Here is a 57,671-nt window from a genome sequence, read left to right as displayed (position 1 = left end):
GGTCATGATATTCAGCGTTTCGCCCAGCAGATAAAGCGTTGTTAGCGAGGCCAGGATTGACAACGGAATCGAGATCGCGACGATCAGGGTACTACGCCAGCTACCCAGGAAGATCAGAATCATAGCCGCCGTGAGCAGGGCCGCAATAATGCCCTCGACCACCACGCCTTTGATGGATGCCCGTACGAAAATAGATTGATCGAAAAGCGCTACCAGCCGTAGCCCCGACGGGGCCGATGCCCGAATGGTGGGCAGGATACGGTTCTTGATCTCGTCGACGACGCGGGTGGTCGAGGCGTTACCCGTTTTTACCACACTCAGCAAAACGCCCCGGCTACCATCCTGTTTGACCACGTTGGTTTGTACGGCCGATCCGTCGTGCACGTTGGCCACATCACGCATATGCACCGTAACGCCGTTAACGATCTTCACAGGTACGTCGTTGAGGGTCGAAATCACGTCGGGTTTGCTATTCAGACGAATAGCATATTCACGTTCATCGAGGCGTAGCGATCCGCTGGGGAGGGTCAGGTTCTGTGCCGAAACGGCGTTGGTCACGTCTTCCGGCGTAACTCCGCGGGCAATCAGTTGATCGGGTTCCAGATCGACCATGATCTGGCGGGACCGGCCACCGAACGGCTGCGACATCCGGCTTCCCGACACGGTGGCCATCTGCGGGCGAATGCGGGTAGCCGAATAGTCGGTGATTTGCGATTCAGTGAGGCTATCTGACGAGAGGCCCAATTGCAGTACGGGTACGTCGGTGGCGTTGTAGCGAACAATCAGTGGCGGTTGCGTGCCGGGCGGCATCCGGGTCAGAATTGTCTGCGAAATGGCCGATACCTGCGCCAGTGCTTCCTCTATTTTGACCGTTGGTTGAAAATATAATTTAATTACCGCTGTACCATTATACGTTTGCGACTCGACACGCTGAATATCAGATACGTTGTTGATGAGTGAAGTTTCGGAGAAGTTGGTAATCATCTTCTCCATTTCATTCGTCGATAGGCCAGTGTAGCCCCACAGCACCGACACTACGGGAATATTGATACGCGGAAAAATGTCGGTCGGCATTTGCAAACTGGCCACTGATCCCATTATCAGTATTAGCAATGCCATTACGGCAATAGTATACTTCTTCTCAAGTGCGAGCCGGACAATCCACATAAACTAGACGAAGGAGAGTAATCAATACCATTTTGCAACAGAACACTATTAAAAATGGTTGCCCTCAATTTCATCAGATTCCTTGTCTATCTGCCTACCTTTGTTTCCTTTTCCTACTATAAATCGCTGAACCGCGCGTTAAAATGGTTTTTTTATGAGCGTTACCAACCGTCTGAAGGGCATACTCAAGCAGATCCTTCAGCCTGCGCCTAAGCGGGTTACCGAGTTTGATTATCAGACAATTCCATGGATTGATAAGAAGGAAGCCAATATCCAGCAGTTCAGCCAACAGTTTGCGCCCGGCGATTCGGTGCCGTATGATATGGCTGAGAAACTGGAGTTCTGGAAACAAAATGGCTATGTCATATTTGAGCAGGCAATTCCAACCGACTGGATCGATATGCTCTGGGGTGAGGTTGAACGTGTGATCGATCAGCATGAAAAATACGACATGCAGGTACGTATCGACCTTCCTGAGTACACCCAAACACCGGTTTTAGCCGTGAAAGACGTACCGCAGTCTGTGCTCAACGGCCCGTACATTAAGTATATGGATTTTCATAACGCCTCGGTAGTTGGCAAGAAAATCATGCTCCACAAGCATATCGTGACCTTCCTGGAAGCCGTTTTCAATGACCGGGTAGTGGCCATGCAGAGTCTGCTCTTTAAATACGGCAGCCAGCAACCTACTCACCAGGACTTTGCCTATGTGGTGTCGGAAATCCCAAGCCATCTGGCCGCCGCCTGGATTGCGCTCGAAGATGTACAGCCAGATTCCGGCCCGTTGTTTTACTATCCGGGCTCACATACCATCCGCAAGTTCGATTTCGGAAATGGGATCTTCTTCAACAATGAGTCGACCAATGACCCAAACGACTTTGCCAATTACCTGGACGAAGCCTGCCAGAGTAAAGGTTTACAGCGCGAAACGTTATTGATCAAAAAGGGCGACTTACTGATCTGGCATGCTGCGCTGGCTCACGGTGGCAACCCGATAACGAATGAACATCAGACCCGGAAATCGTACGTCTGCCATTATTCGTCGCAAAATGCGTACAAACACCACCGCTCAGAAGCAAACAAAGAACCTGAACGGTATTCGTATAACAACGCAGACGTATTCAAGAACCCGCTACTTCCACAGGAGGAAGACATCTTCCAGGGCGGGGAGTCGTTGTAGTAGTCATGGCGACTATGCCGGTCGGCATAGTCGCCATGACTACCTAACAATGATGATCTTATCGGAAAACTGAATGCTCTTCCCAGCCGACGAAGAACGAGCCCAGCCTACACGATATGTGCCGGTTCTTAGATCGCTGGCCCGTAGTTCTGCCTGAAGAACGGTTGATGGACGGCGCAACCAGAATGTAGCCAGGCGGTAAGGCGTTTTGGTTGGAGCCAGGTACGTATGGTCGGGCGACTGAAGCACCGCATAGGCCAGATCAAGTGGCTCGGGCGGCCCATCTGCCTCAATGATATACGTATCTTCATTGGCCAGGCGAACAACGGCTGGTAGCGGGTCACGGCTGACCGGAAAATCGGCCACCGGGCTCTCGGGGAAGACATAGTATCCCTGCTTAACGGCACCGTCGAGGGCCGTATTGATGTACCCTTCGAGAAAGGTACCAACTTGCCCGCCAAGGCCAATTCCGTTGTGTTCCTGGTTGTAGGCGGCGGCCAGCACAAACTTGTTTCGGAAAAGCATTTCGGGCAAATGCCAGAAATATGACATCGTCCAGATCAATAGCCCTACTACCATACCAATCCGCTGCCAGACGGGCCGCTGACGCTGGCTTACTTCCTGCAAACCGTTAAGATACAATAGGCAAATCAGCAATGCCGGGTAGATCATGTAGTTGCTCACCAACATAACACCATATCCGTAGCGCATCCGTAATAGTCCTACGGCAGTAGCATTGATCAACAGTAGGCCATAGCAACCCAGGAAAAAATTATTGTTCATGGCCCGCACCGATTTGTTGTCTGGCACCGCAATACGCCGCCGGAACGGCCAGCTCATCTGACTGATCAACCAGAGAGCAGTACTAACCAGCAACAGGCCCCCAATGGTGGGCAGAATGCCACGCCACTGATACGGAAGCAGTGGCAGAATATCAAACGAACCGCCGATAAACGACAAAAAGCCGATGATAACCAGGTGCGGTTTATGAATCAGAAACTCCAGACTCTGACCGTGGCCCTGTGCGTTGGTAAAGCCCTGCACGTACAGGATCATGGTGATCACCCCCGTAACCAGCCAGATGATCAGCCGCTTGTAATGGCCCTGACGCCAGAGAATTACACCGCCGCTAAGCCACCCGAACAGGGCATTGCTCATAGAGACTGACGCGAAGATCTGTAAGGGTATAGCCCACAGAAACCGGCTTCGCCCGCTTCGAGACAGCAGGTACATTACCGAGCAGGAAAGGAACAGAACGACCGGGTGCTGAAGGCTGGTAATACTCCAGCTGATGGTCATGAAGTATTGCGGATGCAACAGAATAAACGGCACCGGAACAAACGCCCATACAGACAGCCGCATTGACCGGAAAACGGTGTATAACAGGCCAAAGCTGAAGAACAGGAACAGATTACCAATGAGCGTCATGCCCCGGAAGTTCATGTGCCCGGTTGTCAGGTAGGTGAACAGGGCCGCCAGCTTGGCAAACAGGATACGATGTTCGTTATTAGGTTCTAATAGCCAGTAGATTTTATCGTGCAGGGTATCGACCTTGTAATAATCCTGAATGAAGACGATGAACATCTCAACGTCATCATACCAGGGGATGTTCTCAACATAGCGTAGGGCAATACTGGCGAAGAGAAGTACAGGAAGAGCAATAAGCAACCAGGCCAGCCACGGAGAAGCGCTTCTCAATGGCGTTTGTAGCGACTTTTTTGGTGAAAAAAGCATAACGGGTCAACGCAAATGACTGTATGTGCGATAAATGCGGTACATCTCGGTCCACATACGAAATATATAGGTAGAGCTTAGGCGTGAGTCGGCTTGCTCGATCCATTCCTGCAGGGGCTCTTCCAGCAGTTTGCCATGAAGGTTGGGCCTGCCGAAATGCCCAACCAGCCGCGCGATCAGTTCCACGTCAAATAACCACGGACTAATGAAAGCATCGTGGAACACAATTGGCACAACGGTGTTCCGAAGAAGTTTCGCGCCGCATTGGGTATCATAAACAGGGAGCTTGAGAATCAGGCTGATGATCGTGGCGATGATTCGCCCCACATAATGCCGGAACGCATCCCGTTTAATATTCACGCCCAGGTGTTTGATTCGGGAGCCCATCACAAACACGCAGTCGGGGTGTTTGTCGAGCACCAGCCGCAGATCATCAATAGCAGCCAGAGGTGTTGCCAGGTCGGCGTCGAAATATCCGAGGTAGAGGTGCCCCTGCTGCGCAGCATGCAGCATGCCTGACCGCACGGCCCCTGCTTTCCCCTGATTTTGAGCCAGATTCAATACGTCGATCTGCGCCGGGTTTTTCTGTTGTAACTCAGCCAGTACGTCGGCGGTACGGTCGCGGCTACCATCGTTCACGAAACAAAACGACACGTCGGGGTGCGTCTGCTGATAGGCCAGAAAAGCATCGGCGGGCAGGCGGTCGGCTTCGTTATAACAGGGAATAATGATACAGACAGGTGTTGTCATAAGTGTGGGGCAGGCGCACGAAGCGTAGTGTCGACGATGATGGTCTTATGGTGGTAATAACCTGACTGACACCGGTTCCACCAGTGGGTTGGGTCGGTTCGTACATCTTCCAGAAATAAGCTGGCGGGGTATACGGTCAACGGTGCCACCCGAAGTGTATCAGCTGGTTTTGAGTCGACAAGATACTGATGGCGCGCGGTCATTTCGCGATCATAGGTTGCAGCCTTTCCGCGTAGCAGATCACCGTACAGTTGTTTCAGGGGTTGACTGTTGGCTAAGCTCATAAAAAGCCAAAGTCCCGTCAGGGTTGGCAGTATAGACGGTGGCACGCGGGCAACGCTCGAAAATAAGCGTATCTGACTGGTAATCAAATAAAACCAGCCAAACAGGAATACAGCATAGGTAACATTGATAGCCCGTAAGGTGAGCACCTGCGTGGCGTAGAAAGAGGGGAGAACCGTAGCCAGTATCAACCCGGCCACCACCAGTGCGGCATACCAAAACGGAACCTGGAATATCGCAGCCAGACGGCCGCCCCGGTAGAGGTACGTGTTTCCCGCGATTCCCCACAGGATAGAGAGTGGTATGAGCGGCGTTTTCACGAACCAGCCAGGTACGTTTCTGACCAGCCATTTTCCCGATAAAAGTAGCCCATTCATCAGGTCTCCTCCAGCGGCGCCACCGTTCATTCTGATCGCGTTACCCGGCGCACGGAACACTAACCAGGCCGACACGAAGGCTATACCCAATAGCCCGATCATCCGCCAGTCGGCCAGACGCTGAAACGCCAATCGATAGACGATGATTGAGAGTAGCAGACTGATTAGCAGAAGCATATGTGTTTCACCACAGCCAACGATCAGAAACACAAGAACACCCGCCCATCGCCCGGTGAGCATACGTAACGTACCTGGCGGTTGCTGGTACCAGCGCAACAGGACTACTCCCCAATACAGCATCAGGGCAGTTGGTACCGTATAGACCGTTATGGAAGCCATCCAGACAAAGGCTTCAACTATGCTGGGTAATTGCAGTATGTAAACACCAAATAACGTACCTGTCAGAATGAAGGACACCCGGCGAATGGATGAGGCAGGCACCAGACCACGCAGCGACTCAACGATGAATAAATAGGTGGCCCACACAAAGGCCGTTGCCATCAACCCCGGAATGAATTTGTAACCAGCGTACCAGCCCCATACAAGCGGACTTCCGTGGACAAGGAAGTTAGAGAAATAACGCCCTGTCCAGCCATCATAATAGTATTTCTGGGCCTGCCAGAAGCCGTAGCGCACTGCGGTATCGGCGAAGCAGTAATCGTCGGCGGCCGACGGGTGGTTGAAATACGAGAGTGCTAAAAGCGGTACAAACGCTATGGCAAAGAATCCGTAAGCAGATAACGACAGCAGGCGGGCCAGTAGCGGGTGGGTCATTAAGAGTTAAAAGTTAAGAGTGAAGAGTTATAAGTTTTAGAAAGCCAGGTCCGCTGATGATCGTAGCGCAACTCTTAATTCTTCACTCTTCACTCTTAACTCTGTTTAAAAAAGGGTATGCCAGCACAGCCAACAGAATCACGAGCGTACCGAGGTAAAAGCCTGTGGTCATGCGTTCGCGGTCGTTGAAAATCAGGACCGCCAGCAGAATACCGTAAACTGGCTCCAAATTTACGGTCAGAATAGCCATGTAGGGTGAAAACTTGCGTAAGAGGCTCACACCCGCCGTGTAGGCGTATACCGTGCAGACGAACGCAAGAATGAAAAGCCATAACCACTGTCCGGAACGTTGGGGAAGTAATTCAGACAGGGGCGGGTGGGCAACAGCTATATAAATGCCGCACAACACCGCTGATGTTAAAAAGGCACCGATCATTTCCTGCCGGGCAATGACCAGCGAGGCGTGCCGCTGGGCAAACCGGCTGTTGATGATCGTAAACAGCGCGGCCAGCATCGCCGAGAACACGGCCATCGACAGGCCAGCTACTTTATCAAATTCAAACCGGAAAATCAGATAAAGCCCCGACATCACCACCACGCCCATGAGTACCTCAACAGCTTTTACGCGGCGTTTCAGAATGATTGGCTCCAGCGCCGACGCCCACAGCGAGCTGGTGGCCATACCCGCCAGACAAACCGAGGCATTGGCCAGCCGGGCAGCCCAAAAAAAAGCAAACCAGTGAACGGCAATAATGCCGCCCGTTGCCAGCAAAGCCCACTGATCGTTTGCCTGTCGCTGCTCAGGTACGTTGCCTTTGAGCGCCAACCCGGGTTTCACACGCAACACAACGACAAGACCTAGTGCGGCCAACCCAGTGCGGAGAGCTACCAGTGCGGGAGCACCAAGTGGTTCGAGTAGTAAGCCAAGAATAGCTGTAAACCCCCAGATGAGCACGATAAAGTGCAGGTGAAGATAATCGCGGAAGGAGGGGTTGGGCATGTGACGGTGTCTTCAGTCTTCCGTTCTCTGTCTTCTGTTGCGCTGCTAAGGTGCGAAGCAACAGAAGACAGAGAACGGAAGACTGAGGACATTAAACCTGAAACTTATCTGGGTATGGTATTGTAGAGCAAGACGCCAATACCCGCGAAAATAAGGTTGGGAAGCCAGACGGCCAGCACCGGGCTGATAGCTCCCGATTCAGCAACGCCTTTGGCCAGCATGTAAAAGAGGATGTAGACAAAGGCCAGAATGAAACCCAGCGCTACCTGCCAACCCACGCCCCTCCGACTTTTACGGGCCGACATAATAACGCCGATGACCGTCAGGATAACAATGGCAAACGGGCGGGTAGCGCGGGTGTACTTTTCGAGCAGGTACGTCTGTACCCCATCGGCCCCCCGGCTCTGAATCAAGGCAATGTAGCTTTCCAGTTCCGGTTTGGTCAGGGTTTCGAAGAGGCTGAAATCTGAGTCGAAATCCGAGGGTTTCATGTTCAGCGTCGAGTCGGTACGGGTGACGGGCGGGGTGAGGGTTTCGTGTTGCTGGGCATCGAACTTCCTGACCTGATAATCGTAGATCGACCATTTGCCCTTTTTAGTGTCCCACTCGATCCGGTCGGCCGATAACTTTTGGCGAAGCTGGTTCCCGTCTACTTCTTCCAGCGTGAATTTATAGCCCGTGTTATTCAGGTTGTTATAACTTTCCAGATAGGCATACACGTTTGGCGCCAGCTTCATGTGCACGTTGCGGCCTGTGTAGGTATAGGCGTCTTTGGTGTATTTCAGTTCAAAGCCGATTCGGGTTTTATTCGCTTTCGGAATCAGGTAGTTTACCATGTAGTAGCTGACCCCCGCCAGAATCAGCGAGCCAAGCACGTAGGGGTACAGCAGCCGGATGAAACTGACGCCGCTACTCAGAATGGCAATGATTTCGGAACGCGAGGCCAACTGCGAGGTCAGGAAAACCGTGGCAATGAATACCATCAATGGACTGATCATGTTGGCCCAGTGCGGAATAAAATTCAGGTAGTAATCGAAGAAGATGGCCGCACCGGGGGCCGACCGTTTCCGGAAATCATCTACTTTTTCGGTGTAGTCAACTACGCAGACAATCAATACGATTAGCAGCACTACGAAGAAGTAGGTCTGCAAAAACCGCTTCAGAATGTACCAGTCAAGCTTTTTCATTCGGAGACTAACAAGTTCTTCGCCACATCGTGGCTAACAAATAACGCCTGATCGGGCACAATAGTCACCTGCATGGACCGATCGAACGAGCTGATTTCAGAAACTTTAACAACACTGCCAAGGGTCAGTCCGCAGGCGTCGAGGTGTTGCAGAAAGGACGCCGAATGATCGAGAACGCCCATCAGGCAGGCTTCTTCAGTTGGTACCAGATCGGCCAGTTTTCGGTACGTTACGTCGGGCATCAATCCGGCCGGGGTGGGAATGGGGTCACCGTGCGGATCGAACTGCGGGTGATTCAGAAACGCGTCGAGGCGGGTTACCAGTTCATCAGACCGAACGTGTTCAAGTTCCTCGGCCATTTCGTGCACCTGGTCCCAGCCAAAACCCAGTTTGTCGACCAGAAACACTTCCCACAGCCGGTGGCGGCGAATAATAGTCAACGCCAGTCGCTCGCCTTCGTCGGTTAACCGAACGCCCTGATATCGTTTGTAATGAATTAACCCCTTATCGGCCAGTCGCTTGAGCATATCGGTTACCGAGGCGGCGCGGGTGGCGGTCATTTCGGCCAGGGCATTTGTGCTCACCTCCCCCTGCTGCCGACTGGCTATGGCGTAGATCGTCTTCAGGTAGTTTTCTTCAGTGAACGACGTAGTAGCCATAGAGTTGGTGGTTATTTCTTCCCATTTGTATAGGTAGCGTGAACATTAACCACACAAATGTAGTTTTTTGATTAGTAAGAATAAATTTTTAGATGAACCTAAAAATAAGTTTCAGGTTTCAAGTGTCATGTTTCAAGTGCGTTGCTTATCTGCGGATCAGTTGACAAGCAACGCACTTGAAACATGACACTTGAAACCTGAAACTCCCTAATTTATGGCCTGGCGGCAGGAAATCTTTACTCAATCGTTACCGGAGGCGCATTCAACTATCCACGTACCTGCGTCGGCTGGTTTTTTTCGGACATTGAAAGCATACCTCGGCCCCGGTTTGATGGTGGCCGTTGGGTACATGGATCCGGGTAACTGGGCCACTGACATTGCCGGAGGGGCTCAATTTGGCTATCGTCTGTTGTCGGTAGTGCTGATCTCTAATCTGTTTGCCATTCTGTTACAACATTTATCGCTGAAACTAGGCATTGCTACCGAACGGGACCTGGCGCAGGCCTGTCGGGATCATTACAGCCGCCCGGTAGGGATGGGCCTGTGGGTACTGGCCGAAATTGCCATTGCCGCCACCGATCTGGCCGAGGTCATCGGTTCGGCTATCGCGTTGAATCTCCTGTTTGGTATGCCGTTGCCTGTTGGTATTGTGGTTACGGCAATCGATGTACTGCTGCTTCTCTGGTTGCAGAACAAGGGCTTTCGCATGATCGAGATCATTGTAGCTGGCCTGATTTTTATGATTCTGGCCTGTTTCGCCTACGAACTTATCGTATCGAGGCCGGCGATAAACGCTATTCTCGGTGGCCTGGTACCGCGTGCTGAAGTGGTAACGAACCCAAAGATGCTTTATATCGCGATTGGTATTTTGGGGGCAACGGTAATGCCACACAACCTGTATCTGCATTCCAGCATTGTACAAACCCGCGATTATCCCCGAACGGAAACGGGTAAGGCCAAAGCCATCAAATTCGCCACCATCGATTCTACCGTGTCGTTGCTACTGGCCTTTTTTATTAATGCGGCTATTCTGATTCTGGCTGCCGCTGCGTTTCACTTTTCCGGTAATCAACAGGTAGCCGATATCACCGACGCCCACCGCCTGCTCGATCCGTTGCTGGGCGTTCAGCTGGCCAGTATGCTGTTTGCCGTTGCCCTGCTGGCATCAGGCCAGAACAGTACACTCACAGGTACGTTGGCGGGCCAGATCGTGATGGAAGGGTTTCTGAACCTTCGCCTGAAGCCGTGGGTACGTCGCCTTATCACCCGGCTCATTGCCATTGTACCTGCGCTGGTCGTGGCCATTCTATATGGCGAACGGGGTACATCCGAATTGCTCGTATTCAGTCAGGTTGTGCTTTCGTTGCAATTAAGTTTTGCTGTGGTGCCGCTCGTGCAGTTCACCAGCGACCGCCTGAAAATGGGTCGCTTCGTCAACCCTGGCTGGGTACGTTACCTCGCTTGGGGCGTGGCCGGTCTGATTATCTGCCTGAATGCCTATTTGCTGGCCGAAACCGTGCTGGGTTAATACTAACCAGCGGAGTAGTGCCGTTCAGCTAAAAAGTGTACCCATGCCAACGGTTGGGTCAACATCAGGGTCTTTGCTCCAGACACACGATTCGATTCCGTATGAAAAAGGTGCTACCTCTCGCATTGCTCGTTCTGCTGGGAATCAGTTGCAAACACCAGCCAGACCCTGACCCTGCCAACACATTTGCCATGGCAGCCTGGATCGACTATGGCACCAGTCCCTTATCGGTTAAGCTTCGTGGTTCCGTGTTTCCGTCAACAGCGGGTCCGGTTGAAACGCCTTTCGACAAGGCCGAAGTCTATATATCAGACAATATATCGGGTGGGTACCAGTTAATCGGCACCACCAGTCAGACCAGTTATTCGCTGACTACGCTGCAACCCGGCACCTCTTATTACATCCAAGTAAAAGGGGCTCTGGCCGGGCACACCGCCGATAGCAAGCCGGTGTTGCTGGTAAACGATGTGGTGGTGCCCACGAGGAAGCTAATGTCATACGACCCGCAGGCGATGTATTATGTGTCGTCGACTGGTTTGCCCGTGATTGAGCAGAAAGCAGACTATACGAATATCTCAAGAATCCTTACCACGTCAGTGATAGACGCGACCGGTACAAAGCAGGTAGCCGCTTACACCGCACCAACGACTAGCCAGCCCTTATTCAGAGGGTGGAGTAGTACCAACCAACGCGCTTTTTTTGAGATAACCCGGTCGGCCAAACGAGCCCTGATAAGCTACGACCTGGCTACGAATGCCTATGCCGATGTACCGTTACCAGCCGAAGCCGAGTTATGGAACTACGCCATCGCGCCTGATGGCCAGCAGATAGTCTTTACGGATTACAAACGTCCCGGCCTATGGTATTTCGATGCACGGACCAATACCCAAAAGCAACTCGATAGCCAGCCAACCGTATATGACCTAAGCTGGACACCTGACAGTCGTTACATCTGGCTGACTGCGCCAGGTAACGGCGGCACAGGGGTGAACCAATATGACCCTGCTACAGCGACCAAAACGAGTGTCTTTAGTGAACGTAGCACACTTTCGGGCGCTCAACTATCGCCCGATGGCAAATGGGTCCTGTACAGGAACGATGCATCGGGTCGGGATATCCTGTGGCTTCGTAATACAGCCACCGGTGGCAAGCGGCCGGTGGGCGTTGTGAACCAGTATGGCTGGCTCAACAATGGCACGTTCTGGGCAGGCTACAGCACTAACGATACGAAAACTCCGACCGAGCGCGAGTCATTCTTATGGGTATTTACGCCATAAGGCGATCAACAGCGGGCGTTTTATGCTATCGAAACCACTGTTGGTTTTACTTGATGGCGTAGAGTATCGTTTGCCCTACGTGACTTTTATTGACACAACGGCGTTGCATAACATTCAGAGAGTTAGCAGGTTTTACCACTTATCTAAACACTTAGCGTGATGAAAAAGCAACTGATCATACTAGGACTCACCCTATGCGCTGCCTGCAAACCTGGTGATCCACTCGTGGGTCCAGTCCTCGCCACCGATGCAGCCAAGGTGATAGCAGGTACGTACGCAGCTACAGACTACGTAACATTCGACAAGAAGACGCCCTTTCCAATCAACGGTAAAACCGTGACGTTTCAGATTGAACGAATTGCTCCCGATACAGTACGTGTCAGGGTGAAAGCGCCCGCCAACGATCTGTATTCGCCAGCCAGAGACACCACCTATAATAAGGTTTATGTGCTGACAAAGCCACAGGGCTACTACCTGACGTTGGAAACAAACCCGACCCAGCCAAATAATCAGTTGGGTAGCGAACTGGTTATTGCTCCGCCTGTTGCGCCGGCAAGTTCACCAAATTGGGCCTCTTACGTATTTGCGCCGCCCGGCTTTTCATTAGGTCGCGTATCGGTGTGGTTCACCAAAGTTGATTAGGCCTAATCGCAGGGCTCGCATAGGTTCAAGTATTACGTGCGTAAGTATTTGCGCAGCGCTTTGATCCCTAAAATCCCCAGGGTCATGCCTACAACGTAGGCGGCAAGATGAAAAACAATTGAGATGTAGGGCAGGTAAGGGAAAAGCGTATTCATCGCTGAGTTTGTTAGGTAAGCGTCGTTTTGCTTACTATAGTCCCAACTCCCGCCGTAAGGTGCTGTCGGCGGGGGTGTTGTGGTTCCAGTAGTCGGATTGGAGGCTTTTCTGGAGAATGGCCCGTGAGGTCAGCACCTTGTCTTTCGTCTTGTAGGTGTCTTCCCAGCCAGCGATCCTGTGCGGGAATGCTGACTCGAAAATGATCGTCAGTTTCCGCCCATCTTCTTTGTAATCAACAGAATACGCTTTGCAGGAGCCAACAGCGACGCCAGGTACGTTGGTACGCACCCAGTCAACGCCCTGTGCCGAGTCGAGAGTGGCTGTGGCAGCGAGCGATTCCAGCCGTTTGTGGCGGAGGCGCGCAGCTTGTGTGCCGGGAATCAGATGAATATCGCCGGTGGGTAGCTTGTCGGGGTTAAGCCGGATGCGGTTCCAGAGTTCATCTTCCAGCAGGGCCTTGCCAACGGTATAATCTTCGGTAGCCTCCTGTTCAAAATACGACCGGCCCGATACTGCGTAGCCGTTGTTCTTATAACTTACCTGCACGTAGCTCTGACCGCACCACTCCTGCCCCGACGTACTGACCTTTAACGTGTTCGGGAATTTTGGGTTGTCGATCGGTGTAAAGACCGACGTAAACAGCGAGTAGTCGTACACGCCCGTCACAAACCGGCGTATATAGTTGGTCTTCAGCACCGGAATAGCCAGGCTGTGCGACTCCTCCGACTCTGACTTCACCTGCTTATCAGTCCGGAAATCTTCCGTGACGAAAACCAGCACGGCCTCGCCCAATCGCGAGGCTCCGTACTGCGCCTGATCGAGGCGGTAGGTGTTCAGTTCCGCTTTTCCGCCAAACCAATAATCCCGAAACGGTTTCGTCGATGCCAGCGAGGGAGCGGGTGGCGTGGTCGGCCCTTTCTGATAAACGGTAGCGCCCATGAAGATGGCAAACCCTACGGCCAATGCCATAACGATATACAGAAAGTTTCGCTGAACAAACATGGTTTTCGACAGATCTAATAGCTAAAGATGCAAGATAGGAGCGGAGCAGCGCAAAATGGGCTAGCGCTACCACGAAAGCAGCATATAGCCCCCCAACCCCAGTCCGATAAGACTGCCAACGTAGAGTAGCCAAAGCAGGCCGAAGCGGATATAGTGCGCAGGACGTACCCGGTTTACGGCGGTTTCATCGATACCCACCTTTCTCCGTAAACTGGCAACAGGCAGGGCCATTAAGTCAGCTTTGGGTAAACCAAGACCCATAATCGGTTGGCAATAGGTGCCCCGAACAAAGGCGCGGAACGTACCTACGGGATAAACCAGAATGCCAACGCTCATGGCCAGGAGCACCAGCGCCCAGATATATACCCTCCAGCCGAAACCGCCCGTGGCCAGCTCCCAGGCCGACACCTGCCCTTCACCTTTCCAGGTCGTTTCGTAGCCGTTCAGCAAGTGATGAAGATCATGGAGCCAGATAATCTCTTTACGCTGAGCCGTATTCGGAATTGGAAAACGAACCGGGCCAACTTTCGCGTAAGCAAAGGGTTTATCGATGCCTCCTTCGGCACCAAAATCGTGATCGTTGTAAAATTGAGTCAGGGCCTGTTGTACAGTCAGTGGTTCGGTGGCTGTCATGATTCGTTTGGTTTAAAGATCCAAAGGTCTACCTGCGAACGTACCTGTGCATTAGCAAATGTTAAGAAGTGTACCCGACGTCCTGTCTGGCCAGCCGATTGCGAATACGGCTCAGGGTCACGGGCGTAACACCTACATAAGATGCCAGAATAACCTGCGGCACCCGTTGTATCAGGTCGGGCTCGTTCGTGAGCAGGTGCACGTAACGTTCCTCGGCGTTTCGAATCGTGTACTGACTAAGTTGAGCCATAATTCGGTAGAGGTACTGTTCCGAAAATTGTCGACTGATTCGTTCAAGCGCGGGAAACCGGTCGTACGAAGCACGTAGCTCAGCAATGGGCGCTGCTATGATCACGCAAGGTTCAAGCGCCTGCACAAAATGGTCGGCGGGTTTATCCAGCAGTAGATTGTTGTATTCGCCCACCAAGTCGTAGGTACGTGCAAAATCGACCGTGATTTCGGTACCATCGGTACGCAGAAAATAATGGCGCATTAATCCGTTCAGCAGAAAGCCGAACAGAGGGAGCCGTTCCCCTGCTTTTACCAGAAAATCACCTTTCTGGAGGTAGATCGGTGAAAACAGCTTCATCAGGTGCGCGATTACCTCCTGGTCTACAGGTCCGGTTATGTGGAGGCGTTCGGCTATTTCATTGAAAAGGGTATCTGATATCTGCGTCATGGCTGGTGGGCGATTCATGATGGCGCAATATCTTGCATCGGATTGATATAACCCACTCATCCCCATGCGACTACTTCGCTACTTCCTCATTCTCCATTGCACGTTCTCTGTACTTCAGCCGTTACGCGCCCAGGTTGAAAAGGCACCGCAGCGGAAGGCTAGCGAAGGCGGCGGGCCATACAACAGGTTGATTATTCGGGGCGTCACGCTCATCAACAGTACGGGTGCGCCGCCAATGGGTCCCGTGGATATTGTGGTGGAGAAGAATCGCATTACGCAGATCCAGCAGGTGGGTTATCCCGGCGTACCGATTGATCCGCAACGGCGGCCGCAGGCGAAGGCGGGCGATCAGGAGCTGAACTGCGAAGGCATGTATCTCATGCCCGGCCTGATCGATATGCACGGCCACATTGGTGGTAAAGACCAGGGAACACCATCCGAGTACGTATTTAAGCTCTGGATGGGCCATGGCATCACGACCATTCGCGACCCATCGGCGGGTAATGGCCTTGACTGGGTGCTTGAGCACCGCGCCAAAAGCGAGCGAAACGAGATTGTGGCACCCCGAATCAAGGCCTATACCGTTTTCGGGCAGGGTAGCAAAGAGGCAATTACCACGCCCGAACAGGCACGCGCCTGGGTACGTCTGAATGCGCAGCGTGGGGCTGATGGTATCAAGTTTTTCGGAGCCGAACCGACCATTTTTCGGGCGGCGTTGGAAGAAAACAAAAAACTAGGCCTACGCTCTGCCTGCCATCATGCGCAACTGGAAGTGGCCCGCATGAACGTGCTGGCCACGGCCAAAGCCGGACTAACCTCGATGGAACACTGGTATGGCCTGCCCGAAGCCCTGTTCGCCGACCGTACCGTGCAGGACTATCCCGCCAATTACAACTACAACAATGAGCAGGACCGATTCACCGAGGCAGGTAACCTCTGGCAGCAGGCTGCAAAGCCCGGTACGCCCCGCTGGAACGCCGTTATGGACTCGCTCATCCGCCTGGACTTCACCCTCGATCCGACGTTTAATATCTACGAAGCCAACCGCGAATTGATGCTGGCCCGCCGCGCCGAATGGCATGACGACTACACGTTGCCCAGTCTGTGGCGGTTCTACGGTCCGAGTCGGATCTCGCACGGGTCGTACTGGCACAACTGGGGCACCGAGCAGGAGGTAGCCTGGAAAAAGAACTACCAGCTCTGGATGCAGTTTATCAACGAGTTTAAAAACCGGGGAGGTCGCGTAACGGCCGGTTCCGACTCGGGCTTCATTTACCAGTTATACGGATTTGCGTATATCCGTGAGCTTGAGTTACTGCGCGAAGCAGGTTTTCACCCGCTCGAAGTAATCCGGGCGGCAACGATCAAAGGCGCCGAAGCGTTAGGCATGGCCGATCAGATCGGTTCGGTTGAAGTGGGGAAGCTGGCCGATTTCGCTATTATGAAAGAGAATCCGCTGGCCAATCTGAAAACGCTTTACGGCACCGGCGCGATTCACCTCAACGAGAAAAACGAAGTGGAGCGCATTGGCGGCGTGACCTACACCGTAAAAGACGGCGTCGTGTACGATGCCAAACAGTTACTGGCCGACGTCCGCCAGCTTGTTGATGAGGCCAAGCGGAAGGAAAACTTCGAAATCCGTCAACCCGGCGTTCCCGCAAAGCCAGCCAAGCTAGGTTCTGGCAATAAGTGATCAACAGCGCTGGTCACTTACCGAGCAATTAACACGCGCTTGGTGAACGTACCTGTGGGCTCAATCACACGTAATAGGTACGTACCCACAGGCAAACTACGTACATCGGTCTGCATCCGGTCGGCGGTAATGGTTTGCTGATGGCGCACTTGCCCGTTCAGGTCCAGCAGTTCGGCGGTTGACCCGGCAATAAGCCCGGATACGTTCAGATCGTTACTGACGGGATTACCTAATATGGTTAGTTCACCATTAGAACGAATGATAACCACCCGGATGGGTGAGTAACTGAATTTTCCGTCGGTATCGACCTGCTTTAGCCGGTAATAAGTAGCACCGGCAATAGGTGTTTCGTCAGTAAATGCATACTGCTGGCGCGCCGTTGCTGTCCCCTGCCCTGCTACCCGGCCAACCCACGTAAATGACTGCGCATCTGTACTACGCTCTACATCGAAGTAAGCGTTACCTGTCTCGCCAACGGTAGACCAGTCAAGACTAGCCATCAGGTTACTTGCTTTGGCATTAAACGACACCAGATTGACGGGAAGAGTTGTACTGGTAACCGTAAACGTAGCCGTAAAATTAGCTCCGCCGTTCGAATCGTATCGATCGCCCAGATTGGTCGTAATCTGCCAGTATACTTCAATTGTATAGTTGCCTGCTGGTAATCCGGAGGCCAGGTTGATGTTAGCACCCGTGTTTTCCCAAAGTTGATCGCCACTTCCATTCAGATTAGAACCGAAAGGCAAGTTCACCAGCGTAAATGTGCCGGCTGGACTTCCTGCCGGGTAAACGCGGTAATAAAGCCGCGCTCCTGTTACGTCGCCACCGTTATTCTTGTATGTCTTTATTTGCCCACCTTTAAGGGTGATAAATGAATTAGCCGATCCGTAAGTCGAATTATTGAAAGTGTTAGAGCCGGCTGCATTTATTCCACCTGCCCTATAGCTCTCATTCCCATCTACATTAATAACGGCATATGTTTGAAACATCTCTGCCTGTTGCGCTTTTGCGTATATACATGTAATCAGGCATAGTAATAAGCTGTAGATGAACTTCATAGAGTGAACGGTTTTATAGTGCAAATATGATAGTATTTACTCATTTCTAACCTAATGTATATGCATATTCTAGTATTGTTTTGCGTTCATACCAGTTATATTCTGACCATATAAAAGGGGGTCTTCAGGCTAAACGTTTAGCCTGAAGACCCCCTTTTACTACGTAGACTCTACTACTTTTTGTTGCTATCCACCTTTAGGCGTTCTTCCCGGTTAGCGATTTCCCAGGCGGTGAAGAAGACGAGTCGGGCTGTTTTTTCGGCCAGCTTGAAATCGATCTTATCCACATCATCCGTTGGGCGGTGGTAGTCGGCATGGAGGCCGTTGAAGTAGAAGATGATGGGTATTTTGTGCTTGGCGAAGTTGTAGTGATCGGAGCGATAATAAATACGCTCTGGATCGTTCGGATCATTGTATTTATAATCCAGGTCCATCTTCGTGTTCGCATTGTTCTGCTCTTCGCTGATCTTGTGCAAATCGCTCGATAGTTTGTCTGATCCAATCACGTAGATATAATTATCCTTGGGCGACTTGTCTTTATGCAGGTCATCAACCCGGCCAACCATGTCGATGTTGAGATCAGCCACGGTGTTTTCGAGCGGGAAAATAGGCCCGAAATCAGCGTAGTATTCTGAACCCAACAGGCCTTTCTCTTCACCAACTACCGTCAGAAACAGGATTGACCGGCGAGGACCTTTGCCTTCAGCTTTCGCTTTGGCAAACCCCTGGGCCAGTTCCATTACCGATACCGTACCCGAGCCATCGTCGTTCGCGCCGTTATTGATCTGTCCGTCGGGACTGATGCCGATGTGGTCGTAGTGGCCCGACACCACCAGAACTTCGTCTTTCTTGTCGGTGCCTTCCAGGTAACCCGCTACGTTTTCGGTCTGCACGTTCTCGTCTTTGCGCTCCCCTTTCACCGACACTTTACCGGCTAATTTACCAATGGTGCTTGTGCCCATTTTAGCCATCTGCTCTAATCCCTTGCGGAATTTTTCGGGCGACTGCCCCAGCAACGCGGCACCCATGTCAGTTGATACAACGAACGTACCTATGGTTCCCGTGTTTTCAGCGCCAGCCTTCAGCGATAGCCGGTTGAAGCGTTGTTGCAGGGCACCCCGCTCGCGCAGCAGTTGCTTGAAACCTGCCGCGTCGGCCGTTGAAATGACAAATACTTGAGCGGCTCCTTTGTCTTTGGCCGCCGTCACTTTGGCACGTATGCTTTCAGGCTTCCCCCATTTCGATCCTTCTTTGCTGTTAGTAATGGCCGATGTTCCGTCGGCATTTTTGGGTTCGCCATCCAGCATCACCACAGCTTTACCTTTTACTTCGAGGTTTTCGTAGTCGTTGAACTTGTCATCAACGATACCGTAGTTCACAAAAACCGTTTCGTAGTTGGTTTCCGTCGGCACCGAGAACAGGCCATTGAGCAAAAAGTCGGTCAGGTACGTAAATTGCTTCCCGCCCGCTTTTACATACAGGTCGCCCCAGTTCTTTTTATACAGCGTAAACGGCTGCAGGAACCCCATCGTACCGTCGGCCTGCTTTACAACGGGTTTCAGGCCGTAGGCAGCAAATTGGCTGGCGATGAAAGCGGCCGCTTTTTTCTGGCCACGGGTACCCGTTTCGCGGCCTTCCATATCGTCGGCGGCCAGGATACGCAGGTTCTTTTCGAGGTCAGCCGCCGTAACGGTTTGCGCGTAGGTAACAGCCGCATCCGATGTAGGGCCTGAAGCTGTTGGGGCCTGAGCCAGCACAAACTGGCCGGTCAGCATAAGAAGGCCGGTCAGCCGACCAGCACGATGTAACTGCATAAGAAATACGTAAGGTGATGAACGCGTGTATTGTAATTCCAAAGATAAACGATTGACGGGCAGTGGATGGTATCTGTTGGGGACAAAGGCATTTTTTGTAAATTTTGTGACCAAAATCAAGGGTATTTGGCAGGTACGTGCCTTTGTAGGAATATGAAAGCGAACGGATTACTGATCGGTGGATTAGGAGCGGTGGTGCTGCTGTCATCGTTCTCGCTGTGGGGTCGGTGGGGTAGTCAGCCTGTCGACTTCAATACGCAGATCAAGCCCATCCTTAATAAGAATTGTATTGCCTGCCACGGCGGCGTGAAAAAAGCGTCCGACTTTTCGTTGCTGTTCAAGCAGGAAGCCTTCGCGCCTGCCAAATCAGGTCATCCGGCCATTATTCCCGGCGACGCTGAGGGAAGCGAACTCATCCGTCGCCTCAGCCTGACCGACCCCAACGAACGAATGCCGCTGGATGCGCCTCCGCTAAAAGCCGAGGAAATTGACCTGCTGAAAAAGTGGATCGATCAGGGCGCGGAATGGGGCGATCACTGGGCATTTCAGACGCCTGAGTTGCCGAACGTACCCAGCATTGGTACCCTCTGGAGCCGAATGGGCCTGACATCGAACCCCGAGACCGATTGGGCGACGAATGAGATCGATCAGTTTGTGTTGTCAACGCTTCGTGAAAAAGGCTTAACCGCCTCACCCATCGCAGACAAATCAACGCTCCTTCGCCGACTGAGCCTTGACCTGACGGGCCTGCCCCCCACCGAAGCGGAGGTCGCCGCGTTTATGGCCGACCCATCGCCCGAGGCGTACGCCAAACAAGTCGATCGGTTGCTGGCCTCGCCCGCTTTTGGCGAAAAATGGGCGGGCATGTGGCTCGATCTGGCCCGCTATGCCGACACGAAAGGTTACGAACGCGACCCCGGCCGGAAAATATGGCGCTACCGCGACTACCTGATCAAGGCCTTCAACGCCGACAAACCCTACGACCAGTTTCTGACCGAACAACTGGCCGGAGACCTCTTACCCAACGCCACTGATGACCAGTTGATTGCCACGGGTTTCCACCGAAACACGATGAACAACGACGAGGGCGGCACGCAGGACGAAGAGTTTCGGGTGGCGGCCGTCATTGACCGGGTCAATACTACCTGGGATGTGTTTCAGGGAACGACCTTTGCCTGCGTGCAGTGCCACAGCCATCCGTATGACCCCTTCCGGCACGACGATTACTACAAATACATGGCATTTTTCAACAATGCCCGCGACGAAGACGTAACGACCGAAACGCCGACGCTGCGCTTTTATACAGGCTCCGATTCGACTCAACTAATGCAGTTGAAGCAGTTTGTTCGCCAGTCGATGCGCGACCCGAAACAGGCCGATGCCGAGGTACGCCGGGTAGAAATGATGGCCCGGACGGTGGAACCGAAAATCAACTCACACGATTTCGATCAGTACGTCAACGCCTCGCTGCTCGACGCCAAATTCTTCGGCGTTCAGGATAAAGGATCGGCCCGCATCAAACCCGTAACCCTCACAGGACGTACCCGGCTCTATGTGGCCTGGGGTACGTCGGCCCCCGACGCGCAGGTTACCTTCCGGCTCGACAGCCCCACGGGTCGAGTGCTAACGACCGTGCCGGTTCCGAATACAGGCGGTGCCTGGAGCGACTCCGTGCAGGCTATTCCGCTGCCCGACGTACCCGGAAAGCATGCCGTTTATTTCTCGCTGAATAGCCCCGCCAAACCACTGGAATGGGTGATGCTGAAATGGGTGTCGTTTCAGCCTCCACTGGCTCTGGCAGCGGAAAAAATGTTGTTAGGCCTGCTCAACAAAAACCCCGACCAGACACCGATCATGCTCGATGGGACGGGCGAGCTGGCTCGTAAAACGCATGTGTTCATCCGCGGAAGCTGGCTCTCGCCCGGTGCCGAAGTGACGCCCGACGTGCCAGGTACGTTGCCGCCGATGGATACCGACGACCAGACGCTGCCCCGCAACCGTCTCGGTCTGGCCCAATGGATGACCCGTCCCGACCATCCACTCACCGCCCGGGTGGCCGTTAACCGGTTTTGGGAGCAGCTGTTCGGCACTGGTATCGTTGAAACGGTGGAAGACATGGGTACACAGGGCATTCAGCCCACCCACCGCGACCTGCTCGACTGGCTGGCCATAACATTTGCGCAGGACGATCAGTGGAGTATGAAGAAACTCCTGAAACGGATCGTGCTGTCGAGCACCTACCGTCAGCAATCGAACGCTACACCACAGCTACTAGCCGCCGATCCGTTCAACCATTATCTGGCTCGTGGGCCCCGGGTACGATTGTCGGCCGAGCAGGTACGTGATCAGGCTCTGGCGGTGAGTGGGTTGCTGAACTCAAAGATGTACGGACCCAGCGTGATGCCGCCGCAGCCCGATGGTATCTGGCAATCGCCTTACAATGGTGAGGCGTGGGTGCAGGCCAAAGATGGGGAGCAGTACCGCCGCGCGCTTTATACGTATTGGAAACGCACGTCGCCCTACCCGTCGATGATCACCTTCGATAGTCCCAGCCGCGAGTTTTGCCAGATCCGGCGACTGCGCACGAACACACCACTGCAGGCGCTTGTGACCCTGAACGACCCGGTCTACCTGGACGCGGCCCAGCGCCTGGCCGAGCATATGATGCAACGCGGCTCATCGCCAGCTCAACAGATTCAAGCCGGTTTCCGCCGATTAACGCTTCATGAGCTAAGTCCGAAGAAGCAGACTGTTTTAACGAAACTGTACCGCGATACGGAAGCTTATTACGCGCAACACCCCACTGAGGCCAGTACGTTACTGGGGAAGCAGGCAGGTAAGTTGCTGGTTTCCATCGGCTTATCTACTCGAGCAGCGTTGATGGTGGTGGCGAATACGATGATGAATCTGGATGAGGTGATTGTGAAGGAGTGACCCCTCACCCCCGGCCCCTCTCCCCCTACGGGAGAGGGGAGTACGCACTACTGTGGCTTCGCTGACTGGTGAGTGCCTTCGGTTTATTTAAATAAATGCAATATGTTATTATTCAGTAGATTAATGTTTTATCGTAGTATTACTCCCCTCTCCCGTAGGGGGAGAGGGGCTGGGACGGTCCCGCCTCCGGGTGAGGGTAAGCTACACTAACTATGAGTAACGATCTATTCAACCGAACCAGTACCAAAGAATTACGACGCGAGTTGCGGCAACGACAAACACCAGCGGAAGTGCTACTTTGGAATGAGTTGCGTAATCGGCAATTGAACGGAGCGAAGTTTCGGCGGCAGCATAGTATTGGCGGTTATGTCGTTGATTTTTACTGTGCTGAATCAGCATTGGTAGTTGAGCTGGACGGTTCGATTCATGACTTCCCCGATGCGCAGGCGTACGACCGCGAGCGGGAGGCCGTTATCTGTGACCTTGGCTTATCGATGATGCGCTTTCGAAACGATGATGTTGAACGACGGCTACCGTACGTCCTAGAGAAAATAGCTGAAAATCTCAACACTGAATAGCCACTTCTGCGTCAGCAGGCGCAAGTTGATAAGTAGCCCAATGAAAAGTAGGTCGGAAGCCCTAGGGAATATCACAAATAAAACAGCAGCGCTTCACCCCTCTCCCAATGTGGGAGAGGGGCCGGGGGTGAGGGTAATCAATGAACAAACTAGCCAACGAACTACAGCAAGCCGCCCTTCGTCGCGAAACGCGGCGGCATTTTCTGCAAACCTGCTCAACGGGTCTGGGTGCCATGGCGCTAGGCTCGTTCATGGGTGGCTGCAACCCATTCGGGAGTACAGACAAAACTGCAGGCGCAGCGCAGGCAGGTGCCGAGGCGGTGGCGGCTTCGATGGATCCGCGCCTGTCGCAGTTTGCGCCAAAAGCAAAGCGGGTCATCTATATTCATATGGCCGGCTCACCAAGTCAGCTGGAACTATTTGATTACAAGCCTGAACTACAGAAATACAACGGCAAAGACTGCCCGCAGGAATTGTTGACAGGCAAGAAGTTTGCTTTCATTCGGGGCGTTCCGAAGATGCTGGGGTCAACGGCTAATTTCAGGCAGCATGGGCAGTCGGGCGCGTGGATCAGCGATTACATGCCGCACCTGCAGACCGTGGCCGATGAGCTGACGTTCATCAAATCCATGCATACCGACCAGTTCAACCACGCCCCGGCGCAATTGCTTATGCATACGGGCTCGGCGCGGCTTGGCCGCCCCAGCATTGGCTCGTGGGTGACCTACGGACTGGGCTCCGAAAACGATAACCTGCCGGGTTTCATCGTGCTGGCGTCGGGTGGGAAACAGCCAGATGCCGGTAAGTCGGTCTGGGGGAGTGGTTTTCTGCCAACGGTGTACCAGGGCGTACAATGCCGCACGGATGGTGACCCCGTGCTGTACGTGTCTGACCCAAACGGCATGTCGCGCGATATCAGGAGGCAGACCATCGAGGCCATCAACCAGATCAACGAGGCGGAATATCAGGAAGCCAAAGACCCGGAGATTCTGACCCGGATTTCGCAATACGAAATGGCCTTCAAAATGCAGGCGTCTGTGCCCGACGCCATGGCCATCAGCGGCGAACCACAGTACATCCTGGATGCTTATGGGGTAGACCCCAATAAAGGATCATTTGCCCGTAACTGCCTGCTGGCACGCCGGTTGGCCGAACGGGGTGTGCGCTTTATTCAACTCTTCGACTGGGGTTGGGATACGCATGGTACCAGCAAAGACACGTCGGTAGATATCGGCTTGCAGGAAAAATGCAGGCAGTCAGATCAGGCGGTGGCGGCGTTGATCAATGACCTGAAACAGCGCGGGATGCTCGACGATACGCTGGTTGTCTGGGGTGGCGAATTCGGCCGGACACCCATGCAGGAAAACCGCGATGGCCAGACCCAGGCCTTTCACGGCCGCGATCATCACCTCGACGCCTTCACGGTCTTCATGGCGGGCGGTGGCATGAAACGCGGCCTTACCTACGGCGAAACTGACCCGATCGGCTATTACGCCGTGAAAGACAAGGTTCACATCCACGACCTGCAAGCCACGATCCTGCATCAGATGGGCTTCGACCACACCAAACTAACCTATCATTTCCAGGGTCGCCCCTTCCGACTCACCGACGTAGCCGGGAAAGTAGTAAAAGGCATATTGGCTTGATTGGGAAAGATTTTTTGTCATCCCGACCGGTCCGCCGGTGCGGGCAGGAGGGATGACAAAAAACGCTATCTTACTTCCCAAGTATTCCCCATCCATTCATGAAACACCTCTTCCTCCTGTTCTTCATTACCACTACGGCAGTTGCCCAACCCTATGATCTGGTGATTCGCAACGGGCGGGTCGTAGACGGGACGGGTAATCCCTGGTATTATGCCGACGTGGCCGTGCTGAACGGTCGGATCGCTAAAATCGGTACCATTCCGGCCAGCGAGGGAAAACAAGTGATCGATGCTCGAAAGCAAATCGTTGCGCCGGGATTTATCGACGTACACACGCATGTGGAAGGTGATCTCGAGAGTAGACCCGGCGCTGAGAATTTTATTTATGACGGCGTTACAACCATAGTGACGGGCAATTGTGGCGGATCAAGCACCAGCCTGCGCACGATGTTCGATACGCTCCGACTGAAAGGCTTTTCTCCTAATCTGGCGTCGCTGGTTGGTCATAACTCGGTTCGGCTGAAAGTGATGAAAGCGGCTTTCCGCGAACCAACTGCCCGTGAGCAGACGGAGATGGAAGCGCTGGTGGAACAAGCCATGAAAGACGGCGCCGTTGGGTTATCGACAGGCCTGATCTACACGCCGGGTACGTATGCCCGCACACCCGAAATCGTCAATCTGGCCAAAATGGCGGCGAAATACGGCGGGGTATACGCGTCACACATCCGGAACGAAGGGCAAGACGTGCAAACGGCCATTCAGGAAGCCATCCAGATCGGGCGCGAAGCAGGCATTCCCGTTCAGATCTCCCATTTCAAAGTTGCCAGCAAACCACTTTGGGGCCAAAGCACCGAAACGGTTTCGCTGGTCGAAGCAGCCCGCCACCATGAAGGCATCGACGTAACAGTCGATCAGTATCCGTACACGGCGTCTAGCACATCGCTGCAAAGTATTATACCCTCTTGGGCCCTGGCCGATGGCGATTCACTGACGCTGGGGCGCTTCCGTGACCCCGCTACCCGCCGGAAAATTCGGGAGGAAATGACGGCGGCGCTGAAAAAGAACGATCGCAAAAATTACGATTACGCCGTGGTGTCGCGTTTCGAAGCCGACACGACCTACAACGGAAAGAGTATCCATCAGATAGCTGTCTTGCGTGGCCTGAAAACCGATGCTGCTTCAGAAGCCGATCTGGTAATGGCACTGATTGAGCAGGCCCGGATGAAACGTATTCAGATGGTGTACCACACCATGTCGGAAGAAGACGTGGCCACGATCATGCGTTACCCGAACACCATGATCGCGTCGGATGCCGGTGTCGCCAGCTTTGGCCGGAACATGCCACACCCCCGCGCCTATGGCACCAACACGCGGGTGCTGGGTCGGTACGTGCGCGAGTTGAAGGTGATTCCGCTCGAAGAAGCCATTCGCCGCATGACGTCGCTGCCTGCTCAGCGCTTCCGCTTCGCCGATCGGGGGCTAATTCGTAGCGGCTATGCCGCCGATCTGGTCATTTTCGATGAAAACACGGTTAGCGATCGGGCCACGTATGAAGCGCCACACGCCTATGCCACGGGCCTGAGTTATGTGCTTGTCAATGGCGCTCCGGTGATAGAAAACGGCAAACATACCAGCAAGCGCCCGGGTCAGATTCTGCTCGGGAGCGGATACAGTAAGTAATTGACGCAGCCTCGGAAGTTAGATAGGGAAAATACGGAGCCTTCGCTCTTTTGTACCATATTGATAGTCCGGCCTTCCTAAATGATGAATATGCAATCGAGACGTACATTTCTAAAACATACCGCCCTGGCTTCAGCAACCCTGGCGGCACCTGCATTTACCAGCTTTAAAGAAGATGCCGTAGTTATTGGGCACGGTTCACACAAATACCGGGTAGTACCTAATTGGGGCGTACTCGATGCGGGGAAGAATCCTGTCAACGATTGCCACGAAATGGTGCAGGATGCCAAAGGCCGCATCTTCCTGTTGGGCAACGAAACCAAAAACAATGTGCTGGTCTATGACCGGTCGGGTAAGCTGCTGAGTTCGTGGGGAACAACGTACCCAGGTGGGCATGGTCTCTCGATTGGCACCGAAGGCACTGATCAGTACCTGCTCATCTGCGATACCGACCGGCATCAGGTAATCAAAACCGATCTGGCCGGCAAAGAACTGATGAAGATCGACTATCCGCGCGAAACGGGGGTGTATGCGTATCCCGGTCAGTTCAAACCAACGGAAACAGCCATCAACCCGGCCAACGGCGACATTTACATTGCGGATGGCTACGGATCCAACTACGTTACCCAGTTTGATCGGACGGGCAAACTGATTCGCTACTTCGGCGGTGCCGGTGGTGCCAACGAACAGTTCGACTGCTGCCACGGCATTGTAGTCGATACTCGCAACGCAGCATCGCCAACGTTGATCGTCACCGACCGGCGGCATAACTGCCTGAAACGCTTTACCCTCGACGGAAAATACCTCAGTACCATCGCGCTGCCCGGTTCGTACGTTTGTCGGCCCGTCATCAAAGGAGACATGCTCTACGCCGCCGTGTTTCGCAGCACATCCGACAGTTACCCCGATTCCGGGTATGTTCAGATTCTGGATAAGAACGATAAGGTCGTTTCGACCCCCGGCGGATCAGCCCCTATGTACCTGAACGGCCAATTGCAGGAGCAACGCAAAGATCGGTCGTTCATGACCTTCCTGCACCCCCACGACGTGCACGTCGACGCCGACGAAAATCTCTACGTAGCGCAGTGGGCCTCCCGTAAAACGTACCCAATCAAATTAGAACGCCTGTAATGAGTTAAGAGTGTAGAGTTAAGAATGAAGAGTTGTTTCGCTATAGCAAAGTTTAATGGCATGGCGAAGCAACTCTTCGTTCTTAACTCTACACTCTTAACTCCAATCCATACTATGCTCCTCCTCCTCCAGGCCCAACCTTCTGACTGGGCGTTGTTTTTTGGGCGATTTCACCCGCTGATCGTTCACTTGCCCATCGGCTTTCTGCTCATTGCGGGCATCCTCGAAATCGGACGACGGTTGGGCAAACTGCAACTGAGCAACGGCACCATGTCGGCAATCCTGTTCTGGTCGGCGGTAAGTGCCACCATATCCTGCTTGTTTGGCTATCTGCTTTCGCTGGGTGGCGGTTACGATGCCGATATCCTCGAAGAGCATAAATGGCAGGGTATCGGCGTAGCCGTGTTTGCCTGGATAGCCTGGGGAGCATCGAGCAATTTTCTGTTGAAGAGGGCACCGCTTAGCAGTGTACTATACGTACCTGCACTGGCACTGTCGGTGGGGGCGCTCATGGTAGCCGGGCATCACGGCGGCGCGCTCACCCACGGGTCCGACTACCTCACGCAGTATACGCCGGAGCCATTCCGCTCAATGGCCGGTTTGCCCCCCCGGGCCGTCGGCGCAACGTTTACAGCGAAACCAATTACCGATGTCAATCAGGCAATGGTATACGAGCAGATCGTCAATCCGATTTTGCAAACGCGCTGCGTACAATGCCATAACGCCGAAAAATCGAAAGGCGACCTGCGGATGGACACGCCGGAGAAACTGACGAAAGGCGGCGAAGGCGGCCCCATCTTCGTAGCAGGCAAAAGCACCGAGAGCGAGATGATTAAACGCTGCCTGCTCGACGAAAGCGACGAACACCACATGCCGCCCAAAGGCAAAACACCATTAACAGATGAGCAAATCACCCTGCTTACCTGGTGGATCGATCAGGGCGCGCCGTTCAACAAGAAAGTGGCCGACCTGGCCGTGACAGACAGGGTAAAACCCGCCCTTGCTGCATTGGGTAACGGTAAAGCCGTGGCCAATGCCGAAGCAGCAGGGAAGGCGGTTCCGGCCAGTGGCCCCGCCCCCCTGTCGCCTGTGCTGACCATGAACGTACCTGCGGCTGACCCGAAGGTGATCGACGAACTGAAAAGGACGGGATTGTTGGTATTACCGCTATCGAAAGAGAATAATCAACTGGAAGTGAGCGCCGTTAATGTGCGCACGTTCAGCGACGCACAGGCAACGTTGCTGGTCAAACTGTCCGATCAGATCGTGTGGCTGAAGCTGGGCGATACCCAGATAACCGATGCCGCCATCAACTCAATCGTCAAGCTGAAGAACCTGCAAAAGCTCCACCTCGAACGTACTCAGATCACCGACGCTGGCCTGAAAAAACTCACCGGCCTAACGTACCTGGAGTACCTGAACCTCTACGGCACCGCCATCACCGACGCTGGCCTGGCCAGCCTGTCTGACCTGAAAGCTCTGCGAAATGTCTATGTCTGGCAAACGAAAGTTACCGAATCGGGCATTGCCGCGCTGAAAAAAGTCCTCCCCAATGTGGAGATCGTCGGCGGCACGAGTGAGAATAGCATGGCTATGCGCACCGGTCGTTGATCTGTAGGGGCGGCCGGAATGCCGGACCACCGTCATAGCCGCTCGCCTTGCGTCAGCAATACGCCGAAAATAGAATGTAACAATGAGCTTTACAGGCGGTCGCTGTCGCGCCCGAAAGCGGCCGGCCACGATGGTGGTCCGGCATTCCGGCCGTCCCTACACATCAACGATCTGGACCATAATTCAACGCTTGGCCAGCCAGTCGCGCACGGCGGGCCCGGTGCCGAAGGGCCAGGGACGTAGTTCGCTGATGGGGGTGAGTTTGTAGGCTTGTAATTCGGTGGTATCCATTATGATATCGCCAGTTGCACGAACGTGGTAGGTGAAGATGATCTCGTTGCGCTGGTAGAAGGTGTAGATGCCCAGAAACTCCACGATCTCAACCTGCGTCAGGCCAATTTCTTCCCGAATTTCACGGAGAATAGCGTCGGCTGGCTCTTCGCCTTTCTCCAGAAAACCAGTTACAAGGCCAAACCACTCGGCAGGCCAGCCGATATTCTGCGTCAAGACAACCATGTCGTTATCATACTCCACAATGGCCCCTACCACCGGCAGCGGATTGTCGTAGAAAATGTACCCACAAGGCTTTGAGCAAACCAGTCGGTCACGCCCACTGGCTTCTCTTACTTCCAGCGGCGAAGCGCAAACGGGACAGAAATTGAGTGTCGGCATAAAAAAATCAGTCCTCAGTCCTCTGTTGCGTTGCTAGGTAGCAAGAAGTTTCAGTAGCAGCGCAACAGAGGACTGAGGACTAAAGATCAAGGACTAAAAGTTAAATTTCTTCCCAGTACGCCTCAATGGCTCCCAACGCTTCATCGACGGTGTTGGTCACGATGAGCAGGGCGCGGTTCTCTGGTTTCAGGAAACCATCCTCTACGCACCGGTCCAGTTGACGGAGCATCAGGTCGTAATAACCATCAACATTGATAACGGCAATGGGGCCGTCGTATAGCTTCAGTTGACGCCAGGCCAGAATTTCGAATAACTCGTCGAACGTACCATAACCGCCGGGTAGGGTGATAACGCCCTTCGCCAGCGTCACCATTTTGTACTTACGCTCGTGCATCGTTTCCACGAAATGCAGTTCTGTCAGCGTCTTATGCGCTACTTCCAGCTCAGCCAGGAAATTAGGAATGACGCCCGTTACTTCGCCGCCAGCTAGCAGTACGGTATCGGCCACATTGCCCATCAGGCCAAATCCGCCACCACCGTAGATGAGGCGAATGTTCCGCTCGGCCATTTTCTGGCCTAATTCAACGGCCACTTCTTTATAAATAGCTTTGGTCCCAGGCGAGGAACCGCAGTAAACGACAATGCTTTGCATAGGAAAAGAATGTATAATAAGTAATGAACGATCGGTCCGTCGATGCGGTATAATGGCTTCGCTAATGAACGTACCCAGGCAGAGCCATTATACCGCATCGACGGACCGATCGTTCATTACTCATTGTTCATTATTTGAGTTAAATCCAGCCCGCCGAACGTACCTGAACTCATCATCAGGAAAATGTTGGCGGTGCTTTTTTGTTGGTTGATAAATGCGTCAAGATCGGCGGTTTCGGTGAATACCTGTAAGCCGGGTTTATCGAACGCGGCCAGTATATCATCGGGCGAAATGGGCTCCAGTCGTTTGATGGCCAGCGTGTGTGCGTTGAAATACACCGCCGCTATATCCGCAGCGTCTAGGCTGTGGCGGTATTCATCCAGAAACACTTTGTTCAGGCTGCTGAACGTGTGCAGTTCCACGCAGGCCAGTAGTTTCTGGCCGGGATACTGCGCCTTCACGGCTTCGGTAGTCGCTTCTACCTTCGACGGCGCATGGGCAAAATCGCGGTACACGATCTTATTGCCCGACTGTGTTACCGTTTCGAGCCTCCGTGCTGCGCCCCTGAACGACTGAATTGCTTCGTAGAACTGCTCGTCCGTAACGCCCAGCCGATCACAAACGGCCATGGCTCCGGCCATGTTTTTCATGTTGTGCAGGCCGAAGACTTTCAGAGGTATCTCAACACCCAGGGCCGTTGTCAGGTACGTTTGTCCATTTCGAATCACGTGTGGATGGGCTTCATATGGCACTTTCTGTACATCATGCCGCTCTTTGGCACCAATAACATCCAGCATATTGTCGCTCTCATCGAAGATCAGCACGCCTGATTTGGGCATTTGGTCGGCCAGCAACTCAAACTGATGAACGTATTCTTCGTAGGTCGGGTAAATATTGACATGGTCCCAGGCCAGGCCGCTGATCAGGGCCATGTGTGGCTGGTAATGCAGGAATTTCGGGCGGCGGTCGATGGGCGAAGAAGCGTATTCGTCGCCTTCAATGATGATCACCGGCGCGGCCTCGGCCGAGGTATCATCGGTCAGGCTAACCATCGTATCAAAGCCGTCGAGCTGCGCACCAACCAGATAATCGAACTTGCGGTTGTGGTACTTCAAGACGTGCAGAATCATCGATGTGATAGTCGTTTTGCCGTGGCTGCCGGCAATGACCACGCGCTGTTTCTGCCTGCTTTGTCTGAAAATGAACTCAGGGTATGAGAACACGGTAATGCCCAGTGCCCGCGCTCGTTCCAGTTCGGGGTTGTCGATGCGGGCGTGCATACCCAGAATAACGGCGTCGAGACCGGGATGAACGCGCTCAGGAAACCAGCCTATCTCGGCGGGTAATAGTCCCTTCTGCTGAAGCCGGGTCCGGGCTGGATCATAAATCTCGTCGTCGGAACCCGTTATGGTGTGGCCTTGCTGATGAAGGGCCAGGGCGAGGTTGTGCATGGCACTCCCGCCGATGGCAATAAAATGATAGGCCTGCGGCATGAATGAGTTTACAGTTTACAGTTTACCGTTTACCGTTGCGCTGCTACAGCTAACGTACCTGACCAGGGCAGCGCAACTGAAAACGGCGAACGGTGAACAGCAAACTTATTTTGCTAGACGAAGGTAGCCACTATCTTCGTTTAGCGAATAATGAGTTGCCCTCTGACTATGAAATGGATTAACGGCCTGGTGGTCGGAATGTTACTGACCGGAAATTTACAGGTGCTGGCACAAGCGCCGGCGGCCACCGGAACAACCTCGCCCTACAAAGGCGAAAACCTTGGCCCACAGGTTAATTCGACCTATAACGAAGGCACGCCACTGATTAGCCCCGACGGGAAAACGCTGTACTATACCCGCGAAGATCACCCCAACAATACGATGTTTGCCGATAAAGACAACGGCAGCACCGACATCTGGTATTCAGAGTGGCAGCCGAGCAACCAATGGGGCCCCGCCCGGCGGTTGGGTGCGCCGCTGAACCAGTTCAATCACAACGCCGTGTTCAGCATCACACCGGATGGCAACTCGCTCCTTCTTCGCGGGGCGTACGTGAACGGACGCTACGAAACGCGCGGTTTCTCCATCAGTAAGCGCGTCAACGGCAACTGGAGCACGCCCGAACAACTGGCTATTGCCAACTACGAACGGATGAGCAAAGGTCAGTTCGATTTCGCGTACCTGACCGTCGACGGCAAAACGCTGCTACTATCGTTCAGCGAGAAAAAGAACGGGGTTAAAGATGACCTGTACGTCTCGTTCCGGCAGAAAAACGGCACCTGGAGCCAGCCCATGAACCTCGGCCCCGACGTAAACACCGACGACTTCACCGAAACGACACCCTTTCTGGCCCCTGATGGTAATACACTCTACTTCTCAACGAACCGCCCCGGCGGACAGGGCGATAACGACGTATGGGTAGCGCGCCGGGTCGACAAAACCTGGAAACGCTGGTCGAGACCGCAGAACCTTGGCCCCACTGTCAACACCGACGGCTACGACGCCTATTATTCCATTTCCGCCCTCGGCGACATGGCGTACATGACCACGTTCAAGAATACACAGGGCGGCAAAGGCGGCGATATCGTGCAGATCAAGCTGATCGACGATTCGGGCAAGAATGGTGTCGATTCGACCACACTGGCGCAAAATCCGGCGAAAGCAGGCGGTGGTGACAAGAATCCCGCCGATGACCTGACCCGCCCCGGTGCCGTTGCCATGCTGTCAGGTAAAGTGATCGACCAGAAAACGGGTAAACCTATTGCCGCCCGGATCACGTATCAAACTCTTCCCGACGGTGCTGAGGCGGGTGAAACTACCTCTGACCCCGTTACTGGTGAGTATAAGATCATTCTGCCATATGGCCAGAAATATACGATGCGCGCTATTGCTCCGGACTTTATTGCCGAAGGAGAGAATGTGGATTTAACGACTGGACCGGGCAACGGGAAAAAGGGTTTCCAGGAAATAAAAGGCAAAGAGTTGAAACTGATTCCCATTGAAGAAGGCCGGTCGGTCCGCCTGAATAACGTTTTCTTCGATACGGGTAAAGCCATTCTACGCGACGAATCCGCCCCGGAGCTTGACCGCATGGTGGTGGTGATGAACGAGAACCCCAAACTGGCCGTCGAACTGGGTGGGCATACCGATAACACGGGCTCAAACGAGATCAACGCTAAACTCTCGCAAGACCGCGCCGACGCCGTTCGCGAATACCTGATCGGTAAAGGCATCGAACCCGACCGTATTGCCAGCAAAGGCTATGGCGAAAGCAAACCTGTTGCTCCCAATGACACCGACGCCGGCCGCCAGCAAAACCGCCGCGTAGAGTTCGTGATCACGAAGAAATAAAGGGGGGCGACCATACATAGACTTGGTGAGTTCATTTCAGGTACGTTCCCTTTCGTCGCGTAGCGACCAAACTATTGACCATGTGATGTTTGGTCGCTACGCGATGGGAGACTGGCCCAGACTGTCATTCAATTTGGCAAACGCCGGGTAATTGGTAGGTTTGATGCTACAAACACCAATTCATTGGCGAACACCTATTCACAACTCTATCTGCATGTTGTTTTCGCTGTGAAACATCGTCATGGATTGATTCGGTCGGCGTGGAAAGAAGACTTGTACCGATACATGACCGGTATTGTACGGCACCAAGGTCATAAGCTGATTGCTATTAACGGTATGCCCGATCACGTTCATGCATTCATCGGCGTAAACCCCAAACAGGCAATAGCTGAGCTTGTGCAATACTTCAAGATGGACTCGTCGAAGTGGATTAACGAAAAGAGGTTGACACCAAGCCGATTCGAATGGCAAACGGGGTACGGAGCCTTCTCTTATAGTCACTCTCAGATCGGTACCGTTGTCAATTACATCGAGAACCAGGAGCAACATCATCAGAAACAGAGTGTCCACGATGAATACATTGCATTCCTCCAAAAGTTTGATGTGCCTTACGACGAACGGTACGTATTCGCGCCGATACAAGGTGAGGATGTATAATGTCGGTTGCGTTGTTTGGTCGCTACGCGACGTGGTAGCTCGGGGGGAACAGACGTTGCTATAGACATTAGGTCGCTATGCGACGAAATACTCCGCGAGAAACTTTATTATCGATATTGGCTCGCTACGCAATACTACGGCCCGTTTGGACTATCACTCATGAAAAATTATGTGCGTTTCTTCTCGTCGCGACCCAACGTCGATAACACATGACGTCCTGTCTGGCATTCCGTCGCATAGCGCCTCAATGTCTATAGCACATGATGCTTCGCCTCCCCGCGTTTTCGTCGCGTAGCGATCAAACGGCTATAGCAAGATCTGCCTGTCCGTCTGGCATTCCGTCTCGTAGAAACCTGCTAACTATAGCACATGATCGTCATCCTCCTTATTTTTCGTCGCACAGCGACCTAATGTCTATAGTATACGATGCGCCACCCATACGTCTTTTACGTCGCGTAGCTACTAAACCGCCTTCTAAAAATTTACCCGACACCGACAAATCCGCGTTCTGTTCGCCTACTTTGCAGGTATGTGGCAAATCTGGATTGATACGGGCGGCACCTTTACCGACGGTCTCGCCCGCGACCCAAGCGGTGACATTCATCGGGCCAAAGTGCTTAGTAGCAGTCGCCTGCGTGGACAACTCATCAATGGGCGTGTGGTAGCCCCCTGGTTAGCTGCCCCTATTTTTGACGGCTATACATTGTGCTTTGCTGACAAAGAGGCAACGTACCTGATTAAATCCCTGACAGTTGATGGGCAATTGATCCTATCGGAGGCTGAGCTGTCTGCTGATCAGACGGGTACGGTCGAGCTCTTTACTGGCGAAGAAGCCCCCGTGTTGGCCGCACGGCTACTCACACAAACACCCCTGAATCAGCCATTTCCAGTACTGGAAATGCGGCTTGGCACAACGCGCGGTACCAACGCCTTGCTCGAACGGCGGGGTGGACGGGTGGCACTGCTGGTAACGGAAGGCTTCCGCGATCTGCTGGTAATCGGTACACAGCAACGACCCGATCTCTTTCAACTGGCTATTCCACCCGCCGATGTGCTGTACGAATCAGTAATTGACGTACCCGAACGAACCGCTGCCAATGGCGACGTGCTGACGCCGCTTTCCGACGAGGCGATTCAGCAGCTTATTGATCAGGTACGTTCTGCGGAGCCTGATGCCGTGGCTATTTCGCTGTTGAATGCTTACCAAAACCCAACCCACGAACAGCAACTGGCCGAGGCACTGACAACGGCTGGATTCGCCATCGTCACCACGTCGACAAGCCTGTCGACCGCGCCGGGGTACGTGTCGCGCACACAAACGGCCGTAATCAACGCCTACCTGACGCCCGCGTTGGCAACGTACCTGAGCAATGTACAGACACAGTTGGGTGGCTGGCCCGTGCGAGTCATGACGAGCGCAGGCGGGCTGGTTCGGGCCGATCTGTTTCAACCGAAAGACAGCCTGCTCAGCGGCCCGGCAGGGGGCGTAATTGGTGCAGCAGCGGTAGCCCGGAACCAAGCCGTATTGACCCTCGACATGGGCGGCACCAGCACCGACGTGGCACGGCTGGAAAACGGGCTGCCCGATTACCGATTTTCAACGCCCATTGGTCCGTTCGACTTACAGTTGCCGTCGCTGGCGATTGAAACCGTGGCAGCGGGTGGCGGCTCTATCTGCTGGTTCGATGCGTTGACCGGCCAATTGCGTGTGGGGCCGAAAAGTGCGGGTGCCAATCCGGGGCCGGCCTGTTACGGCGTTGGTGGGCCGCTCACGATTACCGACGTAAATATGCTGCTGGGTAAACTAGATCCGAAGCAGTTTGGTATTCCGGTCTTTCCCGAACAAGCGCAGGCCGCACTCGATGTGATTTTGCGGCAGGTTAGTCAGGCGACGGGTGAAGTGGCTGATGCACAGGCATTGTTGCAGGGATTTAAAGGCATTGCCGACGAGATTATGGCCGGTGCCATTCGGAAAATATCGGTTTCGCGCGGCTTCGACCCGGTCGATTATGGCCTTCTGGTGTTTGGCGGGGCGGGTGGCCTGCATGGCTGCTCTGTTGCCAATCTGCTGAATATGAATCGTCTGATTCTCCCGTTCGACGGTGGCTTGCTGAGTGCCTACGGCATTGGTCAGGCGCAGGTTGAACGACGGGCCAGTCGGTCGGTGTTGCAGCCTCTATCGACTATATCCGATCAACTTCCTCACTGGATCGACGCGCTCACCAGGCAGGCTACCAATGAGTTGCACCGTGACCTTGATGCCGAACAGGCCCATGTTTCTGCCGCCGCAACGCTGTTTCTCCGGCTTCAGGGTCAGGAAGCTACCGTGCCAATTGCCATGACCAGCAACCCCGCTGATTTGGAAGCAGCCTTCCGCCAGGACTATCAGCGGCTCTACGGCCATCTGCCGGAAGGCCGGGCAATTGAGGTCGAAAGCCTACGCGTAACGGTGAGTACCGCCCGCCCACCGTCAGCCGTTGACCAGCCCGAATCACGGCAAAAGACGCCCGCCGAACCTGCTTTCCATACGGGAACGTACCCTGCTTACGACTGGACGACGCTACGCGCTGGCGATACGTTTACTGGCCCGGCACTCCTGTTAAACACGACATCGTCGGCTTTTTTAGAAACCGGTTGGCAGGCAACAGTGCAGGCCGATAAAACAGTAGCAGCAACCTTGGAGACAAAGCCAGCGGCGCAAACGGCAGTCAACATGACGAGTACCGTTATCCAGCTCGAGCTTTTCACCCAACGATTCCGGGCTATTGCCGAAGAGATGGGCGCGCAGTTGCAGCGAACGGCGTTTTCGGTGAACGTGAAAGAGCGTCTCGATTTTTCCTGCGCCCTGCTCGATGCCAACGCCCGACTGGTGGTGAATGCACCGCATATACCGGTACACTTGGGTAGCCTTGGCGTTTGCGCCCGGCTGACGCTGGCGAAACTGGAACTGAATGGTACACCCCTCTGTCCCGGCGACGTGGCGGTGACTAACCATCCGAACTATGGCGGCTCACACCTGCCTGACGTGACCTTGCTTCAGGCCGTATTCGCAGAGGACCAAACGCTGATTGGGTACGTCATCAACCGGGCGCACCATGCCGAAATAGGTGGAAAAACGCCCGGTTCCATGCCGCCCGATGCCATTTCACTGGTAGAAGAAGGGGTCGTGCTGGAACCGCAGCTGCTGGTCCGAAATGGCCATTTTCTGTGGGAAACGGGCAGCGATGGTCAACCCGAAAGCGGACTGGCCTACGCGTTTTCGCAGGCAACGTACCCAACGCGGGCACTGGCCGAAAACCGGGCCGATCTGGAAGCGGCCATTGCCTCGCTGCGGGCAGGTGAAATGGCGCTGCAAAACCTGGTGCGGGCGCATGGGCTGGAAACGGTGCATCACTACATGGAGCGGCTTCAGCAATCAGCTACCGATGCCATCCGGGGCGTATTGACTCAGTATGACGGCCAGGAATTTACGGCTACGGAAACGCTCGACGATGGCCATGCCATTCAGGTACGTATGTCGGTGCGGGCTGGCCGGTCCGCCGGTGCGGTCTCGAAAGATCAGCAGCTGACCATCGACTTGCGGGGAACGGGCGCGGTGCATCCCAACAACCTCAACGCCAATGTATCGATTCTGCATTCGGCAGTGCTGTACGTGCTGCGCCTGTGGGTAGGCGAGCAGATCGACGCGACGAACATTCCGCTCAACGAGGGGCTGATGGCACCCGTGCGCTTTATTTTGCCCGAATCATCATTTCTGAATCCGGTTTTCTCAGAAAATGCAGCCGATTGTCCGGCGGTAGTGGGCGGCAATACCGAAGTCAGTCAGCGGCTGGTCGATACGTTGCTGAAGGCGTTGGGGCTGGCGGCCTGTAGCCAGGGAACAATGAACAACTTTCTGTTCGGTAACGACTCGGTGGGCTATTACGAAACCATCGGCGGCGGGGCAGGGGCCATACGGGGTCAGGCGGGCCGGTCGGGCGTGCATCAGCACATGACGAACACCAAACTCACCGACCCCGAAACCCTGGAGCGACGTTACCCCGTGCGGCTCTGGCGGTTTTGCTTGCGGGCTAATTCGGGCGGGGCTGGCGAGTGGCGTGGCGGTGATGGGCTGCTTCGTGAACTGGAGTTTCTGGCTCCGTTGCAAGCCACGCTCGTCAGTCAGCACCGGGTGGTGGCGCCCTACGGCCTAGATGGTGGCGGGTCTGGCGCGGTGGGGCAACAGACACTGATTTTGCCCGATGGAAAGGAGGAAACCTTACCTGGCCTCTTTACCCGGCAGATGCTCCCCGGCGAACGTATCCGCCTGGAAACCCCCGGCGGTGGCGGGGTAGGGAGCGTGTAGCACCGCTTTTTTGTCATTCCTCCTGATGTCGGAATGACAAAAAAGCGACATTAATTACTATATATAAACCTTGCCTCTCTTCATGAAAACTCTTCTCTACGCCCTCTTAACCCTCATCACCCTCCCAGTTTTCGCGCAAAAAAAGCAAGCCGGCAAAGAAGAATGGCTATCGCTGTTCAATGGCAAAGACCTCAGCAACTGGGATATAAAAATTACCGGTTACCCGCTGGGTGAAAACTACGGCAACACCTTCCGGGTCGAGAACGACATGATCCGGATTGCGTACGACCAGTACAAAAACTTCGATGGGAAGTTTGGTCACATGTATTACAAGCAGCCGTTTTCGCACTACATCCTGCGTTTTGAATACCGGTTTACGGGCAACCAGACACCGGGTGGCGCAAGCTGGAACGTGCGGAATAGCGGCATCATGTTCCATTCTCAATCGGCGGCGAGTGTGAGTTTGAAACAGGACTTTCCCGTTTCGCTGGAAGTGCAGACGCTGGGCGGCCTGAGCAACGGCAAGCCCCGCCCAACGGCCAATCTGTGTTCGCCGGGTACGCTGGTGAAGCAAAAAGGGCAGGTCAACCCCCTACACTGTATTGAATCGACCTCGAAAACCTACGACGGCGACCAGTGGGTAGCTGTGGAGGTGCTTGTACTGGGCGATTCGCTCATCGAACACCACATGGAGGGCAAGACCGTACTGGCCTACGAACACCCCGTTACCGACGCCGTATTCATCAGCAAAGACGACGATTACGAACAGGCGGGCGTGGCCGATGCAGCCTACTGGCGCGCCAGAGCCGGAAAACCACTCAAAGAAGGCTATATTGCCCTGCAAGCCGAAAGCCACCCGATCGATTTCCGCAACCTGAAGGTGCTGAACCTGAAAGGCTGCATGAACAGGAAAGCCAAAAACTACAAGTCCTATTACGTCGAGCCCGATGAGACGGCGTGCGTGTTTAAATGAGGGAGGAAAGGGAGGAAGGGGAGGATGGAGGAAAGGGAGCTTCGCTAGTAGCGCAAACTTGTAGTAAGCGAAGCTCCCTTTCCTCCATCCTCCCCTTCCTCCATCCTCCCTTTCCTCCATCCTCCCTTTCCTCCATCCTCCCCTTCCTCCCTCCTCCCCTCCCTCCCTTTCCCTATGCCTAAAGCGTTATCTATCCGTGCCGGTCTTGGCAGCATTCTTTTCTGGTCGGTCATTTCAGCGGCATTTATTGGGCCGGGGTCGGTAACGGCCTGCGCCATGGCGGGGTCGCGGTTTGGGCTGGACCTGCTTTGGGTGCTCACCTTCGCCACGTTCGGAACCGTCTGGCTACAGGAAGCTGCCTCGCGCATTACCCTCACCACTGGGCATGATCTGGGGCAGGTAATTCGGCAGAGTTATTCGGGCAGAACGGGCGTTTGGGTAGCCTGGGCATTGTTTCTGGCCATTTTTCTGGGGTGTGCAGCTTACCAGGCTGGTAATATTCTTGGGGCAGTAGCAGGCCTGTCGTTGCTGACGGGCGTGCCGGGAACGTACCTGACCGTGGTTGTCGGGCTCGTATGCGTGGCGCTGCTTTGGGTCGGTTCAACGCAGCACCTGGCTAACTTTCTGGGAGTCATTGTGTTTGCGATGGGTGGCGCATTCGTTTATGTGGCCTTTGGTGCACCCGTTACGCCGGTTGCGCTGGCTAAAGCACTTGTAGTGCCGTCGTTGCCGAGTGGGTCACTGCTGCTCGTAAACGGGCTGATCGGGACCACCATTGTGCCCTATAACCTGTTTTTCGGGTCCAGCATCTCGCCCAACCAGTCGCTGAGTGATATGCGGCTGGGTATCTGGGTGGCCGTGATTCTGGGGGGCATTATTTCGGTGGTGCTGCTGCTGGCGGGCCTGCTCATTCCCGGCGATTTTTCGTACCCGCATATGGCCGTCGTGCTGGCCGAAAGCCTGGGTACGTGGGCGGGTTCATTGTTTGCCTTCGGCTTATTTGCGGCGGGGTTTGCCTCGTCGCTGACGGCTCCGCTGGCGGCGGCTATTACGGCACAAAGCCTGCTGGGTATTCCGAAGAATTCACCCCAATTCCGGCTGATCTGGCTGGCGGTGCTGGCAACGGGCGTCGGGTTCGGACTGGCCAATGCCACGCCCATTCCTGTCATCGTGGCCGTTCAGGCCATCAACGGCATTCTCCTTCCTTTCGTCACGGTTTTTCTGTTCGTAGCCGTAAACAATCGCCGCTTGCTGGGGGAACATGTCAATTCGTTATCGCAGAATATCGCTATGGCCTCGGTGGTGCTCGTAACGGCCATCCTCGGCGGCTGGAATGTCTGGCTGGCGATTGTCGGGAGTTGATTTTTCATCGGCGTATTGCTGACATTAGCAATACGCCGATGATAAGCCCACTACCTTGGAACCATCGTATACACGTTGATGGTGTTGCCCGTTTTCAGGTTCGGTTTGGTAGCCGTAATGACCAGTTGCGTGTCGGTGAAGGAGTTGACTTCGAATTCGAGTGTTCCGCCCGAACTAGTTGGGGGTGGGGTCAGGTTTCGGAGAATTAGGTACGTTCGGCTGTTCGTGTCAGTGACGGTCCAGTCGCCGATGAATACCTCGCCGGTATATTCCGTGAACGTCACCGACACATTCTGACTCGAAAATGCAAGCTGGTAATTGCGGTAGCCGGGATAAATATTGTCTGACCGACCTTCCTGATAAACCGTGACGCTACCCTCCTGAACACGGAGGGCTTTCCACGATTTACCCGTCAATCCATCGAGAATCTGCTTCTTTTTACTAACATCCGACGGGTCGTTTACCTTGCAGGAAGAACTAAGGAACAAGCTGACGAGCAGCACGAATAGGTACGTGTGTGTGCGGAGAAGCATGGTGTTAGCGTTTTAAAATACGGGTAGAAAAACGAATCGTGTCGGTAGAGACCACCACTACATATAGGCCCGCAGGCAACGCCCGAAGGTCGAGCGACAGGCGACCGGCCACGCTGGTGAACGGCTGTTCCAGCACGGTTAAGCCAGCGACTGACCGAATCTGCACGGTGCCCGAACCACCCGACGGGCCATCGATGGTCAGCAGATCGCTGGTGGGGTTCGGGTAAACCCGCACTTCGGCAGGCAGCGCAACGGCACTGACCAGCGGTGCCCGGTCGGTAATGACATTTGACCAGTCGGAAAATAGTGCGTTCTGAACGGCCCTGACCCGATAGAAATACGGAACACCAGGTCGAAGCCCCACATCTGTAAAGACCGACGTGTTAAGGGCTAGTTCGGCAATACGTACCCAGTTAGTCTGATCATTTGCTGACCGCCATACTTCGTAGCCGGTTTCGTTACTGGCCACGTCATTCCAGAGCAGGCTCAGCTGCGAGAAAACGGGCGCGCTGGTAGCAAATCGGAGATTGGTTGGCGCTGCCACGGTGGTTGGCACCACAGCCTGGGTCGTTCCGGAACCGGTTAACCAGCCCGACGGCCCCGCACTATTGACAGCCCGAACGCGCACGTAATAGGTGGTATTGGCCGATAAGCCAGTTAGTTGCGTGGTGCTCGCGCCTGCGCTCAGACGTACCTGAGTAAGCCCGCTGGCAAAACCGGCGTTGGTGCTGTATTCCAGTTCATAAGCATCTTCGTTCGTCGCATTGTCTACCCAGGTCAGATCAAGTCGTGTGGTACTGATGACGCTGACAGAAAGACTCGTTGGGGCATTGGGTAGCACCACGGGCACGCTCAGGGTGGTAGCACTGGCCGGGTTGGTGTAGGTCGAGAATAGCCCGCCCCGTGCAGAACGTACCCGATACACGTAACGGGTCAGGGCAGTCAGGCCGATGTCCCGTATCGTCGTAACGTTGGCCGCCGTTGTTCTGATGTTGGTCCAGCCCGTTGTGCCATCAGCCGACCGTTCTACCTCGAAGTTCGTCTCGTCGCTATTGTCGGTCCAGGTCAGTGAAATTTCGGAGGATGATACGGCAGAAGCGGATAGGTTCGTAGGTGCGGCGGGTGGTTGTGGCGTGACAGCAAACGTAGTGGCTGTGGCTTCGCTCCAGTCAGCAGCACCTGCGCAGTTTTTTGCCCGCAGGCGAAACCAGTAGGGCGTTGCTGCTTTCAGGCCGGTAATATCCTCAACGGCGCGGCTGCTTTTGTCGAGGTCGCGTTTAATGCTGTTTGTGTAATTACTGTTATCGGCATATTCCAGCTCAAAGGCATCCTCGGTATTTGTCTGATAGGTGGCCCACTGTAAGACAATCCGGGTCTGGCTGGCTGGCTCGGCAAACAGGTTGGCTTTGATTGGCAGGTTAGGATTGAGCGTTAGCCTACCATCAATCCAGTCTGAACTGCCTGCCCTGTTGGTTGCTCTGACGCGCACGTAATAGGTCTGGCAGCGTTGCAGGCTACCGAGCATGACCTCAGTTCCATCCGGGCCTTGAGCGGCCAGCCTGGGATTGGTAAAGTCAGCTGTTTCTGCATACTGAATATCGAACAACGTTTCGTTGTCTGATGCATCGGTCCACTTCACAAAGATATACTGACCATCAGGCGACCCACTCAGGCTGAGGTTGGTTGGTGCCTTTGGCTGAGTGATAGCGGCAGTTGCAGCGGGAGACGGTCCGGCGCTGTTGATCGCGTACAGCCGGAAATAGTATGGGGTGCTGGGCAGCAGATTTCGAACGATAAACGACGTTTCTGTTCCGGCGATGCCTGTCTCTGTTTGCAAATTTGAGAAGCCCGGATTGTCGGCGTATTCGAGCTTGTAACCCGTTAGGCCGCTGGCGGCATCCCAACTCAGACCGATGGTGCCTCCCGCGGCCGGGACAGCTTTAAAATTTGCCGGAGCTGCCGGCACAACAACGGGCGGAGCCAATGTGGTGGCGGAAGCGGTGTTGGAATAACCCGAAAACAGACCGGCGCGAACGGCACGTACCCGATACACGTAGCGCGTCGATGCCGCCAGCCCGATGCTGGGGAAACTGGTGGCATTGGCAGCGGTTGTGCCGATGTTGGTCCAGCCTGTTGTGCCGTCGGGGGAGCGCTCCACTTCGAAGCTGGCGCCATCGTTGCTGTTGGTCCAGGTCAACGCGATTTCGGAGTTAGAAACGGGGTTGGCGGCCAGATTGGTCGGTGCGGCGGGCGGTTGTGGGGCGGTGGCCTGGGTAGCGGTGGTGGTTTCCAGCCACTCGCCGCTGCCCGCGCAGTTTTTGGCCCGTAGCCGGAGCCAGTAAGTTGTAGCAGCAGTTAAGCCCGTTACGGGTTCGGTGCGGTTGGCCTTGGCCAGATCCCGTTTGTTGCTGTTGGTGTAGCTGCTGTTACTGGCATATTCCAGTTCGAAAGCGTCTTCCGTATTAGCCGTGTAGGTCCAGGTGAGGTTGATCTGGGTCTGGCTGGCGGCGGTCCCGGCGAGGTTGGTGGCTTTGGCAGGTACGTTGGGGTTGAGTGTGGTTTTTCCACTGAGCCAGCCCGACGACCCCGCGCCATTGCCAGCCCGCACGCGCACATAGTACGTCCGGCAGGGTTCCAAGGGAGAAATGGTCGCGGTATTGATGCTGACCCCTGTTGTGCTTGTCTTCGGGTTAGAAAAGTCGCCGGTTTCGCTGTACTGAATCTCAAAACCGGTCTCGTTGTCAGACGCATCCGTCCAGGAAACGTTGAGCGTACGCCCGTCTGAACTGCCCAACAGGTTAAGGTTGGTGGGGGCGTTGGGTATGGTAACAGGTGGCGGCAGGGTAAGCGCATCCTTCAGGACCCAATCGGATGATAATTTGGTGACGCTGTTCGAGGCTCTCAGGCGAAAGTAATAACGCGTGTTAGGTTGCCGGTCGCCAACAGTTACAGAGCTACCTGCGATGGGTACGTTCTGCCCACCAACTCCACTGGCAAAAGTCTGATCTGTTGAATATTGCAACTCCAGGGCCGTGGCGTTGGCACCAGCCGGGTTTTTGTAATCGACCCGTATTTCGGTGCTCGATAAGACCACCAATGCATACTCGGGTGCGGCCGGTGTTGTTGGAATGGCAATCGTTTTCACGTCCGACAGCGTGTTGCCGCCCGCATTGATCGCATTGATACGATACGAATACGTTTTGCCCTGCTGAACCGTCTTGTCCTGATCGGTGGTTTTACTCCCGCTCACGGTATTGATCTTCGTAAAACTGCCTGATCCTTCAGCCCGTTGTACCTCGAAGTCGGTTGCTCCGCCGCCTTCTGTCCATGATAGATCGACCTGACTTGTTGGTACGAACGTCAGTTGCAGGTTCGTCGGCGCGTTGGGCGGCGCAGGAAGAGTCGATGCGCACGACTCGTTGGAGTGGCCCGACGCCCCCCCCGCATTGGTGGCTCTGACCCGATAGCAATACGTTTTTCCGGCAACGAGTTTCGAGTCAGTGAACGTACCTGATCCATCGAACGCACCGGTTTTGCCATAGTTCGCAAAAGCACCATTGTCTTCTTTGCGCTGAATTTCGTACTCGGTTTCATTACCGGCGTTGTCTTTCCAATTCAGGGTAGCCGTTGTTCCCTTGATCGATACGCTGAGGCCGGTAGGTGCCGCCGGTGCCTGAATGGGCGTGTTGATTTTGGCCGAAATAGCGCACGCTGAACTAGTCTTGTTCACGGCACAAACCTGATAGTAATACGTCGTGTTCGACGAGGCACCATTGTCCGTAAACGTTTTGATGTTAACCCCTACCCGGCCAGCCTCCGTCCAGGGGCCATTTGACCCCGCTGAACTGCGGCTGATGATGAAACTGTCTTCATTATCTGAATTGTCGGTCCAGGAAACGTCGACCTGCGTAGGCGATTTAGGCGTAGCCTGAACCCCCGTTGGCGCTAATGGAGGTCCCAGATCTGTCGTCGCGTTTATCGTAGTCGACCAGTCGGACCAGTAATCGGTGCCGCCGATGGTGTTTTTGGCACGTACCTGCAGGTAGTAGGTCGTGTTGTCGTTCAGGTTGGTAAAGGTGTAGGTTGTCTGAAGGAAGCTGATGTCCTGCGTAACAACTCCTTTTGTAAAATCAGGTACGTCGGACCGCCGCGCCTGGTAGCCTTCAACTCCACTAACGGCGGTCCACTTCACGCTAATGCTGTTGGTGTTCTTGCTGGTAACGGCAAAGCCCGTCGGGGTAGCCGGTTTAGCGTCCTGGGTTGTGGCTTTGGTTTGTACCCAGTCAGATTCCTGCGCGCCGTTGAAGGCTGTTCGTTTCAGCCTGAAATAGTAAGGGGTATTGGGCATCAGGCCGTCGGCAAAACCGGTTTGTTCGGTCGTGTATTTTTTGGTCGTAGCCGCGCTGAAATCGGCGTTTTTGCTGTACTCAAGTTGGGTAGGTGTGCCGCCGCTGTTCCAGACCAAGTCGATCCGAACGGGCGTAATGGTGGTTACGCCAAAGCCCGTGGGCGGGTTCGAGAGCGTAGTGGCTTTGCCGGAAACAGTACCGGAGTTCTTCGTGCCACTGACCGAATATATCCGGTAGTAATATACGGTGTTGGCGCTCAGTCCTTTATCGGTATACGACCGGTCGGCAACCGCCGGACTGGTCAGCGGAGAATACGTAGTACCGTTGGTCGATTTCTCGATCACGAACTTGTCGATGCCTTTCCCGTCGTGGGTCCAGCTGAGTTTAATCTCCGTGTTCGATACCGCATTGAGCGTAAAGCCAGCCGGGGCAACCTGCGCGGTAGCGGTGGTGAGGCAGAAGAGCCACAGCAGGTACATAAGACCTGGGCGGATGTATTGGTTTTTCATAGAAATGTGCGGTTAAATGGGCTGTGGTTATTGTTTGGGCGAGAAGCCGTTTGGATCGTTGAAAACAACCACCGACCCTGTCGGGTAGAACTGGTCTTTGTAATTGCCGCTCAGCTCCTGGCGGTAAAATCCATACTGCAGATTATCAATGCCGGTAGGCATTCGGGTACCGGAAACGACCACGTAATTCCGGTAAAAAAGGTCGGTGGCACTTACGCCCTCAAGTTGCCCGTTCATATCAGCGTAGACGGTAAAAGCGCCCGTGCTGCTGCTGCCCGTCAGGTACGTTGCCCGGGCTGTTTCCTGGCTTTTCGGTGAGTTACCGGTAGTTATTTCGGTGCTGAAAGCAAAGGCATTACCGGTCAATTGGCTAAACAGCAGTTTCAGGTTGCCAAATTGTTCGCCGTGCTCGTTGGGGTTCTTGTTGGAGTTTACCAGCAACAAACCGTCGGCTTTGTAGGTGCTTGTGCCCATCGTGCCCGGTGAACTCCCTTCATTAATGATCATGCCGTGCTGTTTCAGCAGGGCCAACGCATACGCAGGTACAACCGTTTGACCTACAGGTGGTTGATTGGTTATATCGACTGACGTATAGCCACACCTGGTATCGTAAAAAAACGTTCGTTCGTAAGCGGGCGTTTGGGGAGTTACATCGGCAAACGTGACTTCGGCAGGGCCTATATCGTGCCCGTAAACGGCTTTCAAAAAGGAAAAATTGAACTTCAGGGAGGGAGTAATGCCGGGAGTCATCGTGATTTTTACCCCATTCTGTCCAGTATTACAATGGGCTTCGGCCGTGATCAGTGAGAACAGATAAAGTCCTCCCTCTACATTTATGAATTCGTTTGAATAGAGGTAAATGCTGGGCGAAAATTCGATACCCGCTTTAATTGACCCTTTTACTTCGCCTTTTAATGCCTTGAACGTACCGCCCGATTCCTCCTTGCGAAAATTCCTGAACGTGGTTGGCTCTGCACCCGGGCTGCGCGATTTAACATCGGCGTAAAAGGTGGCGGTGAGTTCCTTGTCCAGGAAATCATCCCCTGTGTTTACCTTTCCCTCCAGTTCCAGGCTACATTTTAGTTTCGGGTTAAGCGGAATAATACCCACTACGATCGGAATGCCGTAGACGACGAACGTGCGCTCAAACGAAGTTGGGTGGTCAATGAGGGCTTCGCTGGCTTCACCCGTGAATTTACCTTCCAGCGCAAACCGGGCTTTGCAGCTAAACACCAGTTTCGATACGACCGATGCTTCCACAAACCGGCCCTGCTCAATTTTTAGGGCCATAACCGTACTGATACGCAGGTTGCCTGTCGCTGTCAGGTCAATTTTGCCGGATACCCTGCGTTCATACTTTGTTTTCGTGACCGGGTCTTCCCGCTCGCTGATTGTGGTTTCGCCCGCCACCTGAATTGTCTTGTTCAGAGGCTGATTGGCCGACACGTCGAAAATGGCGTAGAAGTCGCTGAAAATATCCTGCGCGTCGGTTAGCACGTGGAAATCGTAAGTGATCCTGTCGCTACCACCGTTGGGGTCGGTCGTAACGCCCGAAAGCCTGTCGATGATGAGTTGAAGGCCACCGGGAATGGTCGTGGCCGGCTCCATAATCACCACATCGCCAATTTTCAGCGTCAGGTCGGCGCGGCGGCCATTGGGTATAGATTTGAACAGGAGCGGGCCGCTGACGATGAGCTGCTTGCCTACGATCTTCAGATTCGGGGCCGAGGCTACATCCAGCACCCTGACCTGCTCCTTCAGGCGGGGCGTGCCGAAGACGGTTACCTTGCCGTCGGCATCATTCTTCGCCGGGAAAACCGTAGGAACGGGTAGTGCATTCTCGACCTTGCATTGAGTGCCAAGCAGCACCAGGCCGGCCAGTAGCGTGAAGTGAAGAAGGAATTTCATGGTCGTTTGTGGTGTGTCAGCGCGTTTTAACGTCGGCGCGGGGGCTGAGTTTGGTTTGTTGGCCATTGGCATAAATGGCCTTTAACTGGTAGGCGTAGCGTCCGGGCCGGGCGGGGCGGTCGGCATACGAGCGGGGTTCGGGGGCAACCAGCGCAAGCAGGTGCAATGGCCCCTTGTCGTCGGCCCGGTAGATGGCAATTCGGTAAGGGCCAGGCGGGCCAGAAAATGTCCAGGCAATCTGGTTTTCCTGGCGGTCATCCTGCCAAGTGGCGGTGGGTTGAGGCGTTTCGGTCAGGTACGTTGCGGGCAGGGCCTTGGCCGTACGAATGGGCGATCGGTCAGAGACGAGGCCGCTTTCATCGGCTACCTCCAGGGCATAATCGCAGGGAATACCGGTGGTCAATTGCCGGTCGGTGTAGGTACGTTGGTCGGCAGCCCGAAAGGCCCGCACCATCACCCAGGGCTTATCCTGCTCGCGGCGATACAGCCGGTACTCGGCCACATCGTTGCTGGGGCTGGGTTGCCAGCGTAGCGTGGCCGTGTTGTCGGCAACGGTAAGCTCGGTAATGAGCGGCGCTACCGGCCGGATGATATCAGGTCGTTTTACGTCAAGAATGGCCGAAAAGGGCGAGTGGTTGAAGCTTTTGTCCATTGCCACCACCCGGTAGAAGACTTTCTTTGTCAGCGAGCGCAGGCTGATGGTATCACGGAATACGCTGTCGGTGAGCATATTCCTGGTTACCTGCGAAAATTCATGGTCGGGGTCATTGGCGAAATAGACGTAATAGCCCTGTACGTCTTTTTCCGGGTTGCGTTTCCAGCGAATGGTGACGATGCCTTTTTTGCCAAGAGTATCTACGCGCCCGGTCAGGCCGGTAGGTGGCACGGGCGGAATGGTGTCGGCCAGGGCGATGTAAACAGGTATGGAAGGCCGCTCGTTGCCCGCCGTGTCAACGGCAAACACCATGTAGTGATTGGCGCCGTCGGCGTTAGACTGGAAATCAGTGAAGGTGCGGGCGGTGGCGGGGAGTGGTACCACCGTCAGCCGTTTAAACTGACCGGTGAGGCTACTGCTCCGGCCCACCCAGAACCCCCGCAGGTCGCCTTCGGCAGGGTCCTGTTTCCAGGTGAGCAGTACCTTGCGCCCGCCCAGATGCCGCGCTTTCTCGAGAACAGGCGGGGCCGGTGGGGTGAGGTCGCGGCCCATGCCCAGGGTAGGCACCGATGCCGTATGCCATTCGCCGAAGGGCGTCATGCCCACGAGCCGGTATAGGTATGGGCGGTAGTTTGTACCCAGTGAATCTTTGTAGAACGCCTCGCTCACCCGCTGATTGCTGTACATGATGGGCGTTTTGGTCAGCCGTTCGTAGGTTGTTCCGTTGGCCGACCGCTCAATGTGGTAGAGCATGAAATCGTTGGCATAGCGGCGGGCAGGCCAGGTCATCATCACGGTTTTCTCCAGGCTCCGGGTGGTCAGCATGGGTGGTTTTTTGGCGGGCGTTGGACCAACCGTGTTCACCAGTACATAGGCGGTATCGCCCTTTTGTCCCCTGGGTACGTTGGGCCAGATGCGGTACAGGTAGCGTTTGCCTTTGGGCAGGCGGGTATCCGTAAACGACAGTCCCAACTGCCGCGCAGCCAACGGCGATTTAAACGCCGACAGCATGGCCACCATCTGCCGCATGTTTTGCTGGTCGGGGTCGCGGGAGTCGGCCAGGCTGCTGCCATCCACCCTCGCCGATAGCTGTTTTTGGTAGAGGGCCTGTTTGGCCATCTGGGTTTCGGGGGTGGGTATCTCCCAGCCTTCAGCCGTATTGGGTTTAAGCGGCTGGGTCGTCAGCATGACAAAGCCGTTGTGCTTTCCGGCGGTGATCACCTCGGCGCGGCCAATGTGGTAGCCATACTGACTGAATTGAAGCCACTTGTCGGCCTGAACGGGCATCCAGAGCAGCCGGAGCGAGTCGTTGCGGTAGTGGTGCCACAGGCCAATGGTGGCCGGTTGGGGCCGGGATGTGCGCTTCGGAGCCTGTGCCGAAGCAAGGGTGACCAGCAGGCAGCTTATGGCCAGCAACAGGGTCAGGCGGAGGTATGTTCGGGTATTCATCGGATGGCGGGCTTGGCTGGTAAAACGGTACGATCGCGCCGGCTGGCGGCTACTACCCGCCGTAGCCAGGCATCAGTCAGAATCTGGGTACGTTGCTGGCTTGCCTCAAAACCATCGTAATGCACGGATACGGCTTTTTGTACGCCCTGCGTAAGCATTGGATGGGAAACAGGAGGAGTACTTCCCGATTGAGCTGCCTTTTGCCCAATTGGCGGAGGTATTTGACCAGACAACTTACCCATCGGCTGACTCGCTGGTGGCGTAGACTCGTAGTTGCTTAAGCGGCCGTCGTATCGGAGGGTGGGGTAGTTGTAAAGCAGCGTGAAAACGTAGTCGCCGGCGGTGGGGCGGGCGCAATCAGCAGGGTTCAGAAAAGCCCCCCAGATCCACTCATTGGTATCGAACTCAATCGAGAGTTGCCCATCAGCCAGACTAACGTCCGACCAGACGGTGCTGTAGTAGGGGTAAGGATCGTTGCCTTCGCCCCGACGGTATTGCCCCTCTAGTTGTGCTTTGGTCTGGCTGTGCCAGGGCGTGCTGGGCTTAATGACTGCCCGGCTGACGAAATTGGGAAGACGCCCACCGCTATGGCTTGCCCAGGTAAACGGGTTGCTGCCTACCTCAAACGCATCCCAGTCTTCGTCGGTGCGCAGGGTGGTGGTCATGATGTTGCTGTCGGGACTGGGATGCCGGAAAGGTGTTGGGCTCAGGCTGGCTATTTTTTCGGCAAACGTGTTGTATTTACTGGTGTGGAAAGCCACCGTATAAACCCGAATGGGCGCCTCGGTCAGGGTCACGCTTCGACCGGTAACGGTAGGATTGCTCGAAAGGCCCGGAGACGAACCTGCCCTCGTTGTGATCGTGCGGGTTACCCAGAACTCGACCCGCACATCGACGTTGTTTTCCAGGGTGGGCAGGTTGTAGAGCAGGGCCGCCGAGTTGTCCTGGTAATTCAGGTAGGAAAATGTTCCGTCGCCCGCGGGAAGGCCGTTCACGAAGGTTTTGGTCGTAAACGCCAGCTTCTGCGTGGCTGTATTAGGCTGGCTGTATTCGGGCAGGTGGCGGTTGAGTTTCACAAAGGCAGTACCCTGGCTGTCATGCCCTTTCAGGTAATATTTCTGCCCAACGACCGGGTACGTATAGTCTATATCGCCCGGTGCCAGTGTGTAGTCGATGGGTACAATTTTGACCGTTTGCTCCTGGGCGATGCTGGTGCTACGCGGCGACGAACCGGTGGCATACCGATCATAGGCAACAAACCGGCCGGCGGCATTCTGTTGCTGCATAACCACCGTTGCCGTGAAGATCACTACATCGGCCGCGCTCAGGGTAGGCGTACCGTCTGAATAATTGGGTGTGTAGTCGATGCGGGTGGCGGTTTCCTTCACTTTGCGCAGCGGAATAGTGGCCGTTCCCCGTTTAAGTGTGGGGTTGGTCAATCTCCAGCGCCGGGTGAGCACCGTACCGTCTTTCACTACCTGCCAGGTTTCATCCAGCGGCCGGTTCAGCAGGACGCTGATCACCCCATACGGTTCCAGGCTGGCGTAGGTTTTTCCTGGTTCAACAGCTGGCAAAATGTATGAAATGGGGTTCACCGCACCCCGCCGGTCGTCGTAACTAGCCGTCGACGACAACTCATCCTGACTACAGCGCGTACCTTTCGCGAATGAAATATCAACCCCATCCGGGGCTACAAGGTCTACGATCAGGTCGGTCAGCCCTTTGGCTTCCTCATCAGAGCCGGTCACTGTGTTCCAAATACCGGTGCCTATTTCAAATGCTGTGTCAACCGCGCCAGACAGCCCGCCAGAAGCTACTCCGGCCACGGCTTTCACCAGACCCGTGAACATTGGTTTGTCCATGGTCACGGTGCCATCTACCCAGGTGGGGTTGGGGCCACCGAAGTCGGCCTTCATGGTGAAATTGCCTGATGCCAAAGGGTAGGTTCCAAGCGGACAATCAACCGTGAGGGCCCCGCTTGCAAAACCATAGACCTGCCCCGTTGCGTAGAAATTGTTGATGCCAAACGGACCCCCTTCGCCGCCCGAGCAGGAAACGCCCGCGGCGTATTGGATAAGGGCCACATCGAAACCAAACCCAAAGTTGAGTGTAGCCTTAAGGTAGAGTGCATTAGCATCGAAACTACCGCCCAGGTACGCCCCGAACGCAATGCCACCGTTGCTGGCGCGCGGGTCTAGACGTGGCCGGTTTCCGGCTAAGGCATCCTCAAATCCATCAGGATACACTAGCTGAGTGGGAAGGGGAGGCAACCCGTTGATGCCGTAGTTGCCCATGCAGAAATAGGCCCCACCGTCAATATAACCCAGGTTATCAATGAAAAACCGCACTCCGGCGTGGGTCGCTGTCATGGCATCCAGACCATAACCCTTGTTTTGCCAGGGGTTGCCCAGGTACACAAACCAGACACCCCCCGGCTTGAAATCGAAGTGCATGGCCATTTGCCCCGCCAGGTTTGTGGTAAGATCAGCGTTGCCCTGGATCTTATCGAACACCTTGAGGTACACCGCGAAATTGCCATCGATGGTCTCCTGGACAATGCTGTAAGTCATGTCCATGGTGGCCCGCATGGTGATCTGGTCAGAAGGGGGGGCGTCGGGCGCTTTCAGGAACTGAATGTCGCCGCCAATGCCAATTTCGGTCGGGGCCATCGTTTCCGGGTCAATGGTGGCCCCAAAGGCCATCATCCCGTTGAAGGCAAATCCGTTCGAGGCCGCTTCTTTCACCAGCACCCCGAAAGCAAGCCCGAAGTTGGCTGTGCCGGATGGCACAAGCGGCGGCAGACTGTCGAAATTGCATTCAGAGGCTGCCCCGCTGAACCGGGCCGACAAACTCCCTCCCGCTGTTCGGGAAACCATGTTGCGGCTGAGGCCACCCACAAAGCCGTCGATGGCAATGGGCGTTTGCGGAATCAGGATGTTCAGCCCCGAAATGCGCCCGTCGAGGTAGAAATAGCGGGCCGTTTCGGGGTTGGTGCCTTTCGACCCGAACATGCCCTGAATGGTGCCCCTGATAGGCAGGCCAGGCAGTTTCATCTCAATGCTGAGACACCCCCGGAAGGCTCGCCCGTATTCCTCGCTTTTGATATACTCCAGCGCCGCAATGACGTGAACCACCGACACGTCGACCTCCATCCGGATCTTCCGGAAGGCAATGGCCGGGTTGCTGTACACCGGGTCGCCGTTTCGGAAGGCCACGTTGCCCGTCAGGTCGAAGCCCGCATCGACGCCAAAGCCCGCGTCGCCCATCAGGTTGATACTGACGGTAAAGCCCAGCCCCAGTTCGAAGCCGTTGGTAAGGTCACCGCGGAAGATGGGCGCAAACTCCCGGAACGAGATCGGGAAGCCGCCCGCACTGTTTGCATCGTCGGCAAGTACCGTAGGGGCAGACGTTGTCGGTTCGCCGCCAATCCATTTCTGGGGCGACGCAAAACTGATCGTGAACCGGCTCACGTCGATGGTGGTGCCGTTATACACGAAGTTGTTGAACGCCATGCCATTCAGGCCAACCCCTTCCGAACCCGACTGAACCGAGACGGCTCCGTTCAGATTCATGGTCACCAGTTTGGTCATCGCATCGAACGCCACCGACGACCCGCTGCCCACGGTGAAAGTGGCCGACAGGGAAGGAGCATAGAGCGCAATGTCGTGAGTTAGTCCCACGCCCAGCGTCAGGCGAGGGGTAGGGTCGGCGGCTGTACTGCCATACGTACCTGTGTAGGCGATCGGGTTGCTGAACAGCGGGAAGAGTAGCCCACCCTGCATGGCAAACTGCCGAAACTCGTTTTGCCGAATTTGAAGTGATAGCGCATCAATCGAGAAACCAAACCCGGCTAGTTTACCGCCATTGCTGCCACTCACGCTGAGTACGTTGGTCAGGGAGGCATCTAATGACAGCCCGCTGTTATCGCCAAAACCGATGAGCAGGTTGGTGACCGCGATCTCCTTCCGGGCGGTTGCGCTGCTGCTCAGCTTAAAATCGGGAGGAAGGGCAATAGCCACCCGGCGGGCATGGATGCCCGTCCAGATGCTCTGATCGGTAGCCGACGTACCTGGCAAGCCGCCAGTCGCCGGGTTGAGGTCGCCGGGTAGTACCAGTCCTGCCGGGTTTCGGGTCGTCGACAGGTCGAGCGTGACCGAATCGAGGCCAAACGACCAGTCGGGCAGGCTGGTGAGGTGAAACCGCGGCATGGTGAGCGTGAGCATGACCTCGTCGATCCGACTCACCACGGTCTGAAACGTGGCTTTGACGGGTGCATTGGCTGCGTCGGCTTCCAGCATACCGGGGGCGAAGGCTATTTCACCCTTTAGCCCGATTTCTTTCACCGCAGCTTTGTCCAGCGTCAGGTACGTTACCTGGTCGGCAGGCCGGTCGCTGCCCGCGCCAATCAGCGTGAAGGTATGCCCCGACACGGGTGCCGACAGGTTGCCGCCCAGGTAAAAGGTGGCGTTGCTGGCCGATATGCCCGCCGGTCCGAAACAGACATTCAGCGCCCCGAAATACAGCTGTTGGTTGATGCCCGGCACCAGGGGTGTTTGTAACGCCAGGTTCATGGTGGCCCGTTCGGGAAAGAAACTCATGGCAAACACACCCATGCGTATCGTACTCCCGTCTACGTCACTGTCGTAGCCAATGGGCAGCCCCGTCTCGAAACTGGCATCACTCGCCTGCCTGATGAGCCGCCCCGCCTGGGCAATGCCATCGAATAGCTCGGCAAGGGGTTCAACATCAGCGGTTGCCGCCCGCACAACAGAGGCGGGCAGTTGCGCACTGACCTCATTCTTGGCTTCTTTCAGGTTAGTAAACAGGGCCGCTGTTGGTCCCGAAAAGACATCGTCGGGTAAGCCTGTTGCCGAACCGGCCGTTGCCACGAGCGCATTGCCAATCCGGCGAACAACGAGGTTGTTGAGCTGAACTTTGAATTTGGCGTTGAAAAACGGTATCCTGACCGTTCCCCGGCCTGTAAACCCCTCGCCCGCCCGTGTGGCTTCGGTGACCGTGATCTTGAAGCACCCCATGCGCACCACACTATTGGCCGCCAGTGCAGGTACGTCGGTACCACCAGTCGGTACCGGAATGGCGTTACAGTCGCCGGTACTGCATTCGGTGGGTAGGTCAGCATCGACAAGGTCATCACCGCCCCCGCTGTTGACCGGCCTGCCAGTGCCGTAGGTAAAGTAGCAGACCTGGCTATAGCCAAAATTGGGCAGCGGCAAGGCCTGACCATCGGTACTTTCAGCGCGGACGAACAAGGCATACCGGGCACCGATCTTTAACGAATCAATGAAGTCGGCACCCTGTAAAACCACTTGCTCGAGGGGACTGCCACTGGCCGGAATGGCTGGTTTATTGACGGTGAAAGCGCGGGGTTCGTTACCGGTTTGTAGGGCCAGCGCCACCTGGTTAGGGTCGGTATTGGGCAGTAGTTCAACCAGTTGCAGGGTGTAGGCGTAGCTGCCCAGCGCCGCACTGCCCGCGTTTAGTACCGGGGCCGTCCAGGTGACGGGGAAAAAGCCATTGGCGGTCGGCATCGCCGGTACAGCCAGGGTATCTTGCCCCGGTTGACAGGGCTGGTTGTTGATGGTGGTAATCAGGGGTGGGTTAAAGGCCGAAAACTCGATGGCCTGACAGTTGGAGTACCCCTTGGGAATCTGCGGATTCAGGTTGTCGGTTTTAAGACTGAAACAAAGCTGGTAGGTGCCTTCGGGAATGCGAGCCGAGGGGTCGGTCGTGTAGAGTGACTCTACCGGGCTGCCATCGGCCAGCATAAACTGACTGGCCGTAAAAATGGTCTGGAGTTCATCGCCCCGTAGCTGTCGGGTCTCGTTGGGGCCTAACGGAATGGTGGGCTGGGGTACGTTCGGGTTCGTCAGGATCTTGAAACTACCGTTCTGCTGGGTCAATTCAGCCTCCAGTTGAACCAGAACCGAGCGCGAACTACGGTTGCTGATGGTGACCAGCAGTTCACCCCCCGCCTTTTCTACATCGACCAGCAACGACCGGTACCGATACAGAGGCGGGGCAATAGTGGCCGTTACTTCCTGCGCCCGAAGCGTCAGGGCCGACGCGCACAGGCCAACAAGCAGCAGGCAACGCGTGAAGAACGTTTTCATGGCAGTGTGGGGGTTAGAAGCGGATGCCGTAGGTGGCAGATCCCCGGTATTCGGTGAAATTTCGATAGGTCAACCCGTCGGCCTGGAACGCATATTGGTTGTAAAGCAGGTTGCTGCCGAGAGAGAGCGTTTGCATTCCCATTCGAATGGCCACGTTGAATCCGGTATTGGCAACGGTGCCATCGGGTTGGCCATCAACAGTGCGCCATTGGCTGTTGTGGTTGAGGGTGGTGCGGAAGAGCCCTTTGTGCCACTCGCGGCTTAGGTTCACCCCGGGTCCAATCGTGACAAAGCGGCGCCCGGCGGTGGCAATGGCTGCGTAGGTGAACGAGGCCGTTGCGTTGAATTTTAGCGGCAGCGACACCAGACTGTAGCTGAGGGCACCCAGTCGGTTAGTACTGCCGGTGTAGGATCGGGTAAACTGGTTCTGGTCGCTGGTGTTCTGATAGCTGGCCACCAGCGAGAGCACATGCCGGCTGGTGGGGGTTGCCCGGGCGTAGCTCAGGTTGCCACCATACGACGTATTCACCACACTGACGGCCAGCGAGTCGTTGAACAGATCACTCACACCGGCGGTCTGGGCAACACCAAAGTTGGAATACGTCAGGCCAAGGTTCAGCCCCTTGGCCAGCAAGCTGTTGATCGTCAGCCCGCTAACGGTTCGGCTGGTCGTGGCGGCTCGTTTGTGGTTAAGGTTATCGTGCGAGAGGCCGTAGGAGCCACTGATCGTGAGTTGGCCTTTTATCAGTCGCAGGGTCGGGTTAACCGTGACCTGCTCTACATCGTTCTGGAAATAATACGAGCCTAGCGACTGATAATCGGGATCGACCCGCTGATAGAGCACCTGAAGGCTACCCTGCTTGAACGCATACCGGGCCGATGCCTGCCCGGCGGTGAAAAACGAGCTGGACGAATTCAGCCACATAAACGTACCCAGTTGACGGAGCGAGGGTACCTGATC

38 protein-coding genes (2 of these 38 cut by a window edge) are annotated in these 57,671 nt (G+C 54.9%); 16 read left to right on the top strand and 22 right to left on the bottom strand.

Translation table 11 applies throughout. The features are described 5' to 3' along the window. Nucleotides 1–1,167 carry the beginning of an efflux RND transporter permease subunit gene (locus J2I46_RS17170; protein ID WP_207330288.1) on the bottom strand. 2,013 nt of this gene lie to the left of the window's left edge, so 1,167 of the gene's 3,180 nt are visible here — the first part of the coding sequence; it begins with the start codon at nucleotides 1,165–1,167; its stop codon lies off the left edge, out of view. A gap of 154 nt (nucleotides 1,168–1,321) precedes the next feature. Here J2I46_RS17170 and J2I46_RS17165 point away from each other — a divergent pair, with 154 nt between their 5' ends. Then, the gene (locus J2I46_RS17165; protein WP_207330287.1) at nucleotides 1,322–2,347 is read left to right on the top strand and encodes a phytanoyl-CoA dioxygenase family protein; all 1,026 of its coding nucleotides are present in this window, start codon (nucleotides 1,322–1,324) and stop codon (nucleotides 2,345–2,347) included. Between the two features lie 39 nt (nucleotides 2,348–2,386). Here the strand turns inward: J2I46_RS17165 and J2I46_RS17160 are convergent, their stop codons facing one another. The 6 genes from J2I46_RS17160 to J2I46_RS17135 all read right to left on the bottom strand — a co-directional run bounded on the left by J2I46_RS17160 (nucleotide 2,387) and on the right by J2I46_RS17135 (nucleotide 9,110). Next, entirely contained in the window at nucleotides 2,387–4,081 is a 1,695-nt protein-coding gene (locus J2I46_RS17160; RefSeq protein ID WP_207330286.1) for a hypothetical protein, read from the bottom strand. Nucleotides 4,082–4,087: 6 nt separating this feature from the next. After that, nucleotides 4,088–4,831 (bottom strand): dolichyl-phosphate beta-glucosyltransferase, encoded by a 744-nt coding sequence (locus tag J2I46_RS17155; RefSeq protein ID WP_207330285.1) that lies wholly within the window; start codon nucleotides 4,829–4,831, stop codon nucleotides 4,088–4,090. Next, the gene (locus J2I46_RS17150; protein ID WP_207330284.1) at nucleotides 4,828–6,264 is read right to left on the bottom strand and encodes a DUF6056 family protein; all 1,437 of its coding nucleotides are present in this window, start codon (nucleotides 6,262–6,264) and stop codon (nucleotides 4,828–4,830) included. Before J2I46_RS17150 ends, J2I46_RS17155 begins: the two co-directional genes overlap by 4 nt. Nucleotides 6,265–6,346: 82 nt before the next feature. Then, a complete protein-coding gene (locus J2I46_RS17145; protein ID WP_207330283.1) occupies nucleotides 6,347–7,264 on the bottom strand; it encodes a DMT family transporter in 918 nt (305 codons plus the stop codon). Nucleotides 7,265–7,368: 104 nt separating this feature from the next. Continuing rightward, nucleotides 7,369–8,451: an LptF/LptG family permease gene (locus J2I46_RS17140; RefSeq protein ID WP_207330282.1), complete on the bottom strand. Its 1,083-nt coding sequence runs from the start codon at nucleotides 8,449–8,451 to the stop codon at nucleotides 7,369–7,371. Continuing rightward, a complete protein-coding gene (locus tag J2I46_RS17135) occupies nucleotides 8,448–9,110 on the bottom strand; it encodes a metal-dependent transcriptional regulator (RefSeq protein ID WP_207330281.1) in 663 nt (220 codons plus the stop codon). Before J2I46_RS17135 ends, J2I46_RS17140 begins: the two co-directional genes overlap by 4 nt. Before the next feature lie 214 nt (nucleotides 9,111–9,324). On the opposite strand from J2I46_RS17135, the gene J2I46_RS17130 reads away from it, so the two are divergent. The 3 genes from J2I46_RS17130 (at nucleotide 9,325) to J2I46_RS17120 (ending at nucleotide 12,557) form a co-directional block, all read left to right on the top strand. After that, on the top strand, nucleotides 9,325–10,638 hold the full coding sequence (locus J2I46_RS17130) for an Nramp family divalent metal transporter (RefSeq protein ID WP_207330280.1): 1,314 nt from the start codon (nucleotides 9,325–9,327) through the stop codon (nucleotides 10,636–10,638). Nucleotides 10,639–10,739: 101 nt separating this feature from the next. After that, the gene (locus J2I46_RS17125) at nucleotides 10,740–11,915 is read left to right on the top strand and encodes a TolB family protein (protein WP_207330279.1); all 1,176 of its coding nucleotides are present in this window, start codon (nucleotides 10,740–10,742) and stop codon (nucleotides 11,913–11,915) included. Between the two features lie 159 nt (nucleotides 11,916–12,074). Then, nucleotides 12,075–12,557 carry a hypothetical protein gene (locus tag J2I46_RS17120; protein ID WP_207330278.1) on the top strand — a complete coding sequence of 161 codons (483 nt, stop codon included), beginning with the start codon at nucleotides 12,075–12,077 and terminating at the stop codon, nucleotides 12,555–12,557. Between the two features lie 32 nt (nucleotides 12,558–12,589). Here the strand turns inward: J2I46_RS17120 and J2I46_RS33200 are convergent, their stop codons facing one another. From J2I46_RS33200 to J2I46_RS17105, 4 genes are all read right to left on the bottom strand, one after another. Further along, nucleotides 12,590–12,712, bottom strand: coding sequence for a hypothetical protein (locus tag J2I46_RS33200; RefSeq protein ID WP_262898039.1), 123 nt, complete (start codon nucleotides 12,710–12,712; stop codon nucleotides 12,590–12,592). Nucleotides 12,713–12,746: 34 nt separating this feature from the next. Beyond that, on the bottom strand, nucleotides 12,747–13,715 hold the full coding sequence (locus J2I46_RS17115; RefSeq protein ID WP_207330277.1) for a hypothetical protein: 969 nt from the start codon (nucleotides 13,713–13,715) through the stop codon (nucleotides 12,747–12,749). A 66-nt stretch (nucleotides 13,716–13,781) separates the two neighbouring features. Further along, a complete protein-coding gene (locus tag J2I46_RS17110) occupies nucleotides 13,782–14,348 on the bottom strand; it encodes a hypothetical protein (RefSeq protein ID WP_207330276.1) in 567 nt (188 codons plus the stop codon). Between the two features lie 61 nt (nucleotides 14,349–14,409). Continuing rightward, a complete protein-coding gene (locus tag J2I46_RS17105; protein WP_207330275.1) occupies nucleotides 14,410–15,045 on the bottom strand; it encodes a Crp/Fnr family transcriptional regulator in 636 nt (211 codons plus the stop codon). Between the two features lie 46 nt (nucleotides 15,046–15,091). On the opposite strand from J2I46_RS17105, the gene J2I46_RS17100 reads away from it, so the two are divergent. Further along, nucleotides 15,092–16,720: an amidohydrolase family protein gene (locus tag J2I46_RS17100; RefSeq protein WP_207330274.1), complete on the top strand. Its 1,629-nt coding sequence runs from the start codon at nucleotides 15,092–15,094 to the stop codon at nucleotides 16,718–16,720. A 17-nt stretch (nucleotides 16,721–16,737) separates the two neighbouring features. Here J2I46_RS17100 and J2I46_RS17095 read toward each other — a convergent pair whose 3' ends face one another. Continuing rightward, nucleotides 16,738–17,778: a T9SS type A sorting domain-containing protein gene (locus tag J2I46_RS17095; RefSeq protein ID WP_207330273.1), complete on the bottom strand. Its 1,041-nt coding sequence runs from the start codon at nucleotides 17,776–17,778 to the stop codon at nucleotides 16,738–16,740. A 173-nt stretch (nucleotides 17,779–17,951) separates the two neighbouring features. Further along, nucleotides 17,952–19,592: a M28 family peptidase gene (locus J2I46_RS17090; RefSeq protein WP_207330272.1), complete on the bottom strand. Its 1,641-nt coding sequence runs from the start codon at nucleotides 19,590–19,592 to the stop codon at nucleotides 17,952–17,954. Nucleotides 19,593–19,745: 153 nt separating this feature from the next. On the opposite strand from J2I46_RS17090, the gene J2I46_RS17085 reads away from it, so the two are divergent. From J2I46_RS17085 to J2I46_RS17060, 6 genes are all read left to right on the top strand, one after another. After that, a complete protein-coding gene (locus tag J2I46_RS17085; protein WP_207330271.1) occupies nucleotides 19,746–22,526 on the top strand; it encodes a DUF1553 domain-containing protein in 2,781 nt (926 codons plus the stop codon). 212 nt (nucleotides 22,527–22,738) lie between these two features. After that, entirely contained in the window at nucleotides 22,739–23,104 is a 366-nt protein-coding gene (locus J2I46_RS17080; RefSeq protein WP_207330270.1) for an endonuclease domain-containing protein, read from the top strand. Nucleotides 23,105–23,244: 140 nt separating this feature from the next. Continuing rightward, complete coding sequence (locus tag J2I46_RS17075) at nucleotides 23,245–24,750, top strand: DUF1501 domain-containing protein (protein WP_207330269.1); 1,506 nt, start codon at nucleotides 23,245–23,247, stop codon at nucleotides 24,748–24,750. A 98-nt stretch (nucleotides 24,751–24,848) separates the two neighbouring features. Beyond that, on the top strand, nucleotides 24,849–26,429 hold the full coding sequence (locus J2I46_RS17070; protein WP_207330268.1) for an N-acyl-D-amino-acid deacylase family protein: 1,581 nt from the start codon (nucleotides 24,849–24,851) through the stop codon (nucleotides 26,427–26,429). An 81-nt stretch (nucleotides 26,430–26,510) separates the two neighbouring features. Next, entirely contained in the window at nucleotides 26,511–27,560 is a 1,050-nt protein-coding gene (locus J2I46_RS17065) for a twin-arginine translocation signal domain-containing protein (RefSeq protein WP_207330267.1), read from the top strand. A gap of 114 nt (nucleotides 27,561–27,674) precedes the next feature. Next, entirely contained in the window at nucleotides 27,675–29,171 is a 1,497-nt protein-coding gene (locus J2I46_RS17060; RefSeq protein ID WP_207330266.1) for a c-type cytochrome domain-containing protein, read from the top strand. A 183-nt stretch (nucleotides 29,172–29,354) separates the two neighbouring features. On the opposite strand, the gene J2I46_RS17055 is transcribed toward J2I46_RS17060, so the two are convergent. From J2I46_RS17055 to J2I46_RS17045, 3 genes are all read right to left on the bottom strand, one after another. After that, nucleotides 29,355–29,843, bottom strand: a complete 489-nt coding sequence (locus J2I46_RS17055) for an NUDIX domain-containing protein (RefSeq protein WP_207330265.1) — start codon at nucleotides 29,841–29,843, stop codon at nucleotides 29,355–29,357. A gap of 100 nt (nucleotides 29,844–29,943) precedes the next feature. Next, nucleotides 29,944–30,495: an LOG family protein gene (locus J2I46_RS17050; RefSeq protein ID WP_207330264.1), complete on the bottom strand. Its 552-nt coding sequence runs from the start codon at nucleotides 30,493–30,495 to the stop codon at nucleotides 29,944–29,946. Nucleotides 30,496–30,611: 116 nt separating this feature from the next. Then, nucleotides 30,612–31,988 carry a UDP-N-acetylmuramate--L-alanine ligase gene (locus J2I46_RS17045; RefSeq protein ID WP_207330263.1) on the bottom strand — a complete coding sequence of 459 codons (1,377 nt, stop codon included), beginning with the start codon at nucleotides 31,986–31,988 and terminating at the stop codon, nucleotides 30,612–30,614. A gap of 168 nt (nucleotides 31,989–32,156) precedes the next feature. On the opposite strand from J2I46_RS17045, the gene J2I46_RS17040 reads away from it, so the two are divergent. The 5 genes from J2I46_RS17040 to J2I46_RS17020 all read left to right on the top strand — a co-directional run bounded on the left by J2I46_RS17040 (nucleotide 32,157) and on the right by J2I46_RS17020 (nucleotide 41,176). Then, nucleotides 32,157–33,839 (top strand): OmpA family protein, encoded by a 1,683-nt coding sequence (locus tag J2I46_RS17040; protein WP_229379812.1) that lies wholly within the window; start codon nucleotides 32,157–32,159, stop codon nucleotides 33,837–33,839. Between the two features lie 183 nt (nucleotides 33,840–34,022). After that, a complete protein-coding gene (gene tnpA, locus J2I46_RS17035; protein WP_207330261.1) occupies nucleotides 34,023–34,496 on the top strand; it encodes an IS200/IS605 family transposase in 474 nt (157 codons plus the stop codon). A 529-nt stretch (nucleotides 34,497–35,025) separates the two neighbouring features. Next, complete coding sequence (locus J2I46_RS17030; protein WP_207330260.1) at nucleotides 35,026–38,841, top strand: hydantoinase B/oxoprolinase family protein; 3,816 nt, start codon at nucleotides 35,026–35,028, stop codon at nucleotides 38,839–38,841. An 82-nt stretch (nucleotides 38,842–38,923) separates the two neighbouring features. After that, nucleotides 38,924–39,814: a 3-keto-disaccharide hydrolase gene (locus J2I46_RS17025; RefSeq protein ID WP_207330259.1), complete on the top strand. Its 891-nt coding sequence runs from the start codon at nucleotides 38,924–38,926 to the stop codon at nucleotides 39,812–39,814. A gap of 174 nt (nucleotides 39,815–39,988) precedes the next feature. Continuing rightward, nucleotides 39,989–41,176 carry an NRAMP family divalent metal transporter gene (locus J2I46_RS17020; protein WP_207330258.1) on the top strand — a complete coding sequence of 396 codons (1,188 nt, stop codon included), beginning with the start codon at nucleotides 39,989–39,991 and terminating at the stop codon, nucleotides 41,174–41,176. A gap of 50 nt (nucleotides 41,177–41,226) precedes the next feature. On the opposite strand, the gene J2I46_RS17015 is transcribed toward J2I46_RS17020, so the two are convergent. The 6 genes in view from J2I46_RS17015 to J2I46_RS16990 are tightly spaced (at most 27 nt apart) and all read right to left on the bottom strand, a layout consistent with a single transcriptional unit that may run on beyond the window. Continuing rightward, a complete protein-coding gene (locus J2I46_RS17015) occupies nucleotides 41,227–41,709 on the bottom strand; it encodes a hypothetical protein (protein ID WP_207330257.1) in 483 nt (160 codons plus the stop codon). Between the two features lie 4 nt (nucleotides 41,710–41,713). Further along, nucleotides 41,714–46,567, bottom strand: a complete 4,854-nt coding sequence (locus J2I46_RS17010; RefSeq protein WP_207330256.1) for a fibronectin type III domain-containing protein — start codon at nucleotides 46,565–46,567, stop codon at nucleotides 41,714–41,716. Between the two features lie 27 nt (nucleotides 46,568–46,594). After that, nucleotides 46,595–48,475, bottom strand: a complete 1,881-nt coding sequence (locus J2I46_RS17005) for a hypothetical protein (RefSeq protein ID WP_207330255.1) — start codon at nucleotides 48,473–48,475, stop codon at nucleotides 46,595–46,597. Nucleotides 48,476–48,491: 16 nt separating this feature from the next. Continuing rightward, nucleotides 48,492–50,579 (bottom strand): fibronectin type III domain-containing protein, encoded by a 2,088-nt coding sequence (locus tag J2I46_RS17000; protein WP_207330254.1) that lies wholly within the window; start codon nucleotides 50,577–50,579, stop codon nucleotides 48,492–48,494. Beyond that, nucleotides 50,576–56,710 (bottom strand): hypothetical protein, encoded by a 6,135-nt coding sequence (locus J2I46_RS16995; protein ID WP_207330253.1) that lies wholly within the window; start codon nucleotides 56,708–56,710, stop codon nucleotides 50,576–50,578. The genes J2I46_RS17000 and J2I46_RS16995 overlap by 4 nt, the downstream gene beginning before the upstream one ends. A gap of 13 nt (nucleotides 56,711–56,723) precedes the next feature. Then, nucleotides 56,724–57,671 carry the 3' portion of a hypothetical protein gene (locus tag J2I46_RS16990; protein WP_207330252.1) on the bottom strand. Its footprint extends 792 nt past the window's final position, so only the last 948 of its 1,740 coding nucleotides appear in the window; the start codon falls outside the window, past its right edge; it ends in the stop codon at nucleotides 56,724–56,726.

This window comes from Fibrella forsythiae (genome assembly GCF_017353175.1).
Taxonomy (GTDB): domain Bacteria; phylum Bacteroidota; class Bacteroidia; order Cytophagales; family Spirosomataceae; genus Fibrella; species Fibrella forsythiae.
The sequence above is the reverse complement of the archived record's forward strand: the minus strand, read 5'-3'. Positions and strand labels throughout refer to the sequence as shown.

Coding starts and splice junctions, on each gene's coding strand:
- J2I46_RS17165 (WP_207330287.1), top strand. CDS start 1,322: ATGAGCGTTACCAACCGTCTGAAGGGCATACTCAAGCAGATCCTTCAG.
- J2I46_RS17160 (WP_207330286.1), bottom strand. CDS start 4,081: ATGCTTTTTTCACCAAAAAAGTCGCTACAAACGCCATTGAGAAGCGCT.
- J2I46_RS17155 (WP_207330285.1), bottom strand. CDS start 4,831: ATGACAACACCTGTCTGTATCATTATTCCCTGTTATAACGAAGCCGAC.
- J2I46_RS17150 (WP_207330284.1), bottom strand. CDS start 6,264: ATGACCCACCCGCTACTGGCCCGCCTGCTGTCGTTATCTGCTTACGGA.
- J2I46_RS17145 (WP_207330283.1), bottom strand. CDS start 7,264: ATGCCCAACCCCTCCTTCCGCGATTATCTTCACCTGCACTTTATCGTG.
- J2I46_RS17140 (WP_207330282.1), bottom strand. CDS start 8,451: ATGAAAAAGCTTGACTGGTACATTCTGAAGCGGTTTTTGCAGACCTAC.
- J2I46_RS17135 (WP_207330281.1), bottom strand. CDS start 9,110: ATGGCTACTACGTCGTTCACTGAAGAAAACTACCTGAAGACGATCTAC.
- J2I46_RS17130 (WP_207330280.1), top strand. CDS start 9,325: ATGGCCTGGCGGCAGGAAATCTTTACTCAATCGTTACCGGAGGCGCAT.
- J2I46_RS17125 (WP_207330279.1), top strand. CDS start 10,740: ATGAAAAAGGTGCTACCTCTCGCATTGCTCGTTCTGCTGGGAATCAGT.
- J2I46_RS17120 (WP_207330278.1), top strand. CDS start 12,075: ATGAAAAAGCAACTGATCATACTAGGACTCACCCTATGCGCTGCCTGC.
- J2I46_RS33200 (WP_262898039.1), bottom strand. CDS start 12,712: ATGAATACGCTTTTCCCTTACCTGCCCTACATCTCAATTGTTTTTCAT.
- J2I46_RS17115 (WP_207330277.1), bottom strand. CDS start 13,715: ATGTTTGTTCAGCGAAACTTTCTGTATATCGTTATGGCATTGGCCGTA.
- J2I46_RS17110 (WP_207330276.1), bottom strand. CDS start 14,348: ATGACAGCCACCGAACCACTGACTGTACAACAGGCCCTGACTCAATTT.
- J2I46_RS17105 (WP_207330275.1), bottom strand. CDS start 15,045: ATGAATCGCCCACCAGCCATGACGCAGATATCAGATACCCTTTTCAAT.
- J2I46_RS17100 (WP_207330274.1), top strand. CDS start 15,092: ATGCGACTACTTCGCTACTTCCTCATTCTCCATTGCACGTTCTCTGTA.
- J2I46_RS17095 (WP_207330273.1), bottom strand. CDS start 17,778: ATGAAGTTCATCTACAGCTTATTACTATGCCTGATTACATGTATATAC.
- J2I46_RS17090 (WP_207330272.1), bottom strand. CDS start 19,592: ATGCAGTTACATCGTGCTGGTCGGCTGACCGGCCTTCTTATGCTGACC.
- J2I46_RS17085 (WP_207330271.1), top strand. CDS start 19,746: ATGAAAGCGAACGGATTACTGATCGGTGGATTAGGAGCGGTGGTGCTG.
- J2I46_RS17080 (WP_207330270.1), top strand. CDS start 22,739: ATGAGTAACGATCTATTCAACCGAACCAGTACCAAAGAATTACGACGC.
- J2I46_RS17075 (WP_207330269.1), top strand. CDS start 23,245: ATGAACAAACTAGCCAACGAACTACAGCAAGCCGCCCTTCGTCGCGAA.
- J2I46_RS17070 (WP_207330268.1), top strand. CDS start 24,849: ATGAAACACCTCTTCCTCCTGTTCTTCATTACCACTACGGCAGTTGCC.
- J2I46_RS17065 (WP_207330267.1), top strand. CDS start 26,511: ATGATGAATATGCAATCGAGACGTACATTTCTAAAACATACCGCCCTG.
- J2I46_RS17060 (WP_207330266.1), top strand. CDS start 27,675: ATGCTCCTCCTCCTCCAGGCCCAACCTTCTGACTGGGCGTTGTTTTTT.
- J2I46_RS17055 (WP_207330265.1), bottom strand. CDS start 29,843: ATGCCGACACTCAATTTCTGTCCCGTTTGCGCTTCGCCGCTGGAAGTA.
- J2I46_RS17050 (WP_207330264.1), bottom strand. CDS start 30,495: ATGCAAAGCATTGTCGTTTACTGCGGTTCCTCGCCTGGGACCAAAGCT.
- J2I46_RS17045 (WP_207330263.1), bottom strand. CDS start 31,988: ATGCCGCAGGCCTATCATTTTATTGCCATCGGCGGGAGTGCCATGCAC.
- J2I46_RS17040 (WP_229379812.1), top strand. CDS start 32,157: ATGAAATGGATTAACGGCCTGGTGGTCGGAATGTTACTGACCGGAAAT.
- J2I46_RS17030 (WP_207330260.1), top strand. CDS start 35,026: ATGTGGCAAATCTGGATTGATACGGGCGGCACCTTTACCGACGGTCTC.
- J2I46_RS17025 (WP_207330259.1), top strand. CDS start 38,924: ATGAAAACTCTTCTCTACGCCCTCTTAACCCTCATCACCCTCCCAGTT.
- J2I46_RS17020 (WP_207330258.1), top strand. CDS start 39,989: ATGCCTAAAGCGTTATCTATCCGTGCCGGTCTTGGCAGCATTCTTTTC.
- J2I46_RS17015 (WP_207330257.1), bottom strand. CDS start 41,709: ATGCTTCTCCGCACACACACGTACCTATTCGTGCTGCTCGTCAGCTTG.
- J2I46_RS17010 (WP_207330256.1), bottom strand. CDS start 46,567: ATGAAAAACCAATACATCCGCCCAGGTCTTATGTACCTGCTGTGGCTC.
- J2I46_RS17005 (WP_207330255.1), bottom strand. CDS start 48,475: ATGAAATTCCTTCTTCACTTCACGCTACTGGCCGGCCTGGTGCTGCTT.
- J2I46_RS17000 (WP_207330254.1), bottom strand. CDS start 50,579: ATGAATACCCGAACATACCTCCGCCTGACCCTGTTGCTGGCCATAAGC.
- J2I46_RS16995 (WP_207330253.1), bottom strand. CDS start 56,710: ATGAAAACGTTCTTCACGCGTTGCCTGCTGCTTGTTGGCCTGTGCGCG.